At 36.5% G+C, this 45,019-nt stretch carries 45 protein-coding genes (1 of these 45 cut by a window edge); 10 read left to right on the forward strand and 35 right to left on the reverse strand.

Translation table 11 applies throughout. From position 1 onward, the window contains the following. The 8 genes from GJU39_RS05060 to GJU39_RS05095 all read right to left on the reverse strand — a co-directional run. Positions 1-866: the 5' portion of a PstS family phosphate ABC transporter substrate-binding protein gene (locus tag GJU39_RS05060; RefSeq protein ID WP_154279605.1), read on the reverse strand. It extends 40 nt beyond the left edge of the window; 866 of the gene's 906 nt are visible here — the first part of the coding sequence; it begins with the start codon at positions 864-866; the stop codon falls past the left edge of the window. Positions 867-1,107: 241 nt separating this feature from the next. After that, the gene (locus GJU39_RS05065) at positions 1,108-1,929 is read right to left on the reverse strand and encodes an energy transducer TonB (RefSeq protein WP_154279606.1); all 822 of its coding nucleotides are present in this window, start codon (positions 1,927-1,929) and stop codon (positions 1,108-1,110) included. Positions 1,930-1,947: 18 nt separating this feature from the next. After that, positions 1,948-2,454 (reverse strand): ExbD/TolR family protein, encoded by a 507-nt coding sequence (locus GJU39_RS05070; RefSeq protein WP_154279607.1) that lies wholly within the window; start codon positions 2,452-2,454, stop codon positions 1,948-1,950. A gap of 3 nt (positions 2,455-2,457) precedes the next feature. After that, the gene (locus tag GJU39_RS05075) at positions 2,458-3,072 is read right to left on the reverse strand and encodes a biopolymer transporter ExbD (protein WP_154279608.1); all 615 of its coding nucleotides are present in this window, start codon (positions 3,070-3,072) and stop codon (positions 2,458-2,460) included. 77 nt (positions 3,073-3,149) lie between these two features. Further along, on the reverse strand, positions 3,150-3,980 hold the full coding sequence (locus GJU39_RS05080; protein WP_154279609.1) for a MotA/TolQ/ExbB proton channel family protein: 831 nt from the start codon (positions 3,978-3,980) through the stop codon (positions 3,150-3,152). A 294-nt stretch (positions 3,981-4,274) separates the two neighbouring features. Next, positions 4,275-5,873, reverse strand: a complete 1,599-nt coding sequence (gene pckA / locus GJU39_RS05085; RefSeq protein ID WP_154279610.1) for a phosphoenolpyruvate carboxykinase (ATP) — start codon at positions 5,871-5,873, stop codon at positions 4,275-4,277. A 373-nt stretch (positions 5,874-6,246) separates the two neighbouring features. Continuing rightward, the gene (locus GJU39_RS05090; protein ID WP_154279611.1) at positions 6,247-6,597 is read right to left on the reverse strand and encodes a translation initiation factor; all 351 of its coding nucleotides are present in this window, start codon (positions 6,595-6,597) and stop codon (positions 6,247-6,249) included. 37 nt (positions 6,598-6,634) lie between these two features. Then, positions 6,635-7,516 carry a diacylglycerol/lipid kinase family protein gene (locus GJU39_RS05095; protein ID WP_154279612.1) on the reverse strand — a complete coding sequence of 294 codons (882 nt, stop codon included), beginning with the start codon at positions 7,514-7,516 and terminating at the stop codon, positions 6,635-6,637. A gap of 224 nt (positions 7,517-7,740) precedes the next feature. Here GJU39_RS05095 and metK point away from each other — a divergent pair, with 224 nt between their 5' ends. Continuing rightward, positions 7,741-8,991: a methionine adenosyltransferase gene (gene metK / locus GJU39_RS05100; RefSeq protein ID WP_154279613.1), complete on the forward strand. Its 1,251-nt coding sequence runs from the start codon at positions 7,741-7,743 to the stop codon at positions 8,989-8,991. A gap of 60 nt (positions 8,992-9,051) precedes the next feature. Here the strand turns inward: metK and GJU39_RS05105 are convergent, their stop codons facing one another. Both GJU39_RS05105 and GJU39_RS05110 read right to left on the reverse strand, forming a co-directional pair. After that, a complete protein-coding gene (locus tag GJU39_RS05105) occupies positions 9,052-9,582 on the reverse strand; it encodes an ExbD/TolR family protein (RefSeq protein WP_154279614.1) in 531 nt (176 codons plus the stop codon). Positions 9,583-9,672: 90 nt separating this feature from the next. Further along, positions 9,673-10,203 carry a superoxide dismutase family protein gene (locus tag GJU39_RS05110; protein ID WP_154279615.1) on the reverse strand — a complete coding sequence of 177 codons (531 nt, stop codon included), beginning with the start codon at positions 10,201-10,203 and terminating at the stop codon, positions 9,673-9,675. Positions 10,204-10,323: 120 nt separating this feature from the next. Here GJU39_RS05110 and GJU39_RS05115 point away from each other — a divergent pair, with 120 nt between their 5' ends. Beyond that, positions 10,324-10,671 carry a hypothetical protein gene (locus GJU39_RS05115; protein ID WP_154279616.1) on the forward strand — a complete coding sequence of 116 codons (348 nt, stop codon included), beginning with the start codon at positions 10,324-10,326 and terminating at the stop codon, positions 10,669-10,671. 133 nt (positions 10,672-10,804) lie between these two features. Continuing rightward, on the forward strand, positions 10,805-11,656 hold the full coding sequence (locus GJU39_RS05120) for an EamA family transporter (protein WP_154279617.1): 852 nt from the start codon (positions 10,805-10,807) through the stop codon (positions 11,654-11,656). Between the two features lie 55 nt (positions 11,657-11,711). Here GJU39_RS05120 and GJU39_RS05125 read toward each other — a convergent pair whose 3' ends face one another. The 22 genes from GJU39_RS05125 to tssO all read right to left on the reverse strand — a co-directional run bounded on the left by GJU39_RS05125 (position 11,712) and on the right by tssO (position 35,271). Continuing rightward, positions 11,712-12,302 carry a hypothetical protein gene (locus tag GJU39_RS05125; RefSeq protein ID WP_154279618.1) on the reverse strand — a complete coding sequence of 197 codons (591 nt, stop codon included), beginning with the start codon at positions 12,300-12,302 and terminating at the stop codon, positions 11,712-11,714. Positions 12,303-12,305: 3 nt separating this feature from the next. Beyond that, positions 12,306-13,085: a hypothetical protein gene (locus GJU39_RS05130; protein WP_154279619.1), complete on the reverse strand. Its 780-nt coding sequence runs from the start codon at positions 13,083-13,085 to the stop codon at positions 12,306-12,308. Between the two features lie 103 nt (positions 13,086-13,188). Then, positions 13,189-13,584: a type VI secretion system tube protein TssD gene (tssD, locus tag GJU39_RS05135; RefSeq protein WP_132535920.1), complete on the reverse strand. Its 396-nt coding sequence runs from the start codon at positions 13,582-13,584 to the stop codon at positions 13,189-13,191. A 148-nt stretch (positions 13,585-13,732) separates the two neighbouring features. Beyond that, the gene (gene tssD, locus GJU39_RS05140; RefSeq protein WP_154279620.1) at positions 13,733-14,128 is read right to left on the reverse strand and encodes a type VI secretion system tube protein TssD; all 396 of its coding nucleotides are present in this window, start codon (positions 14,126-14,128) and stop codon (positions 13,733-13,735) included. Positions 14,129-14,596: 468 nt separating this feature from the next. Continuing rightward, the gene (locus tag GJU39_RS05145) at positions 14,597-15,649 is read right to left on the reverse strand and encodes a DUF2931 family protein (RefSeq protein WP_154279621.1); all 1,053 of its coding nucleotides are present in this window, start codon (positions 15,647-15,649) and stop codon (positions 14,597-14,599) included. Continuing rightward, on the reverse strand, positions 15,649-17,973 hold the full coding sequence (locus GJU39_RS05150; RefSeq protein ID WP_154279622.1) for a T6SS phospholipase effector Tle1-like catalytic domain-containing protein: 2,325 nt from the start codon (positions 17,971-17,973) through the stop codon (positions 15,649-15,651). The genes GJU39_RS05145 and GJU39_RS05150 overlap by 1 nt, the downstream gene beginning before the upstream one ends. A gap of 3 nt (positions 17,974-17,976) precedes the next feature. Then, a complete protein-coding gene (locus GJU39_RS05155) occupies positions 17,977-18,453 on the reverse strand; it encodes a DUF4280 domain-containing protein (protein ID WP_154279623.1) in 477 nt (158 codons plus the stop codon). A gap of 16 nt (positions 18,454-18,469) precedes the next feature. After that, complete coding sequence (locus GJU39_RS05160) at positions 18,470-19,513, reverse strand: hypothetical protein (RefSeq protein ID WP_154279624.1); 1,044 nt, start codon at positions 19,511-19,513, stop codon at positions 18,470-18,472. 135 nt (positions 19,514-19,648) lie between these two features. Continuing rightward, positions 19,649-19,975, reverse strand: coding sequence for a hypothetical protein (locus GJU39_RS05165; protein ID WP_154279625.1), 327 nt, complete (start codon positions 19,973-19,975; stop codon positions 19,649-19,651). 131 nt (positions 19,976-20,106) lie between these two features. Next, positions 20,107-20,430, reverse strand: coding sequence for a toxin-antitoxin system YwqK family antitoxin (locus tag GJU39_RS05170; RefSeq protein ID WP_154279626.1), 324 nt, complete (start codon positions 20,428-20,430; stop codon positions 20,107-20,109). 89 nt (positions 20,431-20,519) lie between these two features. Next, the gene (locus GJU39_RS05175; RefSeq protein WP_154279627.1) at positions 20,520-22,292 is read right to left on the reverse strand and encodes a hypothetical protein; all 1,773 of its coding nucleotides are present in this window, start codon (positions 22,290-22,292) and stop codon (positions 20,520-20,522) included. Between the two features lie 2 nt (positions 22,293-22,294). After that, a complete protein-coding gene (locus tag GJU39_RS05180; RefSeq protein ID WP_154279628.1) occupies positions 22,295-24,139 on the reverse strand; it encodes a type VI secretion system Vgr family protein in 1,845 nt (614 codons plus the stop codon). Between the two features lie 331 nt (positions 24,140-24,470). After that, a complete protein-coding gene (gene tssD, locus GJU39_RS05185) occupies positions 24,471-24,866 on the reverse strand; it encodes a type VI secretion system tube protein TssD (protein ID WP_154279629.1) in 396 nt (131 codons plus the stop codon). A 94-nt stretch (positions 24,867-24,960) separates the two neighbouring features. Further along, positions 24,961-25,356, reverse strand: coding sequence for a type VI secretion system tube protein TssD (tssD, locus tag GJU39_RS05190; protein WP_154279630.1), 396 nt, complete (start codon positions 25,354-25,356; stop codon positions 24,961-24,963). A 306-nt stretch (positions 25,357-25,662) separates the two neighbouring features. Further along, positions 25,663-26,235 (reverse strand): NAD(P)H-dependent oxidoreductase, encoded by a 573-nt coding sequence (locus GJU39_RS05195; protein WP_154279631.1) that lies wholly within the window; start codon positions 26,233-26,235, stop codon positions 25,663-25,665. A 167-nt stretch (positions 26,236-26,402) separates the two neighbouring features. Next, a complete protein-coding gene (locus GJU39_RS05200) occupies positions 26,403-27,791 on the reverse strand; it encodes a DUF5458 family protein (protein WP_154279632.1) in 1,389 nt (462 codons plus the stop codon). Positions 27,792-27,810: 19 nt separating this feature from the next. Continuing rightward, positions 27,811-28,257: a hypothetical protein gene (locus GJU39_RS05205; RefSeq protein ID WP_154279633.1), complete on the reverse strand. Its 447-nt coding sequence runs from the start codon at positions 28,255-28,257 to the stop codon at positions 27,811-27,813. Between the two features lie 56 nt (positions 28,258-28,313). Next, positions 28,314-30,830, reverse strand: coding sequence for an ATP-dependent Clp protease ATP-binding subunit (locus GJU39_RS05210; protein WP_154279634.1), 2,517 nt, complete (start codon positions 30,828-30,830; stop codon positions 28,314-28,316). 5 nt (positions 30,831-30,835) lie between these two features. Beyond that, positions 30,836-33,211 carry a type VI secretion system protein TssR domain-containing protein gene (tssR, locus tag GJU39_RS05215; protein WP_154279635.1) on the reverse strand — a complete coding sequence of 792 codons (2,376 nt, stop codon included), beginning with the start codon at positions 33,209-33,211 and terminating at the stop codon, positions 30,836-30,838. A 30-nt stretch (positions 33,212-33,241) separates the two neighbouring features. Beyond that, positions 33,242-34,222, reverse strand: coding sequence for a PKD domain-containing protein (locus GJU39_RS05220; RefSeq protein ID WP_154279636.1), 981 nt, complete (start codon positions 34,220-34,222; stop codon positions 33,242-33,244). Between the two features lie 31 nt (positions 34,223-34,253). Then, positions 34,254-34,739 (reverse strand): type VI secretion system transmembrane protein TssO, encoded by a 486-nt coding sequence (locus GJU39_RS05225; RefSeq protein ID WP_154279637.1) that lies wholly within the window; start codon positions 34,737-34,739, stop codon positions 34,254-34,256. 10 nt (positions 34,740-34,749) lie between these two features. Next, on the reverse strand, positions 34,750-35,271 hold the full coding sequence (gene tssO / locus GJU39_RS05230) for a type VI secretion system TssO (protein ID WP_154279638.1): 522 nt from the start codon (positions 35,269-35,271) through the stop codon (positions 34,750-34,752). A gap of 165 nt (positions 35,272-35,436) precedes the next feature. Here tssO and GJU39_RS05235 point away from each other — a divergent pair, with 165 nt between their 5' ends. Both GJU39_RS05235 and GJU39_RS05240 read left to right on the forward strand, forming a co-directional pair. Continuing rightward, the gene (locus GJU39_RS05235) at positions 35,437-35,871 is read left to right on the forward strand and encodes a GPW/gp25 family protein (RefSeq protein WP_154279639.1); all 435 of its coding nucleotides are present in this window, start codon (positions 35,437-35,439) and stop codon (positions 35,869-35,871) included. A gap of 26 nt (positions 35,872-35,897) precedes the next feature. Further along, the gene (locus GJU39_RS05240; protein ID WP_154279640.1) at positions 35,898-37,763 is read left to right on the forward strand and encodes a type VI secretion system baseplate subunit TssF; all 1,866 of its coding nucleotides are present in this window, start codon (positions 35,898-35,900) and stop codon (positions 37,761-37,763) included. On the opposite strand, the gene GJU39_RS05245 is transcribed toward GJU39_RS05240, so the two are convergent. Continuing rightward, the gene (locus tag GJU39_RS05245) at positions 37,760-38,698 is read right to left on the reverse strand and encodes a type VI secretion system baseplate subunit TssG (protein ID WP_154279641.1); all 939 of its coding nucleotides are present in this window, start codon (positions 38,696-38,698) and stop codon (positions 37,760-37,762) included. The two genes, GJU39_RS05240 and GJU39_RS05245, sit on opposite strands and share 4 nt — an antisense overlap. A gap of 116 nt (positions 38,699-38,814) precedes the next feature. On the opposite strand from GJU39_RS05245, the gene GJU39_RS05250 reads away from it, so the two are divergent. The 4 genes from GJU39_RS05250 to GJU39_RS05265 all read left to right on the forward strand — a co-directional run bounded on the left by GJU39_RS05250 (position 38,815) and on the right by GJU39_RS05265 (position 42,917). Continuing rightward, positions 38,815-39,708 (forward strand): TssN family type VI secretion system protein, encoded by an 894-nt coding sequence (locus GJU39_RS05250; protein WP_154279642.1) that lies wholly within the window; start codon positions 38,815-38,817, stop codon positions 39,706-39,708. Positions 39,709-39,726: 18 nt separating this feature from the next. Continuing rightward, positions 39,727-40,866, forward strand: a complete 1,140-nt coding sequence (locus tag GJU39_RS05255; RefSeq protein WP_154279643.1) for a hypothetical protein — start codon at positions 39,727-39,729, stop codon at positions 40,864-40,866. Positions 40,867-41,552: 686 nt separating this feature from the next. Then, positions 41,553-42,380 carry a LamG domain-containing protein gene (locus GJU39_RS05260; protein ID WP_154279644.1) on the forward strand — a complete coding sequence of 276 codons (828 nt, stop codon included), beginning with the start codon at positions 41,553-41,555 and terminating at the stop codon, positions 42,378-42,380. A gap of 66 nt (positions 42,381-42,446) precedes the next feature. Next, complete coding sequence (locus GJU39_RS05265; protein ID WP_154279645.1) at positions 42,447-42,917, forward strand: CAP domain-containing protein; 471 nt, start codon at positions 42,447-42,449, stop codon at positions 42,915-42,917. A 138-nt stretch (positions 42,918-43,055) separates the two neighbouring features. On the opposite strand, the gene GJU39_RS05270 is transcribed toward GJU39_RS05265, so the two are convergent. Both GJU39_RS05270 and GJU39_RS05275 read right to left on the reverse strand, forming a co-directional pair. Next, positions 43,056-43,340, reverse strand: a complete 285-nt coding sequence (locus GJU39_RS05270) for a putative quinol monooxygenase (protein WP_154279646.1) — start codon at positions 43,338-43,340, stop codon at positions 43,056-43,058. Further along, complete coding sequence (locus GJU39_RS05275) at positions 43,312-43,941, reverse strand: NAD(P)H-dependent oxidoreductase (RefSeq protein WP_154279647.1); 630 nt, start codon at positions 43,939-43,941, stop codon at positions 43,312-43,314. Before GJU39_RS05275 ends, GJU39_RS05270 begins: the two co-directional genes overlap by 29 nt. A 95-nt stretch (positions 43,942-44,036) precedes the next feature. On the opposite strand from GJU39_RS05275, the gene GJU39_RS05280 reads away from it, so the two are divergent. Next, positions 44,037-44,855: a LysR family transcriptional regulator gene (locus GJU39_RS05280; protein ID WP_154279648.1), complete on the forward strand. Its 819-nt coding sequence runs from the start codon at positions 44,037-44,039 to the stop codon at positions 44,853-44,855. Positions 44,856-45,019 lie beyond the last annotated feature (164 nt).

Raw genomic sequence — 45,019 nt, forward strand, 5'->3', positions numbered from 1 at the left:
AACTTATGTGGACCAAGTCCAGATTTAAGTACAATAAGCTGGCCTCTCTGACTTCTTAACCATGTTGCAAATCCTGTGCCTAAACCATCCCTACCTTCGCAATCTATAATATTTACGTTTCTAAGAAACGGATAGATTCCATTAATCAGATTATCTTGTGTTGGCTTATAAAACTGATCATCACCAACTTCACCCTTAAGATTTTTAACACCAAGGGTTTTTATCTTTGAAAGATAACTGGCATATTTTGTATTCCTATCAGATACCCAGTCTACGCCTAAAATACCTATAAAACTTTTATCTTCCGCAATTAATTTAAGAACTTCTACACTAGAATTTTTTGAGTAAACACCTTGAGCAGGAAACTGACTAATTTTTGCCAACTGCTTGAAGTATTGAAAGGTGCTTGAGTAAGCATTATCAAAAACCAATTTTTTAGCTGATCCTTTTCCTTGTAAAATATCAATAACTTCTTTAACGGTAATGGTGCTATCAATATTGTCTTTATTCGTTATTAATGCTATGCCATCAACGGCGAATCTTGTAGAATTAATCCTGATTCCGCGTTGGGTGTAATACTTTTCTTCTGCTTTTGTTAATAACCTCGGCATCACAATAACCCTAACGCTATCGTTTAAAAAGGCCGGAATAAGTTTTTCTTCTGGTTTAACCGTAAGCTGAAATTTAGCATCAGGATAATCCAAACTAAAAATACTAATTTGTTCCTGAACAATAGGGCTCACACTCTCATCAATCAGCATTTTTAATACCCCACTGGTACGGGTTTCTTTAACCTGATTGGTCTTTTCTTTTCTTTTGCAAGAAGCGAATGCCAAGACGATAAATATAAAAAGTATGTTTCTCATTTAAGGTTTAATCTTTTCTGCCAAGACTTAGCAGCCTAATAAAAGCGTAGAAAATTAGAAAGACACCTATAGCTATCCGGCCCCATGCTGGTATAAAATTGAATCGTATTGCCAGAGGTGCCCAGAATATAAAAGCTAGTCCCATTACTAAATACAACACAAAGGTGACTAGGCCTAAAATGAGCAAAAACCGCTGTTTAGGCGATTTTTGCTTAAAAATATCAAAATTTAACATTTACTATTAGTTCAATGTAAAGTTAACGTTGATGTTATACTTTACCCTTACCGGCTTACCATTTTGGATACCTGGGTTCCAGCGTGGACTAGCTTTCAATACACGGATAGCTTCTTCATCAGTTCCACTACCCAAACCTCGGGTAACCTGGATATCTGTTAATTTACCATCTTTTTCAACTACGAAAGATAAAAACACTTTACCCTGTACGTTGTTTTCTTGTGCCATTGGCGGGTATTTAATTGCTCCACCTAAGTATTTGTAAAACTTAGCGATACCTCCCGGATATTCTGGTTGTTTTTCAATACTAACGAAGTCATAAACCTTGTTATCATCTACCGCAACAGCAGCTTCTCTTTTCGGACCTTCACCAACTGGTTCAGCAATTACGATATCCGCAGTAGGGTCACCTTTAATATCTCTTTGACCAGGATCTGCCTCTTTCAATTTTTCAACTGTTGGTGGTTCCTCATCACGTACCTGCTCATCTGGCTTTACGATTGGAGGTGGCATTTTTACCTGATCCACTTTTGGTGGTGGTGGCTCTACCGGTGGTGGTGGTGGTGTTTCTGGATTTACTGGTGGCGGTGGCGCAATAATTACCTCCTGCGCTTTTTCTACTTGTTCTGTTTCATCCATTGAGCCTTTAATAAGACCATAAATTTTTGGAGCAAAGAAAAGCGCTAAAAATAATATCGAACCAATAATTAATGCCCGTGTGGTATTGGCTCCATTGCTTTTACGCAATTGGTAGGCTCCGTAGCTTTTGTTCTTTTCAGCAAAAACTACTTCAATCCACTCCTTTCTTAAAATATCTAATTTTGACATGATTACTGATTTAACAAATTATAAAATACCCTGAGCTTTCATGGCTTCTTTTTCATTATCAAGGATATTGTCATCATCAATCTGACGAACTTTAACCTTTAATATTTCCAATTCATCCATGATATCTACAAAGTTTTTGAAATTAGATCCGCTGGTTGGCTTAACCAACACTACGAAATCACCTTTCACTCCTGACGCGTCAGCAACTTTTCTGTTATCGATAATCGCTTTTTCAACCTGAGACAAATTTTCAAACGTTGGAGCTGTTGCACCAGCTTCTCCCATATACCAGGCTACCTTATCATTTTTACCTAATAAAATAGTCATGGTTTTAGAGGCTTTCAACTCCAATCTGTTATCCTTATTGTTATCGTCCTTATCTGGCTTTACAATATCCATTGCTTGCGGCGTAGAAATCGTTGTGGTTAAGATAAAGAACGTTACCAAAAGAAACATCAAATCTACCATCGGCGTCATATCGACTCTTGGCGTGGCTTTCTTCCCGCCTGTGTTTAATTCTGCCATTTCTTATTTTTTTCTAGCTTCAGCATTAGTAACCAATAAGAACTTGTTTACTTTTTGCTTCTGCAATACATCAATAATTTTCTTCACTACAGGATACTCTTGTTTTGAATCTCCTTTGATACTTACACGCATTGGTTGTTGATTAACCTCAGCTGTTGCAGTACGAGCTTGCAAAACCCATGAATTTAACTGGTTGTCAGTTGAATCCGTAGGAATACCACCTTGAACACCTGGTTTCATTCGCTCACCGCCATCCAATGCTAAAAATGATTTTAGACTTGAAACCGGAACGCCGAATGATCCAACTAATGAAAAATCTTTAATTTCCTGTGGCGTAAAGTTGATTTTATACTGCTGACCAATTAATTCTAAGGTTCTAGCCTTAACTTTTTGGCCTGCCACTTCGAAGAAAACCTTACCCTGCCCAATGGTTAATGTTGCATTGTTCTCAGCTGGCACCTTAAATTCATACGTAGATGAAGGTGTAGATACCGCTAATGGTTCTGGTTGTTTCGCCGTAGCAGTTAATATGAAGAACGTCAGTAACAGAGCTGCAACATCGCACATGGCTGTCATATCTGTTACCGTACTGGTTCTTTTAACTTTAATTCTAGGCATAATATTTCTTGCTAATTTTAATAATGATGATCTTTTTCCCGGTTTTCCATAAAGCCGGTAAAAATTTTTTCAAATTATTATTTATGCGAACTAGCGTAAGTTTGAACGATGCTGAATCCAGCCTCATCAATTGCATAAGTTAACTTATCAATTTTAGAAGTTAATATGTTGTACATGATAATCGCTAATGTAGACACACCGATACCGGTCATTGTGTTAATTAACGCCTCAGAGATACCTACCGCTAATGCTGATTGATCTGGAGCACCAGAGTTTGCTAAACCGGCGAAAGCACGGATCATACCTGTTACTGTACCCAATAGACCGATCAAAGTACCAATTGATACTAAAGTAGCAATGATGGTTAAGTTTTGCTCTAACATTGGCATTTCTAAAGCAGTAGCTTCTTCAACCTCTTTTTGGATAGCAACGATTGATTGCTCTACATCCAGATTAGTGTCAGCTTCAACCTCACTGTATTTTTTCAAACCTGATTTAATTACGTTAGCAACAGATCCTTGTTGTTTGTCGCATTCCGCTTTAGCAGCTTCGATATTTCCTGAATTTAATAAACCTTTTACTTTGATAATGAAAGTATCTAAGCTAGATTTTCCGCTTGCTTTACCAATTACGATTAAACGCTCGATAGAGAAAACGATAGTAGTTAATAACAATCCGATTAAGATTGCCACGATTGGACCACCTTTAAAAGCAGTACCTGGATAATTGTTTGGTAATGGTAAGTTCTCGTTGTTGTTGTCAATAAAGTTTGAAGGATCACCTAATACGAATCTCCAGATAATAAAGCCAATTACGATACAAATAGGAATAACCAATGTTGCGAAAACATTAGATGCACTTGAAGAGCTCTCTTTTTTAACAGTTGTTGGTTTTGGTGCGTTTGCCATTTTTTTTTAATTTTTAGTTTTAGTTCTTGTTTTTAATTTTTTAGCTGTTTAACTTTTGTACTACACACAACGGATTTGATCTGATTTTGTTGCGAAAAACAAATTTATAAATTGATTTTAAATTACAAATTAATAAATCAATAAACAATTAAATCGTTACTTAAGATTTAGTTTCCGGTAAACATACGGTATGTATAACAAAAAAATTGCCTCAGCCGGAGGCAATTCTTTCACAATAAAAACTAAAATAAAATCTAATTGCAAATTTTTCGGCCAAAAAATGCATTTTAAGGCTCATTTAACACAATTTAACGCTTGTTCGTGTACTTTTGACACTTTGGCTTGCTCAAATTGTTTAAAATTTTCTTCAAACGCATGCGCCAGTTCATATGCTTTTATAAAGTACTCTTCCTGATTACTCCACATTTTTGATGGGTCTAATATTTCATCCGGAACATTAGGGCAATGTAAAGGAATCATTAATTTAAAAACATGATGCTTTTTATAATGCTGATGATCCAGACCTCCGGTTAAAGCTGCTTTAATCATCGCTCTGGTAAAACTTAATTTCATTCGTTTACCAATACCATAAGGTCCGCCGCTCCAGCCCGTATTTACAAGCCATACATTTACCTCATGTTTTTTCATTTTTTCGCCTAACATTTTAGCATATACAGATGGGTGCAACGGCAGAAATGCTTTTCCAAAACAGGCAGAAAAGGTGAGTTGAGGCGCTGTAATTCCGGCTTCAGTGCCCGCTACTTTAGCCGTATAACCGCTTAGAAAATGAAACATTGCCTGCTCAACATCTAGCTTTGAAATTGGCGGCAATACGCCAAATGCATCAGCAGTTAAAAAGAAAATGTTTTTTGGAACCGATGCTATTGAAGGTAAAACTGCATTATCGATAAATTCAATCGGATAAGCTACCCTTGTGTTTTCTGTTTTATCAACATTTTTATAGTCTACCTGTTGAGTTCCCGGCAAGAAATTAATGTTTTCCAATAAAGCGCCAAATTTGATGGCCTTAAATATCTGAGGCTCATTTTCTTCAGTCAGCCCCACACATTTCGCATAACATCCTCCTTCAAAATTAAAAACCGAAGCATCGCCCCAACCGTGTTCATCATCCCCTATTAAATTACGTTCAGCATCCGCAGACAAGGTTGTTTTACCCGTGCCTGATAGTCCAAAAAAGATAGCCGTATCTCCATCTTTCCCAACATTCGCAGCGCAATGCATGGGTAGGACATTCTTATATAACGGAAGAACAAAATTCAAAACAGAGAAGATGCCTTTTTTAATTTCCCCGGTATAACCTGTCCCTCCAATGAGGATCATTTTACTGGAAAAATTAATGATGGAAAAGTTTTCTTGTCTTGTACCATCAGTAGCAGGATTCGCCAAAAAACCGGGTGCTGCCATAATCGTCCATTCGGGCTGCTGCCCTAAACTTTCTCGTTCAGGGCGGAGAAAAAGATTATTTGCAAAGAGGTTTTGATAAGCTGTTTCGGTAATCACCCTAATCGAAATGGCATGAGCAGAATCAGCACAAGCTGAAGAATCACGGACATAGATTTTTTTATCCGAAAGATAAGTAGTCAGCTTATTGAACAAATGATTAAATTTTTCCGGATTGATTTTGATATTGACATCACCCCAACAAACGGTATCCCCCGTAATATCATCGTAAACAATGAACCTATCTTTCGGCGATCGGCCTGTGAACTTTCCGGTATCTACCGCCAAAGCTCCTGAGGAAGACAGTACGCCTTCTTTATTTAGTAAAGCTTCATCAATTAACTCCATAGGAGATAATTGATACTTAACAATAACATTTCCTCCCAGATTTAGATAGCCTAAATCTGGTGCCTGTAATTTCTTTTTGCTCATAAATAATATTTAGTTAGTGAGGCAAAGTTAAACAGTTATCTATCAGAAAAACCAACATTTAAGCCAAAATATTTACATATTGTAGCAAATACACTATAAATATCTAATTGAAATTCAAATAGTTATATTCATTATAGAAAAAATAAAAAAACAGAAAAAATACACTAAGCCTTTAATTGAAAGAGAAGTTTCTTTCATCAACTGTAATTTGTTATCTATGATCAGGAATTGAAAATTAATACATCGCTGAGATAGCGGAAGAAGAATACTTAATAGCTTATATTTAAGTATTGGGAGCTGAAAGACAACTTTGAATTTGCTTCCAAAGTTGCTTCTGTTATACTTTATGTGAGTGTGGAAACTGAGAAGTGAATTAACCGCCAGCTTTTTTAACCTTGTAACCGTCTTTTTGAAGAATAGCCATTACCTTATCCCGAACATCTCCCTGAATCATAATTTCGCCTTCTTTTACGGAACCGCCAACACCGCATTTGGTTTTAAGCATTTTCCCCAGAATGTCGAGATCTTCTGTTCGTCCTTTAAAACCTGTAATTAAGGTAACTGCTTTTCCGCCCCGGTTCTTCTTATCCAGCATTACCCTTAAATCCTGATGATTATTTGGTGAGGTGACAGTATCATCAACCTCTTCATGATATTCGAAATCAGGATTTGTTGAAAACATAATTCCTCCCAGATCGCTCAAGCTATTTTTTTTAGGTTTCATAATCCAAAGATAAAGGAAATTGTGAATCAGAAATAATCTAAGGTACGATAACGGATAACGATAGCGGATTAATCGAGGCTTCTATGGTTATGCCCATTTGCAAAGGTTCGCCGTCTACATGAACAGCACCTGCCTTTTCCCTGGTAATCAGAATATTTTTTCCTTTAATAATTTCAATCATCTCTGATGTTTCTGCCTTCCCTTTGAGCATTACGTAGCCCAACATTGGCAGCTTCAGTAAACTAAAGGGTTTGATGATACAAACATCCAGCAAACCATCCTTAACAGAAGCTCCGGGCGCAATAAAAACATCATTACCATATTGTGAAGAATTGGCTACAGTAACAGCAAAAGCTGCTCTGGAAATTTCTTTTCCATCAATATTGATAATATATTTTTGAGCACGATAGCCAAATACTTCCTTTAACCCAAGTTTTACATAGCCGGCTAATCCTCTCTTCTTATCACTGGAGAACACCGCACTTAAATGAGCATCAAAACCCATTCCGGCCAAATTAAAAAAGCTCTTGTTATTGAACGTCGCTGTGTCTATTTTCTCCGTTTTTAAGCGGTTGATCGTTAAAATGGCATATCGAAGATTTTTCGGAACCTGAAGAAACCGGGCAAGGCCGTTTCCTGAACCCAAGGGCAGAATCCCCAGAATTTTATTATGCTGAAGCACCTTTGTAGCCACTTCATTTATGGTTCCATCGCCTCCTGCGGCAATAATAATATCGAAATTTTTATTTGCTGCTTCATCAGCCAATTCTGAGGCATGGCCAACATATTCCGTAAATACAAATTTTGCATTAAATTTTTCTTTATCGAGATATTTATCGATAAAATCCGGAATCCGTAATTTCCCTTTTCCACCGGAAATTGGGTTGATGATAAAAAGTATATTGAGCTTTGTGTGCAAAACGTAAAGAATGAGGGTACAAAATAATCTATAATTTTCGAAATAAAGAAAATATGCTAATTTTGTCGCATTATTATAGTGGACCGATTTGCTATTCCGAACATATTCGGAACGGATTGCAACCACTTAAAAAAAAGTGCTAATACCTCCTCCAATCATTTACAACCTGTTTCCAGGGGTCGTTGGCGCTTTATAAATGTTTATTTATCATTAAAATTTAATAGATGTCGTATTTATTTACATCAGAATCTGTATCTGAAGGCCACCCAGACAAAATTGCCGATCAAATTTCGGATGCGTTAATTGATAATTTTTTAGCTTTTGATCCGGAATCAAAAGTGGCCTGCGAAACTTTAGTAACTACCGGACAGGTAATTTTAGCTGGTGAAGTAAAATCTAAAACTTATTTAGATGTACAGCAAATTGCCCGTGATGTAATTAAGAAAATTGGTTACACTAAAAGTGAATATATGTTTGAGGCTAACTCTTGTGGTATTTTATCGGCCATACATGAACAGTCTCAGGATATCAATCAAGGTGTAGACAGAAGCAATAAAGAGGAACAAGGTGCGGGTGATCAGGGAATGATGTTTGGTTATGCTACGAACGAAACCGAAGACTACATGCCGCTGGCTTTGAATCTTTCTCACAAATTATTACAGGAACTTGCTGTTTTAAGACGCGAAAACGACGAAATTAAATATCTGCGTCCGGATGCGAAAAGCCAGGTTACTTTAGAATACGATGACTATAATAAACCCGTTCGCATTGATGCAATTGTAATCTCAACCCAACATGATGATTTTGATGAAGAAGCTACCATGCTTGCAAAAATCAAAACCGATTTAGTAGAGATTTTGATTCCAAGAATTATTAGGAGTAATCCACAATATGCTCATTTATTCAACGATAAAATTGAATACCACATTAATCCAACTGGTAAATTCGTAATCGGCGGGCCACATGGCGACACTGGTTTAACTGGCAGAAAAATTATTGTTGATACTTACGGTGGAAAAGGTGCACACGGTGGTGGTGCCTTCTCTGGTAAAGATCCAAGTAAGGTAGATAGAAGCGCTGCATATGCTACCCGCCACATTGCAAAGAATTTAGTGGCTGCCGGCATTGCTGATGAAATTTTAGTTCAGGTATCTTACGCTATTGGTGTTGCAAAGCCAATGGGTATTTATATCAATACTTATGGAACGGGCAAAGTAGGTAAAACTGATGGTGAGATTGCTAAAATAGTGGAGTCTCTTTTTGACATGCGCCCTTATTTTATCGAACAACGTTTAAAATTGAGAAATCCAATTTATAGCGAAACAGCTGCTTATGGGCACATGGGTAGAACTCCGGAAACGGTAACTAAAACTTTCAGAACACCGAATGGTGAAGAAAAAACCGTTACGGTTGAATTATTTACCTGGGAAAAATTGGATTTTGTAGATAAAGTGAAGTCTGCTTTCCAACTATAAAATCTTCCATCATTAATAAAAGGGCTTTGCAAATACTGCAAAGCCCTTTTTATTTGTAGACTACAATTTGTTGGTCTTTAAGAAACTGATTTCTTCAGGTAAGATGTTCTCATCATCAATAGTGTATGATTTAATACCAGCTATTTTCATTTCATCAATCAAATCTACATAATCCTGAAATCTGGAGGTAGCTGTTGGTTTAATGATTACCAGCATATACTTTGAAGCATTGTTGTGATTGGCCCTGGCCACTTTAGCCTGGTTGGCATTAATCGCTTTTTGAATATCTTTTACAGCAGTCATGTTCATTTTCGCATCTTGTGCTGTACCCATGTACTCAACTGCCTGATGGTCTTTTCCAAGTAAAACTGTCATTGTTCTGGAAGCAGGATAATCCATACTACAGGCTTCACAATGATCTGGCTTTGCTACGTCGGCAGCATTTAGGTTACTGAGTGATGTAGTAAGCATAAAAAATGTTGTTAATAAAAACATGAGATCAACCATAGCAGTCAGGTCTACTCTTGGTGCTGTTTTTTTGGTTCTGCCTTTCACGGCCTTGCCGCTTGAAGCTTCGTTTAATGTTGCCATATTTTAGGTTTTAAAACATGATGACAACCTAAACCAAATTGCATAAAAAAGGCGATTAAATCCTAACCGCCTCAAAATAATTTTTAAATTTTATTTTGCAGATTCAATCACTCCGCAACCTACTCTTGGACCAGAATTTCCGGTCGGCTGTGTTTTGTAATCATCTGTTCCGTCATGAACAATAATTCCTCTTCCTATAATATTTTTTACGTCGCCATCTTGCACACTCCACCTATCCGTAGTAATGGATACTTCTCCTTCACCTTTTGAATCAAGCTTGATGTTTCCAATGTCTCCACTATGAAAAGCGCCAGAATCCCATTTTCCATGATCTTCTTTTGTTGGATTCCAGTGTCCGTGGGTATTTTCTCCCATATCCCCGCAATCGCCATGCTCATGAAAATGAACTGCTACATTGCTATCCGCTCTGGCTGCGAATTTTAATTTTAAATCCATTTTTATTTTACCATCACTCAGTCCATAAAACTTAACTGTTCCAATGCTTTTTGATGGGTCTGCAGTTTCAGAAAGGTTAGCAGACGCAAGTTCTGTTTCTTTTTGTGAGCAAGCACTCATTAATGCGATGCCGGCAATGGCCATGCCCAGAAGATATTTTTTCATACAATTTAAATTTAGTTAATTAGGAAACAGATTGATAATCATTTAGTTTGACATTAAGCGAAACACACAAAAACCATTTCAACCATTAGGTGTTTATTAAGTACGTAAAATCATATAACTATGGAACATCCAATTGCAATGAATACTTTAAGTCAGATTTTAGAGAAATTAAGACTGAAAGGAAAAGATAATGAATTGAAGATGACCGATCACGGTAAGATGCAAAGTAAATCGCTCGACAAAATTTATAAGCCTGAGGATTTGACAATTGTAAAAACCTATCGTTTTGAAGGTGATTCTGATCCTGGAGACAATTCTGTTTTGTATCTGGTTGAAGATTCAGATAAAAATATTGGATATATGTTAGATGCATATGGCATTTATTCAGACAATATTGGTTCTGGCTTTGACGATTTCCTTAAAAAAATCCCAACTGAAAATAGGGATGAGCAAGAGCTGTTTTGCTAATAAAACAAAAGTTATTTAAAAGGCATGGATTAAATCCATGCCTTTTTTGGTTTATAACAGAATCGCCATAAAAATACTTCTCGCTATTTCTACTCTTAGAAATATGTACTTTCGCGCCTCGTTTCCGAGATGAATGAAAATTAAATTAAATATCCCACCCATTCCGGCAGTTATAATTGCCATTATAAGCGTACAATGTGGCGCAGCAATTGCTAAAGGGCTCTTCCCTGAAATAGGTGCAGCGGCTACGGCATCGCTCAGAATTGGTTTATCTGCTGTAATTCTGTTGATTGCTTTCCGCCCCAATATGTTAAAGCTAAATGCCAGGCAATGGAAATATGTGATTTTATATGGCGTTTCTTTAGGAATGATGAATATGGTTTTTTATCTGGCCATATCACGGATTCCCGTTGGCTTAGGCGTAACCCTTGAATTTGTTGGCCCACTAATTCTGGCAATTTTTGGGTCCAGGCGAACAATAGATTTCATTTGGGTTACCCTATCTGTTATTGGTATTGCTTTAATTGCACCCTGGAATAGCAAGGGGCTGGATATTTCCGGAGTTTTATTGGCATTACTTGCTGGTGTATTCTGGGCAGCTTATATTATACTGGGCGGGAGAATATCAAAAATTATGAAAGGTGGAGAGGCTGTTTCGGTTGGAATGTTGATTGCTACAATTATTATTTTACCGTTTGGCATTTTAAGCGGTGGTTTACACCATTTAGATGCAAAATTATTGGGACTGGGAGCCGCACTTGCTTTACTCTCGAGTGCAATTCCCTTCACATTAGAGATTGGAGCACTGAAGCAATTACCCGCCAAAACATTTAGTATACTGATGAGTCTGGAACCTGCAATGGCATCAGTAGCTGCTTTTGTTTTTTTGCAGGAATACCTTTCGGTTACGGAATGTATTGCAGTAGGTTGTGTGGTAGTTGCATCTGCAGGTTCTTCATTTACAGCAAGGAGAAATAAAGTCTAGTCTATTTTTTATTCATCAAGGGAAACCATTCAGATACAAATCAAAACAATAGCGACTACTTAACAGGCCACTTTCCATAGGTAGAAAGCATTTTAAATTTGCCGTTAACTTTACCAAAAATGAAGCTAAAGTAACTTTCAGCCTGGGTATTTGCTTCCGGATATTGCATGTAAACTTCGTACATTTTACTACCTGAATCTGTTAGTTTCCTCAGTGACTGATAATAAATCTCATCTGTTTTATTATCAATTTCGGAGAGATTATCTTCTTTACATTGAGGTAAAATTCTTAAAACATCTGCATTAAAGATGGTGGTTTTATAATTATTAAATTCTGCCGCACCGATTGGGTCTATAGGAATACCTACACCATTAGCCACTTCTTTATGGCTGGTATAGAATGGAAAATTCAACAATGAAACAACCTTATTTAAGTTCTTATTTTTAAGGTTGCCCTTTAAATTTTCAAGCAGCTTCCTAAACTCCTGTTCGTCATTTACATTTTTAGGAATTTCTTTCGATACCGAAATTTTTACAGGCTTATCACTTGCGTAATTTTCTTTAGCCTGGCTTTGTCCATTTTCAGTAGTGCAACAGATTAAGAAAGGCAAGACAATTAATATGTTTAAAATTCTAACTGCTTTCATATTTTAGTGCCTTGGTATATAGATTAAAATACGCTGCTCCATTCTTTTTAATATTACCGCTGCTCCCATTTGTTTTGATACCGATTCTGCGTCAAACTTCCCATCAGCAACATATTTCCCTTTCTCATACTGATTGGAATAACTCCATAAATACGGCGAATTTATACTGTGGTATTTGAAATAACCAAATCCATTATAAGCTTCCAGTTTGCGTAAAACAGTTGGTAAGTTCCAATTTGTTATTTCATTAAATTTCATGAGTTTCAGGGCATCAACTGCACTTTCTTCGAAAGTAAAAGGTGGCCCGTGACCAACTTTCGGCCTATTTGCCGGTACTCGAATGGTATAGCCAGATAACGGATCTCCATTATGCAAATGCTTTTTAAAATCGAAACTACATTCCAGGTAGTGTGCACATGCAATAAAATACCATGGGATTTTGGACGACCCCATTACAACGTTATTGAATGAATTTTCAAAAGAGTTGGTTTGAAAACCACTGAAAAGCGTACTTGCCGGCTTAAGCTGATCAGAAAATAGCGCAGGTTGAAATATTGAGTTAGACCCAAAAGCAGACGCTATCGGTTTTATCAATAAGTTCCCGGCAACATCATTAGAAATATCGGTATAACGATTTCTATTAGAGGTGATATGATCATCTATTACCTTATCAATTGTTCCTGTTTTAGTTGGATCAATAACACAGTCATCAAACATCTTAATGTATTCGAGATCTGTGGGCTGAGATGGCTTAACTATTTTTATTGTCTTCGTTTTTTTCATAGGTAAACAGTAATACAATAAGCAATTGCAATGCGCGAAATAGTATTTGCAATGTAACTACTTCAGGCAGTAGCGGAACCTGCTGCCTGAAGTGTATATAAAATTAGGCTTTTGGCCAGTCATTTTCATGTTCTGCATTACCCAATTTGAGTTTACGGGCTGAAACTACGAAAGTAAGGGTCATTGGAGTATTGTCATTTACGGCAATCCCTTCACTATATTGAATGATATAACCATCTTCGAAAGTAAGTTCTTTCATTTTGGCATCTTCTTCGCCTTTTTTGAAAGTAATTGTTCCTGCCTGTGGTTTATATTGGTTATTTACCATTGATTCGATTACCGAAGTATCTTCTGTTGATTCGATTTCAATGTTAATGGTCCCACCATATACGCCTGAGGATGGACGGCCTTTCGCGTCTACATCTCTGTTTAATGAAAAGCTGCACTGCAGAACATCAAATTCCTTTGAACCTAATGTTAATCTGGTTTTAAATGCCATTGTTGTAAGTTTTTAATTAAAAGATGAATAATTTGGAACGTGGCGCTTTGAGGTTGGCGTTGGGGAGATTATGGGGGTTATGCTTGGTGTTTAATTACCTTATGCCCTACAACCCTTAAACCTCCAACCTTTCTGTCCTCTACTCCAACTACGCTTTAGGCCAATCGTTTAAATGCTCTGCATTTCCGAGTTTCAGCTTTCTGGCTGAAATCTGAAATTTTAGTGTCATCGGATGATCGCCAATGATGTTGATTCCTTCGGAATACTTTACAATGTAACCATCTTCAAAATCGACTTCTTTCATTTTGGCATCTTCTTCAGATTTCTTAATTAAAAGGGTTCCGGTAATGGGTTTGTACTGGTTATTAACCATCGCTTCGATTATTGAGGTGTCTTCGGTTGACTCGATCTCAATGTCGATGGTGCCGCCGTAAACTCCGGAAGATGGTCTTCCTTTAGCATCTACATCGCGGTTTAACGCATAGGCACAATGAAGTACATCGTACTCCTTGCCTGCAAAATTTAATCTAGCTTTGAAAGCCATAGTTTCTAAATTTAAAGGTGAAAAATTTGGTTTTTTCGTAGCCTTCGCTACATTAAGTATAAACCAAATATTACGCCAATTATTGTGTATCTCACTCATATATAAAGAATAACAGAGTCAATAAAATTTAAAAATCCTGGTTCACGCTATAGAAAACGCAGATTATGGCCAAGAAAAAAAGTGTATTTTTTTTGAAATTAATTTCGGTCTTATTTTTACTACATGCAACAACTCAAAGTATTGTAGCATTTTAGGGAAGATTATTACTTTTTGGAACAAATTTTCAGACAAAGCTAGTTTTTGTACCAATCGAAAGCATGATGGCGATCCAATCCTTCGCAGCCCTATCCTTTTATGTTTAAGTCTATTACTTCAAGAGATAACTCCTTACCAGTAAGCGTTTCAATCCAGAAATAAGAAACTTTGTTGCAACTTAGCAAGAAGACAAAAGAATGTCTCTATATTCTGTTAGCCACCCCATATTTGTTTTACTTTAGCTCTAACCAGTGGAATTTCTATATCTCTGCATTTCACGCTAACTTTTATTTTATTATATTGAAAAGTGGGCGTTAGTACTATATCTATCAGTTCTTTAGGATATTTCTCCTGTAAGGTTTTAAAAATTTTTGACGTCTCCTCATAATCAAAATGAATTTCAGCGTTATAGATTGTAAAACCGGCATTTAAAATATAAGGTAATGATGCAATAATGTATTCATTCTTATCAAAATGGGGTGGGTAGAACAAGTTAGCCTCTCCATTGAAATACTGTTGGGATTGGAAAGTAAAATGATCCTTTTCATCATAAGGGCGCAATAAAAATCTATATCTAAATTTTTCCCGGTATTTATCCCAGAGGCCGTAAGGAATACCGTTTTTAGCAATATCAGTTTTCATACTGTCGGAAACAGATATTTTATAAAGTTCATCGAAGAATTCTTTTTGAGTGCGTTTATGAGGATTATCATAAAAATCATTAACATCTACAACCACTTCTTTTGCCTGCAAACGGCATATTTCTATTCTATGATGTATTTTAGAAAGCCAAACTACAATTACACCTCCCGGTGCAGCACCAATGGTTATCCTGCCAAATGTTTCGTGAACCATTGGCTGATTTCCTTTTTCATCGGGAGTTCCTTTAAAGATAAAACCTTTTCTGAATGCTTCTAAAATCTTTGTTTTGGGCAACTCAGCGTCTACCCTCCAAAATTTCTTTTCAGCATAGCTTACATAAGTTAAATCCAGATGAGCGGGGATAACATCCGCTCCCATTCCAGCCTCCGCGCCATCTGATTGCCATGGCCCTTCTTCAGTTCCCGCTTTCGGAACACCACAAATGAGTTGTTTTTTTTCATCTGCTAAAAAACCTTCATGAACTTCCGAAGGAAAATCTGTTGCTGCTGAAAAGGTAACCATATAGGGGAAATTTTCTTTATTTTCTGCATCCATAGCTTTGTTTCTAGTACAACTATGCAGTAGCAATAAACTGCATAACAGGGTGATTAATATTGTTTTCATTATCGTACGTATCTTTTTCTTTTCCCGTTTTCTTTATTCGGATAGTTTTTCTGCACTACAGTATCCAAGGCGCCCTGGCCGTAGCTAGAATTCCAGTGCAGATAATGGTTGCGTAAAAATTTAATATATTCATTCTTTTTATCGGCCTCTGCATTCATTTTTGCTTGGCCCTCCATTTCACGGCGGTTTCTTTCTGCAATATATATAGAAGCATCCGGACTATTGGCAGCATACACAATAGGAGGTTCTACATAGGTTTTAGGTGCTACATATACAAACGGTGATGTCCCATTGAAACTGTAATCTTGTAATCTTGACTTTATGGCTTCCAAAAACTTTACATTTCCGTTTATCCAGTTTTCTTTAAAGTTTTTGAATTCATATAATTTAGTTTCATTTATTGGAACTTCTTTTTTCCCGCAAAACTCCGTCATAATATGTAAAGGAACATAACTGTATTGGTTGCTGACTTTCTTTCTGTTGCCTTCCAATCTATAATTATTAACAGTAGGACGGAATATCGAGTCTTGAATAATAGTCAGTTCATCTGGATGAAACCAGCCTTGTTGTATTAATTCTTCTCTTAAGGGTTCTAAGCTGCTTTTTAATATCGTAGCATCAATCCGTTTCGGATTATCTGGCCTTCCTTCTTCATAAGCACCACCTACATCGCAATGTACCCCCGGAAAGCGCAATTCTATTCCTCCTTTTTTACCACTGCCTACAGGTGTTTTAGTTACAGATGAGATGTCTACTAAACTAAAGTTGGCCCTGTGCTCATCGCCGGCCACCATGTGTACCACATAATTGGCTTTGTTAACATCATCCAAGCCTAACTGCTTTATGTCATTCCACTGGAACAAGCCATAGTGTGGCACGGTATCATAGATCCCTACAAAACGGATAACCACTTTCATCTGTTCATCCATAATTTTTGCTTCTGTAAGTAATTGTCCTAAATATCCATATGCAGGCATCGTTTTGTAAGCATAAGAATCATCTAAATCGTACCCGAATTTATCTTCTACGGATACACCTTCTTTCCATGCTGCGGTTTTAGCGGCATAAGCCCCGTGCGTAATTACATGAACGAAATGTCTGGCTGCGGCCGCACCACGACTAAAACCAAATACATCAAAAATTATAGTTCCTGTAGAAGAATTAGGTTGTTGACTTAGCGTACTTTTGATTTGTGTTACAACATCTTTAATAGATTTTCGTACTCTATCCATGATTCCTGCACTACCGACCCCGAAAGCAGGCCCTTGCATTACATCATCATCTTTATAATCTTTTGTAGTTAGTATAACCTCTTGAGATTTGGGTGCCGTATTGGTTCCCATTCCCTCTGTATAAATCTTAAATTGTTTTTGACTTTCGTTTTTTTTATAATTCTTAAACAAAATAGCCGGATTAGAAAGGTCATTTTCATAACTGCTCTCCATATCATCAGCATCTCCATGATCTTTATAAACCTGGGTTGCGTTAACTCCACCAGAAAGCCCGGTTGTTTCAGCTTGTGATTTCCCTTCCGCTTTTTTCCTTAATTCTGTATTGTACATATTGTTAAGGGTACCATCTAAAAAGACCCCAAAAGTGAAATTAATAGCAATCTTTTTAGGTTTAGCCACAGACTCTGTTTTTCCAACCACCACAGGATTATTGGTAGGCTTAGGTTTATCGATGCGTTGGGTGAGTTCATTCTGTATAACCAACTGTATGCTTTCTTCGGTTTGAGAAATGTGGTTTTTGTATTTTATTTTTACATAAAATTCATGTTCACTTTCATCTACCCAATCTTGATTATTTAGCTTGGTTTGATATAAACGAAGCTGATTGAAATAAAGAAAGGCATAACCTTTTTCATTAATGGCAGATGTTGTTATTGGACCTGCAACAAACCTGTCTCTGACGTTTTCATCTTCGTAAACTGTAACTTCTAATGTATCTCCTTTAGGAATATTAGTTGTTTTTATCACCAATTGTATCTTATCTAGGTAACCTATTTTTTTGTTCCCTATGGCTTTACCAGTATAATCCTGCCATTCAACAGAAAGTATCCTGGGCGTTCCTGCCAATATAAATAAGCTTATCGCATTTTCAACTTCTTTGCCATGTTGCAAAACCACAGCTATCAGTTTTACCGTTTTGCCTGCCAGGCTGGTATGGAATTTAAAACTGCCACTGGTATTGGTCTTAAGAATTTTTCCGTTGTATGCTATCTTCCACTCCTTTGCAGTTATTTTTCCTGAGGCATCAGATATTATGTATACATAACTGGTATTGGTAAGTGGCCGCGTAGTTCCTGTAATAATCATCTTCATAATTTATAATTTTACCAAACTTTCATCTTCTTCACCATCTTCTTCTTTTTCAAAATCAATAAAAGGACATAACTCTGCTAAAACTTCCTTATCCGCATCTTTCACACTTTGCTGGCTTACTTCTGCCGTTTGGCCATGTTTGATAATTGTGATACAATCTTGTCCGCCAATAGGGCAGGTTGCCTTGCTGTCTTCCAACAGCGCTTTACCATTATTATCTTCGAGGGTAATTTTTTCGTAATATCCGCTCCATTGTGTAACTACGGCTGTACATGGCTTGTTATTCATTTTGGCGCAACTGCCAAAGGTATTTTTCTCAAAAGTTGAACCAATATCTACATGGGTAGCAGTCAGCTTTTTACTTCCAGCTTCATCATTTACGTATCGCTTGCTCTGGGTTTTCACCATCAACTTATCGGGCGTTGTTCCAAAGTTGCACTTGCAGGTTGCCCCTTGGCAAACTAAATGTTTTCCACTCATCTTTGGTATTTTTTATTTAATTAAATTGCTCATAACATTCGAATGTTATTCTTTTATTAAACCTGGCCAGCTTAACTTCTACTTCTCCGTAAATTGAAAATATACTGTTGTCTTTGGTATTTAGCTTATAAATAAAATTAAAATGGCTTTCTATTACTTTAGCTCCTTCGGAAATCTGTTCTCCGTTTTCTATTTCTTCAATAATCTTGTCATCAATACATTTTCCACTGGCTTTAATGATAAACTTTTGGCTTTTTGATATTTCCGGATCCAATACCAAGGTTACTTCATACAAAAGTTTTGGTTTCTCAGCAAAAATTGATAGCTCCATTTGAAAAGTTAGCTTTTTTTCATTGTTAAAAGTATCGTACAACGGGAAAAAAAATATAGCGTAAAAAATACTATCCTTAATTTTTTTTAAGCTTATAGCAGCATTTTTAAGCTGTTCTTCAGTTATTTTGAACAAACCTTCGGCAATTGGTCCTTCGTAATAATCCTGCAGTTCGGGTTTTAGCTGTTTCCACCTATTCTGGATTTCATTATTGGATAAAACTGCCCTTATTGTTCCGTTATCATTAATTTGCAATACCAAAGGATAGAGGATTCCGCCAATTTTATCTGCAATCTGTTCCATCATCAAATCAGGCCTTTGGTCATTTACGTAAACCGGAAGCCTAACAATTTCCAGTTTTGAATTGGTTCTGTTCAGTTCTATCTCATAATGAAGCTTGGTTTGATGCTCATCATTATGAAAAACATTTTGAACAATCCCATATCTCTTTTTGTAAGGCTTATTATATTCTAATGTATTTTCACTTACGTACAAAATATAATTGCCACCATCAGGATTAAATATCCTTTCTCTTAGGTCTTTTTCATCAGGCGGAAGAAAAATAATTTCTACATGTTTTGGAATACCATCGCCTATATAATCTTGTTTTGGACAATAAATATTATGATATTTCCTTAACTGTTCTTTTGTTAGGTTAAAGGCAACACAAAGCTCTTCTAGAGTAGTCTCTTTAGTAATTCTACATCTTTTTGGTGCCAGATTCATCATTTATTGTTTTATTATTTTCCATTCCAAAGAAATGCACCTTAGAACAATGATCTATTTGTATGCCTTCTTATAAATGAGTTTACCATTATCCCATTTTTCTTTATTTATTATTTTTCCATTTTTATCATAATATTTCTAAATCCCCTGATATTTTCCTTTTAAACACTCTCCTTCTGCGTAATTATAAGGAACAAGCTTAGGATTATCATCACCTGAGCTTTGATAGTAATTAAAAAGTGTTGTTTTTCCATCAAGGATATTACACTCATTATCTATTTTCCAGCAATATAAACTGTCTTTGTTTTTTTGTAAATCTCCCAATTCTAAGTAATTAAATAATCTTGGCAATTTTTTAGGCTTTTTAATTCCTTTTTTTGGAGGAAAAGTAGGCGGTTTATCAACACTTCTTTGTTGTGCACAAGAAATACATGTAACTAATAAAAATAGAATTAAATATTTCATACTTATTTTCATTTGTTTCCTACAAAACTTCCATAATATGACTTCACATCATTTTTCGTAATTTGCCATTGAGTGTAGTTTTTGGTTTTAGTGGAATAGTCACTAATTTCTAGTTGATTTTTTTTCTATATTTACTTATACTCTTTTCTATAAACTAATTTTCCATTTTCCCATTTTTCTTTTTTTATAACTTTTCCATTTTCATCGTAGTACTTCCAAATCCCCTGATATTTTCCTTCTAAAAACGCTCCTTCCGCATAAAGGCGTTCAGTGACACTTGCATTGTCGCCTTTTGCAATACTGTTACTATACAATGTAATTTTACCATCAATGATGTTGGATTTATCCTCAGTTTCCCAACAATACAAACTATCTTTATTTTGCTTTAATTCCCCTAAACTTAATATTATATGTCCTTTCTGCAAATCAGTTGGTTTAATATCTTTTAATTTCATACTATTAGGTTTTGGAGGTTTCTCAAATTTTTGTTGGGCACAAGAGTTAAATAGCAGAAATATGCTAAATAGGAAAGAAACAATTATTTTCATATTTTATTATTTTCAATTGATGATCCATAATAAGATTTTACGTCGTCTTGCATTAATTGCCACTGCCATTTAGTATAAATATTTACTTTAGATGAATAATCCATTATATTTAAAGTTGATTTTTCTTTAAATTTATATCTATTATTCTTATATACTTTTATATTATTTTCAGTCTGTTTAATATGCTTTTCACCTTTTTTGATATTATCTTCTCCGTCATCAATTTTCTTTTGAATATCCTTATTTATTGTTCTTGTTTTTTCATTCTCGGATTCTAAGACTTTAATTCTTGCCTCAGCTTCTGTTTTATATGGATATGTCGGTTTTTTCTTTTCAATTGTCCACTTATCTATTTCCTGTTGTCTAATTTTAATATTACTTTTATTTGCCTTTAAAGCTTCTTCATTATTTTTTTGAATTCTTTTATTGTCAGCGGTAATTGCCCTATTGCTTGTTAATCCTGTTTTTAATTTCTCTAAATCAATTCGATACTTAGCATCTCTCCAAAAATAATGTTCCAATCCTAATGCGTGCGCAATTTCGTGCGCATAAGAAGACTTATCTTTTAAATTAGATCCAAAAACAATTGCTTCTCTAAAATTAACCGGCATAGTTCTACTTACACCACCTTCCTGATCATGGGGATCTTTATTAATATTTGTAATAAACAATAATATCCCTTTAAATTTTTTGCCATCAGCTTCAAACGCAGTTTTATAATCCCTTAAAAATTTGTCTAAAATATGTTCATATTCTGCATTTTCTTGTTCTTCTCCGTCATCATTGATATATTTTACTTTTCCGCCAGCAGGATCTTTTCTATTTGTAAAATAGTTCCCTGCTCTATTATAAAATGTACCATTCCATAAATTTTCATCAAAAGCAATTCTATATTTGCTATCCACTTCTACAGAAACTTCTATTTGAGCTTGATTTAGTGAATTCTTATTCAGATAATCCTCAATTCCATTTGTTCCAAAATCAGAAATTAACTTTGTTATTTCGGTTTCTTTTGTTGATGAATCTTTTACCACACAAACCAACCTTATGGGCAGTTTATAAGTTTTGGTATTATCTTTTGCGATTATTTGTCCGATTACTTTATTGTTTTCATCAAAGGCAAGAATATTTGTGTTAGGCGCTGGTTTTAGACAATTAATAGTTATTTCTTTTGGATTTCCATCAGGTTTATATTTTATATTTTCATTGGTTTGTCCATCAATAGTTACCTGGTAAAAATCATTTTTTCTGAATGATATGGTAGATTTTGAAACATCCTCCCCTGTTGTTACCGGTTTACAAAGCATATTAATTTTAATTTGTCCCTGCTTAGGTAAAACACTTAACCACGGCGCATAATAAGGCAGCTTTAAAGGTATTTTTTCATACTCTCTTTTTATTTTATCTTTTAGAACAGGTGCAGTTGCTACAGCTGTATATTCTAATTTTGAATCATCAAAAACATATTCCAAATTACTAACATCTACTGTTTGGATTTTTAAAATGCTACCGGCATCATCACATCTTAGCCAGTCAAATCCAAATTCTCCGTCATAGCCACTTAACGGCTCAAATTCTACAATAACATCAATACCTGTATCAAATTCTATATGTGGAGCCGCTTTATTCGTTCCATAACTTACCCCATTCTCTTTACCTACCTGTACTACCTCACTTCCACTGTTAATAATTTCCTTTTTTGCATACGATAAATCGTTCCCCCCTGTAAACTCCATAAGATCGCCTTCAACAATTGTTATTTTACTCATCACTAATAGTTTAAAGATTTCTCCGCAGAATTGTTTTGTACTTCCTTTTCAGAATGAAATTCATTGGTTCCCTGGCTCTGCGTAACGATTTTCCCGTTACTGTTCTTTATCCTATCTTGTTCTACCTGACTTTCCTTATTTCCTTTGATAAATTCAACCATCTTTCCTATAACATTCGTCATAAAGTTACCTCCAACAGATAAATTTTTTATCATTCCTACGCTTTCGTTATGGTTCATGGTAATGCTGTCTGATTTATTCATTCCCACGCTGGTATCCATATTCTCCTGTACATTAATCTGCATGTTCTTGCAATTAAGCGTCATGTTTTCTAGTGCTGTGATGGTAATATTATTGCCCTTGGTATCGATATAGATGATATTCTGATGCATATCAGTAAGCTTAATGCCTTGTGTACCCTCACTATCATCAAATTCCAGCAAATGCCCGCTTCTGGTGATGATGCTTTTCAGGTGATTTTTAATCAAAGGGCTGCTGTCTACACTCGAGCTGTGGTAAACACTACCCATCACTACCGGACGGGCAATATTTCCTTCCTCGAAAGCAATCATCACCTGATCTTCGATTTCCGGAATGGCGAAATAGCCACGGTTATTGCCGCGTTCGCCAACGCCCGCACTTGGGGTAACTACGCGAAGCCACTCCGTTACATCGTTGGTTAAACATTCCCATTTAAATTTCACTTTAATACGTCCCTGGCCCTGAGGATCGTTATTATCAATTACATCAGCCAGCTGCATATCGGGCTGCGGGCGTTCGAAATTTTTAACCAGAATACGTTCTGTAGTCGCTATTTTTCCCTCGAAAGTATTATTATACTTCCCGTTTTCGTTGATATGATGATTGATACTGGTAATTAAAAATTTGCCTAAACTCTCAGAAGTAAATGCCAGCTCTTTGCGAAGGCTCATGGTAATCTCCGCAATGCTTCCAATACTCAGTTCGGCATTATCACCTTTGGCTGTAACTTTTAAAAGCTCACTGGTATTCGCTTTCTCTTCGTTATCTACCAGATTTTTAATATCGTTCCCATTGTCTACCCGAATTAGGGAAGGCTGGTTAAAGGTTTTGCTAAAAGTGAGATTTGATGCTTTAATGGCGTGCGATAAATCTGGTGTTCCATTCACTTTCCCACTGCTTTCGCTCTGAAGCATTTCATCCTGTTTGGGATTATAAGCGAAACGTTTATTTTTAATGGGGTTAATTTCCATTGCATATTGCATTTCCTGGACATCTCTTCCATAAAACAGCGAAATTTCATTCTGAATATCCGGTTTACCAAAATTGAGTTGCCTTCCATCATAGAAAAACCACTCATGGTATTCTGCAGAAAGGCGGTTAAGAAAAGCGAAATCGCTTTCTTTGTATTGGATAATATAATCTATCGCCGAATTTCTGGAAGCATTTGCTACTACTTTTAAATCATTTGCAGGCGTATCTTTGGTTGCCAACTTTACGATCTCATTTAAATCTTTATCTAAATAGGATCCTAAATCCGGCCCGCGATCAATCAAAATAGTAGGACTATAACCACTTACAATGATAATTCCATGGTAGCCGTGACTCTGCGAGAGTTCAACTTTAGAAACTAAACCAGTGAAATTCTGCATTCCTTCTTGTGAATGTCCAAAAGATGCAGTCAGGGTTTTTCCAACAAAATCGCGACTATCGTCTAAGCTGATTAGTCCTGGCGCACCCATTTGATCATGATTGAAACGGAGCTCAAAATAATGATGTTCATTAAAAGCTTGTTTAAGACTAAAGGAAGCGAAATGGGTAATTTCCTTGTCTTCTATGTTAATCTCTGTAATGAGTTTCTTTTCCATATTGATTATAAAATCAGTGGCTCAACGGTTACTTGAAACTTTATTCAGAATGGCAGGCGGCGTTCATTTTAAGAACAATTCAATTAACCGCGCTTGGTTTAAATAATGTTGGTTTATGCCAATGTTGCCCAACTATAAACGTTTAAATTATTACTTTAGCTACAGTTTTAGCTTGCTAATTGCAGATAAAGTTTTTTTGTGATATGATCAATTGATATACCTTATTTAAACGACTAAATTTAGATGAGCGGTTTATTTGAAATAATTTCTGATAGAAAAAAGCGACTGGCAGAACCAATCGCTTTTATAGATTTTATAGTTATAAAACTAACTAAGCTTTAGGCCAGTCGTTTTCATGTTCTGCATTACCCAGTTTGAGTTTTCTTGCTGATACCACAAAAGTTAATGTCATTGGCGTATTGTCATTTACTGCAATACCTTCGCTATACTGAACAATGTAACCATCTTCGAAAGTAAGTTCTTTCATTTTAGAATCTTCCTCACCTTTTTTGAAGGTAATTGTTCCTGATTGTGGTTTGTATTGATTGTTAACCATTGATTCGATTACAGAAGTATCTTCTGTAGATTCGATTTCAATGTTAATAGTACCACCGTAAACACCTGATGATGGACGGCCTTTAGCGTCTACATCTCTATTTAATGAAAAACTGCACTGTAATACATCAAACTCTTTTGAACCTAATGTTAATCTGGTTTTAAATGCCATGATAAATTTTGTTAATGTTTTTAAATGAATGAATTTTGTTAAAGAAGCAGGGCGAATGGCGTTTTATTAACTTTACCTGTCTACCCTCAACTCTTTAGGCTTTAGGCCAGTCGTTTAAATGCTCCGCATTACCAAGTTTCAACTTTCTAGCTGAAATCTGGAACTTTAGTGTCATCGGATGATCACCTACAATATTAATCCCTTCAGAATATTTAACAATATAGCCGTCTTCGAAATCAACTTCTTTCATTTTGGCATCTTCTTCTGTTTTTTTAATCAGAAGGGTTCCTGTGATAGGTTTGTATTGGTTATTTACCATCGCTTCGATTATTGAGGTATCTTCTGTTGATTCGATCTCAATATCGATGGTACCGCCGTAAACTCCGGAAGATGGTCTTCCTTTAGCATCTACATCGCGATTTAATGAGTAGGCGCAGTGAAGTACATCGTACTCCTTGCCTGCAAAATTCAATCTAGCTTTGAAAGCCATAGTGTTTAAATTTAAAGGTGAAATTTTGGTTATGTAGCTGATGCTACGCTATTGAACTTAACCCAAATATCAAGCCAACAGTTAATTAAATGGCTGATGAGCGAAATATAAATACTGCATAAAATAATTTTACAGATGGAAAAACACTGTTATAGGATAAGTTAAGCGTAAAAATTAAGTAAGAAAATGTTAATAAATTACATGAATATTTTCTATGTAGACAGACAATATTTAAAAAGCAAATGCTAGTTATTGTAGTAATTCGCTACAATATGTAGCACTTTAGGGCATGCGTAATCCTAAAATTTAAATTATTTGTATGCCAAATTTTTCCATCTTAGCAACCCATTTCTGACTATAATGATTTTCCAGAGAGTGTAATTCGCCAATGGTATTGGTAAGTACCGGGCTCATCTTGCATTTCTCAAAAACAGCTTTTTTAATCGCAAGGTAAGTGGTTTTTTTATTGGCTTTCCATTCTTTAAAGGTAGCTTCATCCAATATAGAAACAATTCTTGCAGACCTGCCGCTAAAATTATTATTGATATTCTGATTTTGCGTCATGAAAATTTGGTCAGGCATAAACAGACGGTCAAAAAATCCTTTAACTTTTGCGGGGATGTGATCTACATAAACCGGACAGAATAAAACAATATGATTACTCTGCCTGATGGCATTTAAGGCTTTTTGCAAATCAGGTTCCAGTTCGGCAATTTGCCGGTTGTTAAAAAGCTTGTTAGAATTAAAGATCAGGTCAATAATGGCAATTTCTCTAACCGTAGCGCCCGAACTTTCAGCACCGCTTTTATAGGCATTGATCAAAAAATTTGTGGATACCGTCTTTTCTATATCCCCATTCAGGATAAGTACTTGCTTCATTTATTATGGTATTTAGCTTTTGAGGCGGTAGATGTTACAAAACTATAAAGTTTTTGTTAACCTGATGCATCAAAACAAAAAAACCTGATCAATGATCAGGTTTCCATTTATATTTAATGCATTCGATTGAACGCCATTATGTTTAATTGCTAACTAAACTGCTTATATTACTGTTGATTATATTCGGATGCCCAGGTTGTACTTTCGTCTTCACCCTTGTGTCCGTCTAGTTTCACTACAAAGCTTTTTGCCGGAAAATATGGGGTTATGTGAATATCTAAATGAATTCTATCTTTTTGCTGTTCATCACGTTCAAAACGCATGATTTTAAACCTTTCAATTAAACGATCAGCTCCCTGGATGCCATCTAAAAACTTCACAATCTGACCTCTTAAATCCTGCTCTGTTTTAGAAGTCCAGTTTTCAAAAGCCCTTCTGTTTAAGAAATCGAATAACACTTTGGTGATGTAATCAAATACCCTTACAACTGAATAGGTTTGCAAGCCGATATTATCGCCATTGAACAACGTTTTTGCAGAAAAGGCCATTACTTTTCCGTACTCGTTTACCATGGGTACTAAACCAACTCTTTCCAAATGGGAAATTTCACTTTTCTTTAGATCAAACTTAACGCCATCTACTTCATTTATAGCACCATGTTTTTTACCGGCCGTAACCTGAGACATTAGGGTGTAATACATCTTTCCTGCTAAGGCTGCTGATCCAGGAACAGTTAAATCATCTTCCTCACCCACTTCAGCAACTTTACCTCTACCTACAAGCCAGTTACAAGTCATGATGACGTTTGAACGAAATGCATCTGCACCGGTAAAATTAGCTGCTGTAAAAAGATCTAAAACATCATCTGGCTGATCTAAATCGGCAAAATCTGTTACCAACATGGCTTTATTGCTGTGTGCAATCTTACCCCAACGTTCTAAAACCTTATTTGATCCCATGTAACCCGGAACCACCATTAAGGAATAATTTTTACGTAAATCTAAGCGATCATAATTTTGCTTTAGTTCATCATCAACATAATCAATGAAACGTGGGTTATCAAGATCTTTAATCTGATCCATTGATGCATTTAAAAGCACAACATTTTTCAGCTTATCAGATTCCGTATTCTTATAGAACAAATGAACTGATCTATAAGCCTGCTCCAGTTCTCTTGAACTTTCCAGTGCCGTTCCAATGTTTTTATTTAAATTTTCTTCAGCAGCATTAAGTTTTTCAGTGCTTTTTTCTACCATATCAGCTACTGATGAAGAAGATTCAAGTACATCAATCCAAAGTTGAATTTTCTTTTTCAACTCTTCACGCTCTTTCTTTTTCTCATCTCCCGTTAAAAAGATTTGCTTTCTTGCTTTTCTTTCAGGGTTTAGATTTTGAAGTCCGTCAACAGTAGTTTCCAATAAATCGAAACCACCTACTCTGGCTAATTTTTCTAAGTTATCTTTAAGCGTGGTTTTTTCTACGGTTTTCCCTTCGGCAGATTTAAAACCTGCCTGAGATATATTTTGTTCTGCGTTTAATTCTTGAGGATTTGACATGTTTTCTTAGCGTTTTAGATTATTTATTTTGCTCCAATTCATCTACGAAGTTTTTCAAAGCACTAATGAAAGCGGTTTTAGTTTCTTCATCATCAAGCGTAGCTTTTAATGTTTTATTCGATTTTAATTGTTTGATTACATTCAAAGACATTTCTCTTTCGATGTTCACATTCGTTAGGTAATTACTTTGATTGATGATATTTTTTACGCCAAAATCACTCAAATCATTAAAATTAATGGTCTCTCCAACAGTAGAACCATCTTGTTTTTCGAACGCTACTTTAACATTTGGCTTGTAGTGTTCAAAAACTTCCTTAACCGTTTTTAATCCTTCAACTTTTTCGGGTTTGATAGGTTCGTTATCTGTTAATTTTTGTACAAAAAGCGTTTTATTGTGGGCAATTTCTGCGAAAGATTCCGAGGTATCTATTTTTCGCTCGTTTCCTCCAATTTCATAATTAAACATAGTATGTGGTTTTAGGTTTAAGGTTATATTCTTCTAATAATATAATAGTTAACATTTTAACTCAATTTTTGTTCCAATATTGCGGCCTCAGGATGAATAATATTCCATTCTAATTTATCCTCTTCGGGATGTTTGCTCACATGAATCTTTGATCCTTTCTTTAGCTCTCCGGAAATAATGTATTTGGAGATCGGGCGGCGTAGAAGGTTTCGAATGACTGCTGATAATTGCCTTGCACCATATTTAGGTGTAAAGCCATCCAAAGCAATCATTTTCTTTGCATCTTCTGCAATTTCAAATTCGATACCCATTTTGTTTAGTGACTGAACCAGACTGCTTAACTGGATTTCAAAAATGCGTACCACATTACTTTCATTTATCGGCGCAAACGGAACTATTTCAGAAATTCTGGCTAAAAATTCAGGACGGAAGTGCCCGGCCATTACTTCCATTAATTGGTTTGACACAGGAATAACTCCTTTTCCAATTTGTTCGGCAATCCACTCGCTCCCAATGTTTGAAGTGAAAAGAATAAGCGAATTACTAAAATCGCCTTCTTTCCCTAAACGATCATGCATGTGGCCTTCATCCAGGATTTGCAGAAAGGTATCGAAAACTGAAGGGTGCGCTTTTTCAATTTCATCAAACAGCAAAACAGAATAAGGTTGCTGCCTGATTTTATTCACCAGCAAACCACCTTCTTCATAACCTACATAACCCGGAGGCGCACCATAAAGTAAAGCGGCGCTATGTTCTTCCTTAAATTCAGACATGTCAAACCTGATCATTGCCTTTTCATCATTAAACAAAAATTCTGCTATAGATTTTGCTAATTCAGTTTTACCTGTTCCGGTTGGACCTAATAAAAAGAACGATCCAATGGGCTGACCTTTTTTATTTAATCCGCTTCGGGATTCTAAAATTGCATCAGAAACTGCTTTAAGTGCCTGATCTTGCCCTACCACACGTTTTTTCAGGTATTGCTCCATGTTAAGCAATTTTTCTTTCTCGCCTGCCTGTAACTTACCCATCGGAATACCTGTTTTATAGGCAACTATTGAAGCAATATCCTGCTTGGTAATTCTATCACTTTTTTCCGCAGCATATTTCTTTAGTTCCTGAAGACTGCTGTTGATATATGCTTTATATTCATCTGCCGTTTCAAAGGCATCTGTTTGGGTTTCATCAGTTAAACGGCCCAAAAGAACCGGGCTTAATTTAGCCTGAAGTAAAGAAAATAACCATTTATAATCTGCAAACTGATCTGCTTCTGATTGCCCTTCACTGGTATTTAATGCCTCCAGATCTGCTTCTAAACTATCAATAACCTGGTTAGAAGTATCATTCATCATTTTCATGGCGGCCATAGTCCTGTCCAATAAATCAAAGGCAGAATCCGGGAGTCTTCTATCTTTCATGTAGCGTTTAGCCAGGCGTACACATTCGCCCAAAGCATCGGGCTCAATGCTCAAAGTATGGTGTTCTTCATACTTTACTGACAGTTTTTGCAACATTTTTATCGTACTTTCTTCATTCGGTTCATTTACCTGAAGCACTTCAAAACGCCTGCTAAAAGCTTGTTCTGGTTCGATAATTTTGCGGTATTCATCTATCGTAGTTGCGCCAATCACCGTTATTTCTCCACGGGCTAACTCTGGTTTTAGCAAATTGCCGATACCCGCACCCAATGGACCTTTACTATCTAACAACGTATGAATTTCATCAATAAAGAGTACTGCTTTTTCAAACTGCTTAACTTCTTTGATAATGTTTTTTAAACGGTCTTCTATTTCACCTTTGTAAGATGCGCCTGCAATGAGCGATCCCAGATCAAGCTCGAAAAGCTGAACCGCCTTTAAGCTGTCTGGCACATTCTGGTTCACAATATCAATTGCGAATCCATCAACCAAAGCCGTTTTACCTACCCCTGCATCTCCCGTAAGGATTACATTTGGTTTGGTTCTCCGGCAAAGGATCTCCATCATCATCCGTGTTTCCTTATCGCGACCTATAATCGGATCAGTTTTCGCATCACGAACCATCTGCAAACGATCTATGCAGTATTTATATAAGGCATTTCCTGTACTTTTATTTTCACCTCCAGCCGTTGTTTTATCCGGTGAAAGTGCTCTGGAAATTTCTTCGTCTTTTACATAAAGGTCTAAAATTTCTCTCTCTTTTATAGGGAAAGACTTCAATTGATCTGGTTGAAAACCGATTCCGGGCTTTGCCAATGCAGTAAGCACACAAACCGGAGTAATTAAATCAAGTCCTAATTTAATACGTACGTTATCTGCTTCTTCAAAAACTACAGCAATTTCTGGCGCACCACTAACGGTATCACTTAAGCTTGCAGATTTTGCCTGCTCCTCTATCCGAACCTCTGCCCACTCGCTAATGTACTCCTCATCCTTCCCAATAGAAGTAACAAATGATCTTAAGCCAACATCTTTATGCATCAAGCCCTTTAGCAGATGCGCAGCGGTAAAAACTTCATTTCTATATTCTTTGGCTAACGACTGCGCGATGTGCAGGGCTGTTTTTACCGATTCACTCAAATTTGTAATTGCCATATCCCTTAATTGGTTTTTGGCAATACTGCCGGGTTAAAATTATTTTCGGTGATGTAATAGTATATTTTTCCGTTTGATAGAAACTGTTGCTCAATCTGAGTAGCTCTCTTTATTTGTTCTACGGATTGATTTAATAATTTAATATAGCTTTCAAACTGATCGAGTGGCATTTTTGATGTACTCTTCAAATCTCCAACTTTGTATTTTGAAAGGAATTCATTGTTTAAAGGTAAACCTGTAACCAGTTTAATGTAGTTGGCCAACGTCATCGCCTTTATATCACCCGAAGATGTTTTCATTCCCAATAACTGCTTTGGCATTTTAACATAGTTTTTAACCAATTTGCTTCTGAAAGAGGATTGATCAGCCTGAAGATTTTGTCCTAACATGATCGAGAAAACATCAACAATCTGTTTGTATTCCATGTTATTAAGAACAATTGCATACTGTAATGTTGACGGATGATTTTTAACAACCTCTGCGGATACGTTTGCTGTACTATAATATTTGAAGGCATTATGCGGCATGCGATCTGCAACTTCTGCATCAACCGGAGCTGGTAGCTGTCCTTCTACCTCTGCCGAAAGATTTTTACGTGAAATACCGGTTAAACGAAATGCACTATCCAGAGAACTGATCTGATTGTAAATATCCATATTCGTTTCTTTTACAAAACGGCGTAAAGCAATCGTCATGCTTTGGTTGGAATTTACAGCGCCTTTGGTTGGAAAAACTACCCCACCTTGAATTAAGCTATTTTTAGGATAATCTAAGTAGTAGGAAATTGAATCTTGCAGGCTCGTATTGTAAGGCTGGAAGCTTTTTAACCCTTCTCCTTTAACCATTGTATTTTTTCTATATTCTGCTGCGCGGATAGCCGATTCCGAAACCAATTTACGTGACTGGATAACAAAATCATTAAACGACTGGTTAAAATCGCTGTATACCTGGAGCGCTAAAATCCTGGCATCCGCCTGAGCAACCTGCTCGCTTAATTCGTTAATCAGGTAGTTGTTTGTACCACCTATATTCCCGGTGCTCCCTACCAATATAATTAAATTGGTTTCATTTTTCTTTGCTTTAAACTGGCTTAAACCAGCTTTTAAAGCTTCGAATACTGGTCCTTCAGCAATTTCTCCATTACACCTAAGGGTGTTTTTAGCTTGATTGGATAAGAAAGACATCAGTTTTCTATAGTCGTTTTGAATAGGACTAACAAAAATTCCTTGTAATGCACATCCGGCTTCGCCGCGATAAACTACGCCACCATAACTTACATTGGATCCTTTCCCAAAATCGGTCATTATATTTTCGAAAGAAGATATAGTGTTGGTCATTCCTGAAAGGTATTTGGTCATCGAACTTCCTCCATCGACAACAAACAACACATTAATTTTATTTTTATTTTTACGGAGCTTTAAGTAATCCTGATAAGAAAGTGAAGCTCCATTGATGGTTAAGATTTTATTATCTTTTTTATTATAAACGTCTGCTGCAATGCCAACACTATATGAACCTTCATCATCAGAAACTACAGGTACACTTTTTAAAATTAAATTTTCTCTTGGCAATAACGGATCTACAACGAAGGCGGTTCCCTTATCTGTACCACTTTTAATAGCGGTTGCAGTAGAGTCATCACTATCTTCGTTTCCTGGCTTAGCAGAAGTGATGTATAATCTGTCTCCCCAATTGTGAACTACTTCTGAAGACACCCAACCATAGATGCTTTTTAAAGCTGTATCTGCAACAAGTTGATCATCAGAGCCAATTAAATATTTTTTCCCATCTTCAGATTTTTTGTAGATGTAAGAAATTTCATGCAGCCTAACTTTTGTGCGCCTGTCTTTTAGCTCCGGAGTATTATAAACTAAAATTGAATCGGTAGTATCAAAATAGAATTTCGGCTCTGTTAATGCATTTTTGCCATTGACAATTCCAATCGACTTTTCTGCATAGCCAGTTTTCTGATTAGAAAATGCACGCTGCCAAAGCAGTAATTTCGATTTTGAAATCCAACCATAACTAATTGCACTTTTTTTATCGCTAATCTTTCTCCCTCTGATCATCCCTGCTTTGTATTTGATTAGTTTCAGATAGCCATTTTCTGCTTTAGAAACATAAAAAGGCTCCATAAAACCAATTTTTTTCATGATCAAACTTCCACCCGGAGCGGTTGTGGTGTAATTATCTTCACGATCTGAAAAAACAATCCATGGTAAACTGCTATTGCTGGTATTGTCATTTACATTGATGGCTTCTGCAGGCCTTTCATAGGCTTTAGGCATATATTTTACTTTTTTGCCAAACGATGCCGGCGACTGTGCATAGGCAAAGGATATTCCTAAAAACAGGATGGTTAAGGCATAATATTTTTTCATAATGGTTTTAGATGAGGTTAAGATGTTAATCTATTTTGTTTTAGCCGTTGCATCAGCTGCTGCTGTTGTTGCCGGCTGTGCGGTTCCTGAATGTTGTTTAATATTTAATAAACTGGCACAGGTAGAATTTGGCTTAATGGTTAGTTGCGCTTCGTCTACCGCTATCTCACCTCCAAAGGTTAAGCCCATACAATAAGAATAAATATCGGTCTGCTTTTTCTTCCCGTTCATTTCTACGTTTACAGTTACCTTTTCGTTGTTACACATGTATTTGTTAACGAGATAGTAGTAATTAGAATTAAAGTCTGCGCCATTGGCAATTGCCTGCAACCTGGCCCTGATATCATCAATGGTTTTGCGTTCACCATCGCCGGGTGCAACAAAATCTTCAACAATTTCTGCGTTAGGATCGGTAATTAAAATGGTTAAATAAGCAGGTTTACGTGCTTTATCTGATCTGAGGCGAACAACGTATTTTCCGGGAGCACGGTAAGTGTACAACGCTGTTTTGCCTTTAACATCTACGCGTCCGGTTTCACCAAAAGACCATTCAAAATCCTTACCTTCTCCGTCTCCTTCCAATCGTATTTCTTCATTTACTAAACCGGCTGTTGGCCCGCTGATGGTAAGCACACTGTCTACAATTGCAGTCCTTACCGTATCTCTAACTGTAATTGGAAACTCCTGACGTAATTCACCATCAACAGTAAGACGTACAATATAGGTATCTGGCTTTGTGTAGTGATAGGATCCTGTTTTTGTTGTGGCTCTTTCGCCATTACCAAATTCCCAAAGCCATTTAGAAGCTTTTGGCGTATTATCTGTAAAAACTAAATCTTCGTTTAAGTAGATTTCGTCTTTTAAAATTCTCGCCTCAATTGCTCTTTTTTCGAACAAAGAACTCTTGAATAAAAAGATGAGGCCTGTTAAAAGAAGCACAGCTAATAGGATGTATAAAATAACATAGCCTTGCGAATTTGAATTAACTTGCTTGGTGTTTGAATCGGACATAGGTAGCGTTTTTTATATTTTGTTTAGAGGTTTATCTTGAAGAGATGGTTTGTTGCAATTGCCTCCTGTTGGTAATGCAGTCGTCTAATTGTCTCTTATGTAATTCAATGTCAGTAATGTTTCTGTTTTGTTCTTGTCTATCATAAAACAGCCTATCGTATAATTGAGAGGTCTGAACAAAAATCTTGTAGCGGGAATCCGATGCTTTGCGATCAAATGCGGCTTTAATAGACCCTAATGATAGCTGGATATCATTTTTTAAAAACACCGCCTGTACATTTGGGTTATAACGGGTAATTTGTTTAAAGGTAGTATCTATTGTAGGCATGGTTTCTTTCACCATGTTTTCGAACACTTCATTTTCATTAATTTTAACCTCGAGTTCTTCCTTTGAGATTTCGTATCTTGATTTATTGCTGTAAAATATGCCGAAGCTTAAAAGCCCGACAGTAAAAACAAACAGCGCAATGAAAAACAAGAACTGCTCACGTCTTTCTTTAATGCTTAATTTAATCATAATATTTTAATTATCTGCCGTATCTACCGTTTCTGATTCTATTCGCTGCAGACTGATTAGCCCGCTGACAGTCGTTTATTTGCTCTTTGTACCTCTGGATATCCCCTCTTGATTTAATAAGCGAATCCTGCAAATCGGCCATTGCGCCAACATTGTTGTTCAGTTTTCCATACAAGTCAAAACTTGGACTATCTTCGGTTTTTCTAGAGATCAGGTCTTTAATCCGGTTATTAGCCGTTTGAATATCGCCAAGCAAAATGCCTTGCTTACTCATTTCATTTGCATTATAATCCCTGTATTGCGTAAGTTCTTTGAACCGAACCTGAATAAGGTCAAAATTGGTATTGATGTCTTTTCTCAGGTAAGATAGTTTCTCTGCCTCTTTCACCTTTTTATCCAGTAAGGCATATTCATAATCAGAAGCAGCAAAAAAGAGATAAATACAGAAAATGGAGAAAAGGGTTAAAAATAAAAAGTTCAGGATAAACTTCGTATAAGAACTTCTGATTTCGACGGCGTTAATGGGTTTCATAGAGCTTTAATGTTTCACTTAGTAATGGTACGATAATTAATCCGACAATCAACATCACTTAAAAATACACATGTACTTTTGCAATAACAATTTTTAATATTTTGTGTTTGGTTATAAAAGAGAATTAATTTATTTTACTTTTAACAAACTTTAAGCCAAATTCTTATGTCTGAAAATTTTTTCAATAAACCCTTCAGATTTAACGCCATATTTTCAGGGACTGGGCTTCAGCCAACTGACCTTGGGAAATCGATTTCGAACCACATAGAACTGATCATCTTTACCCGTTATGGCGAACACCGTTACCGGAATGATTTTGGGTGTGAGATCTGGGACCTGGACTTCGAGTTGATTGTGAGCGAAAGCCTCTGGGAAGAAAAATTCCGCAAATCACTGCTGAAATCGATCTCAGACTATGAATTTAGAATAGATAACATTGCCGTGGAAGTTCGGATCACAGAGGTAGAAAATGTATATCCTTTACGTAAGATAACCGAGATTAAAAAGAAAGTTGATATTACCGTTAGAGCACTAATAAAAACCACAGGAGAAAAATATTTTTTTAATACAGCATTATTCCTAAGTCCACTTTCAACTTAATTTAAAACGCCTCAATTATTCTACACATGAAACCAGTTTTTTATTCATCAAAAGATGAAATCCGAAATAGAATTTTAAAGAATGCCGAAGATTTCTGGAACATTAAAGATACAAATGATTTCGATCCGCTGGTAAAATTGATCATTGAGGCTTTGAGCAATGAGCTTTTTAACGTTGCCAATGATGTTAAAAATTTAGAGAACAGAATCTTCGATAAAATCAGCAGGATTTTAGCACCTGATCACCTCACCTCTTCCTTACCGGCGCACGCCATTATGCACGCAAGACCTATAGAAGAGGAAGATTACCTTTCGCCATATACCCAGTTTGCGTTTAAGAAAAACATTCCGCAGGAAAACGACAAAGCCAAAAAAAGCGACATTTTCTTCGGCCCCTTGCACACGGTTAAGGTTCATAACGCTGCCATAAAATATATAGCCACCGGAAATACACTTTTCAGTGTTGATAAATCAAATAAGCAACCTGTACTGAATACGCTTCCTGGTTTTGCTGTAGAAAAAAATACCATTTACATTGGTCTAACCGGCATAAAAAACTGGATGGATTTTAATAAGCTTAACTTGTTTTTCGACTGGAAAAATTATTCAGTCCCAGAAAACACTTATGATCTTCTGTCTTTAGGAAAGTGGTTTTATAAGGATAATGAGCTGGGTGCGTACACCGAACGTTTCATGGATGAGCCTTTAACTGGTAAAACCGAGGCTCCCTTTCATCATAAACAATTGCTGAACTTAATTAAGGCTGATCTATTACAGTTTTACAGCAACCGCTTTATCACCCTGGGTGACCTGAATGATTTTAATATCAATAATGAGCCAGAATTGCCGGCTGCTTTAGCCGATATCTTTCAACCTGCCGGAATAAATCAGATTGATAAAAAGGTTAGATGGCTTAAAGTGATTTTCCCTGCTGCCATTAATCAGGAAATGCTGAATGAGCTTCATATTTACATTAATGCTTTCCCTGTAGTGAATAAGAGGTTAACCCAGATTAAGCACAGGCTAAAGATTATGAATAACATTATCCCGATTAAGACAGAAGAATCGGATCAAATGTTGGCCATAGAAAACCTGAAAGATAATCATGGCAACAGCTATAATGAAATTCCATATACCAATGAAAATGAAAAAGGTGATGGCTCATTTTCAATTAGATACGGCGGAACTGAACGTTTTGACACCAGGAATGCCAAGGAATTGGTTGATTACCTTTTTGAGCTTTTGCGAGACGAGAAGGCTGCATTTTCTGCCTACGGACCTGATTTTTTAAGCACTATTTTAAAAAATTTAGAACAAAACATTGCCTTAATTGAACAGAAGAGCCGTTCTGCCCTCAAAGACATTAAGGAGTTGCCGAGTTACATCCTGTTAAAACCAATTGACGATGCCGACATTTTATTTGTAGACATTTGGGTTACTCAGGCCGAAGAAGCCAACCATATTAATGCAGGGAGCAGATTGGTTGTATATGAAAATAATAAAGTAAACGCGGAAAGCATCTTTTTCTTAAGCCAGACGAAAGGCGGCCGGACGAAATTAAATGCGAGCAACAGGGTGCAGGCTTATAAATACGGGTTAACAACAGCCGATAGAATTATCACCAAAGCTGATGTAATTAATTTTTGCCGTTACGAATTGGGGCAAAAACTCAATGGCATTACTTTAGCCAAAGGAATTATGATGGATAATAAGCCGAATGCTGGTTTCATTAAAACAACAGATATCATTATTGAGCCTGCAGAAAATCAAAAACTCAGCATTCAGGATTGGGAAGAGTTATTAAGTTTAACGCTGGCGAAATTAAAACTCAGAAGCACCATGAATATACATTACCGGATGATGTTGAAACCATCGGTTTATAGGATGATTTAGATGTAAACTGTGTAACCGAGGTAAGCGCTTTCCCCATCTGCAGTAAGGAGGGTTTCCTGTAATTCGGTTGCGGTGAGCAATTCTACCGTCACTTCGGTATCAATAGGCATTAGATAGCTAATGGCCATGTCTAAAATAGCCCTATTCTGCTGACCAGGTATAAATTTAACGAGTTCTTGTGGAGTAGTTGGCCCGATATTAATGTGATACGCCTCATTATCGGGGGTGAAACTGTCTCCTATAATGGTATCAATACCCAGGGCACTGCTCCCAAGTTGCATCTGAAGGTCATCTGCAATTTTTTCGGGGGCAACATGGACAGTAGCATTCACCAATAGAATGGGCAGGTTAAACAAAGCAGTAAGCACTTTAGATACGAAGCTGATATCGTTTCTTTTTTGTTGAATTTCTGGCAGTAAGTGCATCCAGATAATGCTTTGTTCTTTATTTAAGAGATTAAATTCATCCCAGCCAAATTCGAAAATCCGGCTTAGATCGGAATAAGTTGTTTTTTTATCGAGCTTATTTTCGTACAGCTCTGTCATGATTCTTACATGGTTGATTTCTGCATCAAACGGTGTAAAGAATAACCGGGCCTGTTTTTCTTCTTCTCTCCTATCCCTTATGTCCTTAATCATGGATTCTTCATCCATTCCGGCGCTGCCTGTTGGAGGCCTGTGGAAAAGCCCTTCCGGCAACATATCGTACAAACTTTCCCTATTGGTACTGATCCGGATACGATCGTGCCGCCTTTTTTCAGAATAATAACCGGCGCTATGCTCAATATCCTTAGTGAATGCGCGTTTATCTGCACCCAAAGGGATAATTTCTATCCGATCTGCATCAATTACCTCACGTTCGATTAAGTCGGCAGCATGGGCCACCGCCTTATAATCTGTAAAGAGTTCGTTATGAATTAAAGTTTCTTTTTTCATCTAAACTTTCAGCCCGCTTGTTTGTTAAGGGTTAAATTAATATTATAGAACAAATTAGCATTACAACCAAATACTAAAGATACTATATTTGTAACACATCACATCTAAAAAAATTAATGGACGTTAAATCTTTTTTTATTCGCTTTCTACTATTTCCGCTGATTTTTATTGTTTCAACGGCAATATTTTCTATCATTAACAAAAAAAATCAGTTCCTCAATAACAAACGACTTATTGTAAGTGTTCTTGTCATCGGCATTATTTTAGCAATCCCTGGTTTTCTGGGTTTTCTAAACTTTAATTTTATGCCCTGGGGTTATATTATTTGCTGTATATTTTATATTTTAACAGGTACTATATTTGTTTATTTACTAACAAAATACTATCCCAAAGAGCTACTCGAGCGCAAGCTATTTATCTTTTTCGCCACTTTAGTTTCGGCTATATTATCGGTGTATTTATATCAGCTGGCCTTTAACTGGCTAAGTAATGTTCGTTTTGGCTGGTGGGGCGCTGGCAGTATTACCTGGTTCTTTGTACCGCTTATATTCTGGTGGGCTTATGTTGCTCTACTTAGTATCCCCTCCGAAATCTACAAAATCTGGAAATATCCTTCAACGCCATTGGATATTAATATGGACCACGTAGACTTTAATAAACTATTGGTTTTAGAGCTGGAGCTTTATAAAAAAAGCAGTGATCCGGAGCCGTTAAAAGTAAAGGTTAAGGCACCGGAAAATATGAATTTCGGAATCTGGTTTCATAAATTTATTGATGACTATAACCTTAAGTTCGGTAAAAACCCTGTTGAGTTCAGAGATGAGGATCAAGATGGTTACCGGTGGATATTCTTTATTAAAACATCATTCTTTAAACGAAATATTTTTATAGATCCGGATTTAGATATCACTGAAAACGGCATTTCAGAAAAAATGACCATTTATGCAAAACGAGTAACCGAAAACGTTAACAAACCTAACGAAGTAGGAGAAAGTGGTATCTTTATTTAACCTCTAAAAAATCTTACTATGATTAAGCCGCTAAAACATAAGTCGATCAACTGGATTAATGGAATGAAACTATCCAGTAGTCATTTCACCGCCAACGACCTTTATCTACAGGATTTTGTTAGGGACGCCATATCTCTTAACATTCATAACAGCAATTATGGCTTTTTACCGCCAGTTGTAGGCTACAACAGTTCACACGATATTGAGATTGTGGAGAAGGCCACCAATCATATTGAAATAAGAGTGAAGTATTGTAATGCTCTTACTCCTGAAGGTGTTCATATTGATATACTGCAAAGCGATGCGATGGATAATTTAATGCATAGCCATTATTTTGGTCAGTCAGAGCCACGCAATTACTATATTCTGCTGGTTGTGAATCCTTTTACCAGGGTACCAGCTGGCACGCCAGATCCTGAAGAAAGTCCGTTGCGCTATCCTGAACTGGCTAAGGCATACAGCATTGTAGTTTTACCGGAAACGGAGATTGCCAGTCAAATGCCTGATAATTATTTCTTAACGATAGGCCAGGTTTATCATGAAAACGGAAGGTTAACGATTAATAATAGTTATATCCCGCCAAGTTCTACCATTACCAGTCATCCGGCATTAATCCGCTATTATGAATCATTTAATACCTTATTAAATGATTTGCAACTGGCATCATTTAAAATTATTGATAAAACCAGCGGCAGGGATAACATCACCCCCTTAGGTAAAAACATCAGGTTGATCTCTGAAAAGATAGTGGATTTCGTAGCAGGGATTTTTTATGAATACAGGAATGTTGCGTACAGGGAATCGCCAACGGTGTTGGTTGGTTATTTCTCCAGTTTAGCACATATCTTTTTTACTGCTGTTAAATTAATAGACCCCAAAGAGCGCGAGGAGTTACTTAAATATTTTTACGAATGGAAAGATGTAACGCCCGGAAACTTTGAGGAGCTTTTAGCTAGAACGATAGAACTTGTTTACGATCATAAACAGATTAATCAGTCTATGGTTACCGTGAATGATTTCTTAAGTGTATTGGTTGCGCTCTGGAATAAGTTGAGCGGATTAGAGTACATTGGTCAACGCAAAGAAAATATAGTTGTTGCCGAGCAGCAAGTTGTACAACAGGTGCAGGCTAGAAAAACCTGGACACTTTTAGATTAAGCACCCAGGCTTCTAAAAACATTATACCGATCATTATTTAGCGAAGAGAAATTTGGCTTAGTTGCTTAAATTTCATCTGAAAATGCTAAATATTGATCGGTTTTTTTGTGCAATATTATTTTCTCCATCTTAACTATCCTTCTATAAACGATTACATTCTTAGTCTTCAAATACCTATAATAAATGGCTTTTTATTCCTATTTATCTTATTAAATGATAATCATTTAAAAATAAATCAATCGAAGTATTTTTAAATGCTGCTATCTGTGGTTATTACAATACTATTTTGAAAGGATGATAAAAAAAATAATACTAAGCCACTGGATTTGAGACTTTCAAACGAAAATAAATCATTTTACCCCTTTATATTTACCATTTAGCCCCTGCTTTACAGATTAAGATATCGCTATATTTGATACAATCGATACTAACTAAGCATTCAAAAATAAGTTAGCATTTTGAGATTTATAATCTAACCAAATTCTTATGAAAAGCATCAGCCAGTTGTGGAAATGTGCAAACTTTCCATTTAAGAAATTTATTCTGCACGTAACGTCCGGTTGATAAATAAACATCTTTTTAATCCATAATCACTTATATATAAGCCCTAAAGAAAGGAGAGTTATACAAAACAGAAATGATTATTACCTTAAAAATTAACCAAATATCAACCTAAAAACAAAGAAATGAGTAATCAAAAAACATTCAAATCAACTGTGCTATTCATTTGCCTGTCTGTGGCATTTTTATCGTGCAAAAAAGACAAAGAAATTGAGGCAGAAGCCGGAAGTGTTAAGGCCTGGGAAACATTAATAGATGGCGACTCATTCGCCAGTTACGCAAACTTTGAGGCTAAATGGAATTACAATTATCCGTGGGGTACAGACCATAATGGATCTGCACGCATGGTAGGAAGCTCCACAAATCATAACCAGATTTCATTAAGTGGCGGGGCAATGACCATCACAGCTACCCGTTTAGCCAGTTCACCGGGCAATAGTACCGCTAATGGTTTTACAAATGTAGCCATATGGTATAACTCTGGCGCTTGCTATGCCAAACAACAGGTGCTTATTAATGATCAGTTTCCTAGTTATACGATCTCAGGCGATTTTGCAGTACCTACTGCACGGGGAACCTGGCCTGCTTTCTGGATTACGGGCGTTAATTCATGGCCACCGGAAAGCGATATTATGGAATTTAAAGGAAGTGCTACCAATTGGCAGAACACTTACGACGGCAGCTGGGAAAATAAATTAACGAACGTTTCTAACGCCGGATCATTCCATAACTACAAATGCTGGTATAATAAGATAAACGCCACTGATGTAGAATGTCATTATTATATCGACAATACCTGGGTAGCCAGACATGTAATGAGTAATTCGGTTAACAAGGCCATGTGGCTAATTGTTAACATGCAAATGGAACGCGATAGTGGTTCTCCGGGTCCGTCTGGGAATACGTTATATCATATCAAGAACGTTTATATGGGCAGGGAGAGAGCTTTTTAAACCTCATCAGATATGAAAAACATAGGAGGTAGTGTTTGCTACCTCCTTCTCAGTAAAATTCCATAAATGAAACTAATATTTAGATTCCTGGTATTCTTTGTGTTATTGCTAAGCTGTAAAAAGTCAGAGACTTTGCAGCCGCAAAACGACCTGAATCTCCTGCTCCAAGAGATCAACTTATTAAGGCAGTCGGGCTGTAATTGCGGAACAGATTATATGCCTCCCGTGCCCCCACTCCAACCAAGTGCCTTACTGGATAATGCCGCAATGGCCCATGCAAAAGACGTGGATCAACGAAGTTATTTTGCACATATATCACCCGAAGGTACTACACCAGAAGAAAGGGCAATGCAGGCCGGCTATAAGGGAAATGTTAAGGGAGAGAATTTAGGAAAGGGTTATACCCATTCAGATCAGGTAATTAATGCCTGGAAAAACAGCGTGAGCCATTGCAAAGCCATAATGGATGGCAATAGTACCGAAATTGGCATTGGCTTCAGCAGGAACTATTGGGTTACTTTATTTGGACGCCCCTGATCAGGAATCGCAAGAATTATTGGGAAATGAACAAATTAACTTTGTATCAATTACCCCAATAAAACTAATTTTCCGGCGCCAGCTATCCATACTTAATTTGAACAAGGTATTAAGATGTGTGCATTGACTTAACAATAATTAGGCTATTTTAGCTGTTTTATGAATGACGATTTCTGTTGTAAGCTGGCTGGATTTTGCAACAAAATCTAAAAGATATTCCTGCTTATTATGGAGGTCCAAACCTGATTCATCGGCCCATTCTTCTTGAAAAATAAAAATATCCTGATCAGTTACTTCATTCAAATCATATTGAATGCAGGCTTCCTCTTTTCTGGATTGAGAAACCATATTAAGCAAAAGTGTTCTCAACTCTTCTTTCTTTTCGGGCTTACTTTTAAGTATTGCTGTTAGATAGATGCTCATATATTTCGGTGTTTAAAAATGTTTGTGTTAAATGTAACCGGTAAAGTTCTAAATCTCTCTCCACGTTGGCGTTTTTTTCAATATCATGAAAATGCATTCCACCTAAGCGCTCCATCCCGATAAAGGCATTCATCCTGTGGAAACCAAATAGTGGTCCATCGTCTACACTGGTTTGCATAAAAAACTCACCTGGTAAAGTAAAGGCTTCTTTTGGGGCATTCCATGATGAAGTTACCATATATTTTCTTCCATGCAACATGCCTCCTGTACCATAATTTCTGGTTGGATTATCAGCTTTGCGGCCATCATTAATATAAATTCCTTTTTTATGTCCTTCGGTAAAAACCACATCGATATATTTTTTAAAACCGTGAGGCAACTGAAACCACCAGATGGGTGTATGGTAAATCACAACATCAGCCCAAACATATTTAGCAACTTCTTCTTCCGGATTATAATTGTCATTAATATTAGTGGTTTTGACCTCAAATTCAGTCAGTTCTGAAAAGAAATCTGCCGTTGCCAGGGAGATGGTTTTATTGAATTTACCTCCTGAATGACCAAATTTCTGGCCACCGTTTATGATGAATATTTTTGTCATTTCTATTTTATCTTTATTGATTGCCCAAAATTACCTCAAGAATTGCTATTATTAAAACAAGTTAATTCATAGCTTTGTATCAGAATTATAATACTATGGTTAACCTGGAATGGTACAGAAGTTTTAAGGCGATTTATAAGACCGGCACTTTAACGGGTGCTGCAGGAAGTTTATTTATTTCGCAGCCCGGTGTAAGTTTGCACTTAAGCTCGTTAGAGAGCTATGTTGGCTACAAGTTATTTGAACGAACCGGAAGAAAGATGCTTCCGACGGAAAAAGGAAAGGCACTTTATAATTTTATTATTGAGCCACTGCTTAAGTTAGAAGATGCTGAAAAGCATTTTCAAAAAAGTACTGAAAAACATACACCGACCATTAGCATCGGAATGTGTTTTGAAACTTTTCAGATTACACTGGAACAATATATTTCTTCTCTGCCTTTTAACGTGATTATCCGTTTTGGCGAATATCCTGAAATGCTTGATCAATTAGATAAAGGCATCCTCGATCTCATTATCACACCACAAAGAGGAAGTTCGCCCAACATTGAACACGAAGCATTTTCATCAGAAACTATTGTATTGGTTGGCGGCATTGATACCGACGATGAGCCATTTAAATCACTGGTGAAAATGAAGGATTTAGCTGAAATGGAAATCTGGCTGAAGAAACAAAAATGGTATGGTACGGCTGGAGATATGGAACACTTGCTGCGCTTCTGGCAATTAAACTTTGGAAAACATGCTGATTTCAGACCAAACTACATCGTTCCAAATTTAAACTCTATTGTGCGGTGTTTATCTGGCGGAAAAGGCCTGGCTATTATCCCCGATTTTCTATGCAAAAACGAAGTTGAGGAAGGAAAAATCAAAGTGATTTGGGATCAAGCGGAATTCTTGGGGGAAAAGAAATAATTTGTTTCTTTTGCTTTAGTAAACCAAACGTATTTCATTTTGAGCCAAGCCGCAGAAACCCTAATCAGTTTATTATTGCCAGAAGGCATTCTGGATTATTTCGAGTTAACCAAAGTAGATAAAGAAGGTAAGATGTTGAATATCTACCTCCAGGAGAAGAACAT

It is taken from the genome of Pedobacter petrophilus, assembly GCF_009674725.1.
GTDB classification, from domain to species: Bacteria; Bacteroidota; Bacteroidia; order Sphingobacteriales; family Sphingobacteriaceae; genus Pedobacter; species Pedobacter petrophilus.

Excerpts from the sequence above, each read along its gene's own strand:
- GJU39_RS05065 (WP_154279606.1), bottom strand. The coding sequence starts at position 1,929 with ATGTCAAAATTAGATATTTTAAGAAAGGAGTGGATTGAAGTAGTTTTT.
- GJU39_RS05070 (WP_154279607.1), bottom strand. The coding sequence starts at position 2,454 with ATGGCAGAATTAAACACAGGCGGGAAGAAAGCCACGCCAAGAGTCGAT.
- GJU39_RS05075 (WP_154279608.1), bottom strand. The coding sequence starts at position 3,072 with ATGCCTAGAATTAAAGTTAAAAGAACCAGTACGGTAACAGATATGACA.
- GJU39_RS05080 (WP_154279609.1), bottom strand. The coding sequence starts at position 3,980 with ATGGCAAACGCACCAAAACCAACAACTGTTAAAAAAGAGAGCTCTTCA.
- pckA (WP_154279610.1), bottom strand. The coding sequence starts at position 5,873 with ATGAGCAAAAAGAAATTACAGGCACCAGATTTAGGCTATCTAAATCTG.
- GJU39_RS05090 (WP_154279611.1), bottom strand. The coding sequence starts at position 6,597 with ATGAAACCTAAAAAAAATAGCTTGAGCGATCTGGGAGGAATTATGTTT.
- metK (WP_154279613.1), top strand. The coding sequence starts at position 7,741 with ATGTCGTATTTATTTACATCAGAATCTGTATCTGAAGGCCACCCAGAC.
- GJU39_RS05105 (WP_154279614.1), bottom strand. The coding sequence starts at position 9,582 with ATGGCAACATTAAACGAAGCTTCAAGCGGCAAGGCCGTGAAAGGCAGA.
- GJU39_RS05110 (WP_154279615.1), bottom strand. The coding sequence starts at position 10,203 with ATGAAAAAATATCTTCTGGGCATGGCCATTGCCGGCATCGCATTAATG.
- GJU39_RS05115 (WP_154279616.1), top strand. The coding sequence starts at position 10,324 with ATGGAACATCCAATTGCAATGAATACTTTAAGTCAGATTTTAGAGAAA.
- GJU39_RS05120 (WP_154279617.1), top strand. The coding sequence starts at position 10,805 with ATGAAAATTAAATTAAATATCCCACCCATTCCGGCAGTTATAATTGCC.
- GJU39_RS05125 (WP_154279618.1), bottom strand. The coding sequence starts at position 12,302 with ATGAAAGCAGTTAGAATTTTAAACATATTAATTGTCTTGCCTTTCTTA.
- GJU39_RS05130 (WP_154279619.1), bottom strand. The coding sequence starts at position 13,085 with ATGAAAAAAACGAAGACAATAAAAATAGTTAAGCCATCTCAGCCCACA.
- tssD (WP_132535920.1), bottom strand. The coding sequence starts at position 13,584 with ATGGCATTTAAAACCAGATTAACATTAGGTTCAAAGGAATTTGATGTT.
- tssD (WP_154279620.1), bottom strand. The coding sequence starts at position 14,128 with ATGGCTTTCAAAGCTAGATTAAATTTTGCAGGCAAGGAGTACGATGTA.
- GJU39_RS05145 (WP_154279621.1), bottom strand. The coding sequence starts at position 15,649 with ATGAAAACAATATTAATCACCCTGTTATGCAGTTTATTGCTACTGCAT.
- GJU39_RS05150 (WP_154279622.1), bottom strand. The coding sequence starts at position 17,973 with ATGAAGATGATTATTACAGGAACTACGCGGCCACTTACCAATACCAGT.
- GJU39_RS05155 (WP_154279623.1), bottom strand. The coding sequence starts at position 18,453 with ATGAGTGGAAAACATTTAGTTTGCCAAGGGGCAACCTGCAAGTGCAAC.
- GJU39_RS05160 (WP_154279624.1), bottom strand. The coding sequence starts at position 19,513 with ATGATGAATCTGGCACCAAAAAGATGTAGAATTACTAAAGAGACTACT.
- GJU39_RS05165 (WP_154279625.1), bottom strand. The coding sequence starts at position 19,975 with ATGAAATATTTAATTCTATTTTTATTAGTTACATGTATTTCTTGTGCA.
- GJU39_RS05170 (WP_154279626.1), bottom strand. The coding sequence starts at position 20,430 with ATGAAATTAAAAGATATTAAACCAACTGATTTGCAGAAAGGACATATA.
- GJU39_RS05175 (WP_154279627.1), bottom strand. The coding sequence starts at position 22,292 with ATGAGTAAAATAACAATTGTTGAAGGCGATCTTATGGAGTTTACAGGG.
- GJU39_RS05180 (WP_154279628.1), bottom strand. The coding sequence starts at position 24,139 with ATGGAAAAGAAACTCATTACAGAGATTAACATAGAAGACAAGGAAATT.
- tssD (WP_154279629.1), bottom strand. The coding sequence starts at position 24,866 with ATGGCATTTAAAACCAGATTAACATTAGGTTCAAAAGAGTTTGATGTA.
- tssD (WP_154279630.1), bottom strand. The coding sequence starts at position 25,356 with ATGGCTTTCAAAGCTAGATTGAATTTTGCAGGCAAGGAGTACGATGTA.
- GJU39_RS05195 (WP_154279631.1), bottom strand. The coding sequence starts at position 26,235 with ATGAAGCAAGTACTTATCCTGAATGGGGATATAGAAAAGACGGTATCC.
- GJU39_RS05200 (WP_154279632.1), bottom strand. The coding sequence starts at position 27,791 with ATGTCAAATCCTCAAGAATTAAACGCAGAACAAAATATATCTCAGGCA.
- GJU39_RS05205 (WP_154279633.1), bottom strand. The coding sequence starts at position 28,257 with ATGTTTAATTATGAAATTGGAGGAAACGAGCGAAAAATAGATACCTCG.
- GJU39_RS05210 (WP_154279634.1), bottom strand. The coding sequence starts at position 30,830 with ATGGCAATTACAAATTTGAGTGAATCGGTAAAAACAGCCCTGCACATC.
- tssR (WP_154279635.1), bottom strand. The coding sequence starts at position 33,211 with ATGAAAAAATATTATGCCTTAACCATCCTGTTTTTAGGAATATCCTTT.
- GJU39_RS05220 (WP_154279636.1), bottom strand. The coding sequence starts at position 34,222 with ATGTCCGATTCAAACACCAAGCAAGTTAATTCAAATTCGCAAGGCTAT.
- GJU39_RS05225 (WP_154279637.1), bottom strand. The coding sequence starts at position 34,739 with ATGATTAAATTAAGCATTAAAGAAAGACGTGAGCAGTTCTTGTTTTTC.
- tssO (WP_154279638.1), bottom strand. The coding sequence starts at position 35,271 with ATGAAACCCATTAACGCCGTCGAAATCAGAAGTTCTTATACGAAGTTT.
- GJU39_RS05235 (WP_154279639.1), top strand. The coding sequence starts at position 35,437 with ATGTCTGAAAATTTTTTCAATAAACCCTTCAGATTTAACGCCATATTT.
- GJU39_RS05240 (WP_154279640.1), top strand. The coding sequence starts at position 35,898 with ATGAAACCAGTTTTTTATTCATCAAAAGATGAAATCCGAAATAGAATT.
- GJU39_RS05245 (WP_154279641.1), bottom strand. The coding sequence starts at position 38,698 with ATGAAAAAAGAAACTTTAATTCATAACGAACTCTTTACAGATTATAAG.
- GJU39_RS05250 (WP_154279642.1), top strand. The coding sequence starts at position 38,815 with ATGGACGTTAAATCTTTTTTTATTCGCTTTCTACTATTTCCGCTGATT.
- GJU39_RS05255 (WP_154279643.1), top strand. The coding sequence starts at position 39,727 with ATGATTAAGCCGCTAAAACATAAGTCGATCAACTGGATTAATGGAATG.
- GJU39_RS05260 (WP_154279644.1), top strand. The coding sequence starts at position 41,553 with ATGAGTAATCAAAAAACATTCAAATCAACTGTGCTATTCATTTGCCTG.
- GJU39_RS05265 (WP_154279645.1), top strand. The coding sequence starts at position 42,447 with ATGAAACTAATATTTAGATTCCTGGTATTCTTTGTGTTATTGCTAAGC.
- GJU39_RS05270 (WP_154279646.1), bottom strand. The coding sequence starts at position 43,340 with ATGAGCATCTATCTAACAGCAATACTTAAAAGTAAGCCCGAAAAGAAA.
- GJU39_RS05275 (WP_154279647.1), bottom strand. The coding sequence starts at position 43,941 with ATGACAAAAATATTCATCATAAACGGTGGCCAGAAATTTGGTCATTCA.
- GJU39_RS05280 (WP_154279648.1), top strand. The coding sequence starts at position 44,037 with ATGGTTAACCTGGAATGGTACAGAAGTTTTAAGGCGATTTATAAGACC.